The organism is Microbulbifer pacificus, assembly GCF_002959965.1.
Lineage (GTDB): Bacteria > Pseudomonadota > Gammaproteobacteria > Pseudomonadales > Cellvibrionaceae > Microbulbifer > Microbulbifer pacificus_A.
Window position 1 is genome coordinate 411,200 of the sequence record NZ_PREV01000026.1, and the last position, 57,671, is coordinate 468,870.

At 59.0% G+C, this 57,671-nt stretch carries 48 protein-coding genes and 1 other RNA gene (2 of these 49 running past the window's edge); 13 read left to right on the top strand and 36 right to left on the bottom strand.

Annotation, left to right across the window (positions count from 1 at the left end; genetic code table 11):
- The 10 genes from ndk to trmJ form a co-directional block, all read right to left on the bottom strand.
- Window positions 1–211, bottom strand: the beginning of a protein-coding gene (gene ndk, locus C3938_RS02265) for a nucleoside-diphosphate kinase (RefSeq protein ID WP_105103174.1). 215 nt of this gene lie to the left of the window's left edge; 211 of the gene's 426 nt are visible here — the first part of the coding sequence; its start codon is at window positions 209–211; the stop codon falls past the left edge of the window.
- 178 nt (window positions 212–389) lie between these two features.
- Window positions 390–584, bottom strand: coding sequence for a Fe-S cluster assembly protein IscX (iscX, locus tag C3938_RS02270; RefSeq protein ID WP_105101642.1), 195 nt, complete (start codon window positions 582–584; stop codon window positions 390–392).
- Between the two features lie 28 nt (window positions 585–612).
- Window positions 613–951: an ISC system 2Fe-2S type ferredoxin gene (fdx, locus tag C3938_RS02275; RefSeq protein WP_105101643.1), complete on the bottom strand. Its 339-nt coding sequence runs from the start codon at window positions 949–951 to the stop codon at window positions 613–615.
- Window positions 952–988: 37 nt separating this feature from the next.
- The gene (gene hscA, locus C3938_RS02280) at window positions 989–2,869 is read right to left on the bottom strand and encodes a Fe-S protein assembly chaperone HscA (protein ID WP_105101644.1); all 1,881 of its coding nucleotides are present in this window, start codon (window positions 2,867–2,869) and stop codon (window positions 989–991) included.
- 36 nt (window positions 2,870–2,905) lie between these two features.
- Window positions 2,906–3,430, bottom strand: coding sequence for a Fe-S protein assembly co-chaperone HscB (gene hscB, locus C3938_RS02285; RefSeq protein ID WP_158681527.1), 525 nt, complete (start codon window positions 3,428–3,430; stop codon window positions 2,906–2,908).
- Window positions 3,431–3,524: 94 nt separating this feature from the next.
- Window positions 3,525–3,848 carry an iron-sulfur cluster assembly protein IscA gene (gene iscA / locus C3938_RS02290; RefSeq protein WP_105101645.1) on the bottom strand — a complete coding sequence of 108 codons (324 nt, stop codon included), beginning with the start codon at window positions 3,846–3,848 and terminating at the stop codon, window positions 3,525–3,527.
- Between the two features lie 62 nt (window positions 3,849–3,910).
- A complete protein-coding gene (iscU, locus tag C3938_RS02295; RefSeq protein ID WP_105101646.1) occupies window positions 3,911–4,315 on the bottom strand; it encodes a Fe-S cluster assembly scaffold IscU in 405 nt (134 codons plus the stop codon).
- A gap of 41 nt (window positions 4,316–4,356) precedes the next feature.
- Window positions 4,357–5,571: an IscS subfamily cysteine desulfurase gene (locus C3938_RS02300; protein ID WP_105101647.1), complete on the bottom strand. Its 1,215-nt coding sequence runs from the start codon at window positions 5,569–5,571 to the stop codon at window positions 4,357–4,359.
- A gap of 121 nt (window positions 5,572–5,692) precedes the next feature.
- Window positions 5,693–6,184, bottom strand: coding sequence for a Fe-S cluster assembly transcriptional regulator IscR (iscR, locus tag C3938_RS02305; RefSeq protein WP_105101648.1), 492 nt, complete (start codon window positions 6,182–6,184; stop codon window positions 5,693–5,695).
- Between the two features lie 234 nt (window positions 6,185–6,418).
- The gene (gene trmJ, locus C3938_RS02310) at window positions 6,419–7,231 is read right to left on the bottom strand and encodes a tRNA (cytosine(32)/uridine(32)-2'-O)-methyltransferase TrmJ (RefSeq protein WP_233998608.1); all 813 of its coding nucleotides are present in this window, start codon (window positions 7,229–7,231) and stop codon (window positions 6,419–6,421) included.
- A 177-nt stretch (window positions 7,232–7,408) separates the two neighbouring features.
- Between trmJ and C3938_RS02315 the strand changes: the two genes are divergently transcribed.
- Window positions 7,409–8,215, top strand: coding sequence for an inositol monophosphatase family protein (locus C3938_RS02315; protein ID WP_105101649.1), 807 nt, complete (start codon window positions 7,409–7,411; stop codon window positions 8,213–8,215).
- A 37-nt stretch (window positions 8,216–8,252) separates the two neighbouring features.
- Here C3938_RS02315 and C3938_RS02320 read toward each other — a convergent pair whose 3' ends face one another.
- A complete protein-coding gene (locus tag C3938_RS02320) occupies window positions 8,253–11,735 on the bottom strand; it encodes an EAL domain-containing protein (RefSeq protein WP_105101650.1) in 3,483 nt (1,160 codons plus the stop codon).
- Window positions 11,736–11,848: 113 nt separating this feature from the next.
- Complete coding sequence (locus C3938_RS02325; protein ID WP_233998609.1) at window positions 11,849–13,873, bottom strand: ATP-binding protein; 2,025 nt, start codon at window positions 13,871–13,873, stop codon at window positions 11,849–11,851.
- A gap of 538 nt (window positions 13,874–14,411) precedes the next feature.
- Between C3938_RS02325 and C3938_RS02330 the strand changes: the two genes are divergently transcribed.
- The 5 genes from C3938_RS02330 to nagX all read left to right on the top strand — a co-directional run bounded on the left by C3938_RS02330 (window position 14,412) and on the right by nagX (window position 22,011).
- Window positions 14,412–15,554, top strand: a complete 1,143-nt coding sequence (locus C3938_RS02330; protein ID WP_105101651.1) for an acyl-CoA desaturase — start codon at window positions 14,412–14,414, stop codon at window positions 15,552–15,554.
- A gap of 258 nt (window positions 15,555–15,812) precedes the next feature.
- Complete coding sequence (locus C3938_RS02335) at window positions 15,813–16,271, top strand: hypothetical protein (protein ID WP_105101652.1); 459 nt, start codon at window positions 15,813–15,815, stop codon at window positions 16,269–16,271.
- A 279-nt stretch (window positions 16,272–16,550) separates the two neighbouring features.
- Window positions 16,551–19,652, top strand: coding sequence for a glycosyl hydrolase family 18 protein (locus tag C3938_RS02340; RefSeq protein ID WP_105101653.1), 3,102 nt, complete (start codon window positions 16,551–16,553; stop codon window positions 19,650–19,652).
- 206 nt (window positions 19,653–19,858) lie between these two features.
- Window positions 19,859–20,824, top strand: a complete 966-nt coding sequence (locus tag C3938_RS02345; RefSeq protein ID WP_105101654.1) for a glycoside hydrolase family 16 protein — start codon at window positions 19,859–19,861, stop codon at window positions 20,822–20,824.
- Between the two features lie 89 nt (window positions 20,825–20,913).
- Complete coding sequence (gene nagX / locus C3938_RS02350) at window positions 20,914–22,011, top strand: transmembrane glucosamine N-acetyltransferase NagX (RefSeq protein WP_105101655.1); 1,098 nt, start codon at window positions 20,914–20,916, stop codon at window positions 22,009–22,011.
- Window positions 22,012–22,418: 407 nt separating this feature from the next.
- On the opposite strand, the gene mutT is transcribed toward nagX, so the two are convergent.
- The 19 genes from mutT to mraZ form a co-directional block, all read right to left on the bottom strand.
- A complete protein-coding gene (gene mutT / locus C3938_RS02355; RefSeq protein ID WP_199775471.1) occupies window positions 22,419–22,835 on the bottom strand; it encodes an 8-oxo-dGTP diphosphatase MutT in 417 nt (138 codons plus the stop codon).
- Entirely contained in the window at window positions 22,835–24,034 is a 1,200-nt protein-coding gene (argJ, locus tag C3938_RS02360) for a bifunctional glutamate N-acetyltransferase/amino-acid acetyltransferase ArgJ (protein ID WP_105101656.1), read from the bottom strand. Before argJ ends, mutT begins: the two co-directional genes overlap by 1 nt.
- Before the next feature lie 124 nt (window positions 24,035–24,158).
- Window positions 24,159–26,897 carry a preprotein translocase subunit SecA gene (gene secA / locus C3938_RS02365; RefSeq protein WP_105101657.1) on the bottom strand — a complete coding sequence of 913 codons (2,739 nt, stop codon included), beginning with the start codon at window positions 26,895–26,897 and terminating at the stop codon, window positions 24,159–24,161.
- A gap of 170 nt (window positions 26,898–27,067) precedes the next feature.
- Complete coding sequence (locus tag C3938_RS02370) at window positions 27,068–28,006, bottom strand: M23 family metallopeptidase (RefSeq protein WP_105101658.1); 939 nt, start codon at window positions 28,004–28,006, stop codon at window positions 27,068–27,070.
- A 330-nt stretch (window positions 28,007–28,336) separates the two neighbouring features.
- On the bottom strand, window positions 28,337–29,251 hold the full coding sequence (gene lpxC / locus C3938_RS02375; protein ID WP_105101659.1) for a UDP-3-O-acyl-N-acetylglucosamine deacetylase: 915 nt from the start codon (window positions 29,249–29,251) through the stop codon (window positions 28,337–28,339).
- Window positions 29,252–29,720: 469 nt separating this feature from the next.
- Window positions 29,721–30,932: a cell division protein FtsZ gene (ftsZ, locus tag C3938_RS02380; RefSeq protein ID WP_105101660.1), complete on the bottom strand. Its 1,212-nt coding sequence runs from the start codon at window positions 30,930–30,932 to the stop codon at window positions 29,721–29,723.
- Between the two features lie 76 nt (window positions 30,933–31,008).
- Window positions 31,009–32,250 carry a cell division protein FtsA gene (gene ftsA, locus C3938_RS02385; RefSeq protein WP_105101661.1) on the bottom strand — a complete coding sequence of 414 codons (1,242 nt, stop codon included), beginning with the start codon at window positions 32,248–32,250 and terminating at the stop codon, window positions 31,009–31,011.
- A 73-nt stretch (window positions 32,251–32,323) separates the two neighbouring features.
- A complete protein-coding gene (locus C3938_RS02390; RefSeq protein WP_233998610.1) occupies window positions 32,324–33,172 on the bottom strand; it encodes a cell division protein FtsQ/DivIB in 849 nt (282 codons plus the stop codon).
- Between the two features lie 53 nt (window positions 33,173–33,225).
- The gene (gene murC, locus C3938_RS02395) at window positions 33,226–34,683 is read right to left on the bottom strand and encodes a UDP-N-acetylmuramate--L-alanine ligase (protein WP_105103179.1); all 1,458 of its coding nucleotides are present in this window, start codon (window positions 34,681–34,683) and stop codon (window positions 33,226–33,228) included.
- Between the two features lie 43 nt (window positions 34,684–34,726).
- Window positions 34,727–35,824 (bottom strand): undecaprenyldiphospho-muramoylpentapeptide beta-N-acetylglucosaminyltransferase, encoded by a 1,098-nt coding sequence (gene murG / locus C3938_RS02400; RefSeq protein ID WP_105101663.1) that lies wholly within the window; start codon window positions 35,822–35,824, stop codon window positions 34,727–34,729.
- Window positions 35,824–37,065 (bottom strand): putative lipid II flippase FtsW, encoded by a 1,242-nt coding sequence (gene ftsW / locus C3938_RS02405; protein WP_105101664.1) that lies wholly within the window; start codon window positions 37,063–37,065, stop codon window positions 35,824–35,826. Before ftsW ends, murG begins: the two co-directional genes overlap by 1 nt.
- A complete protein-coding gene (gene murD, locus C3938_RS02410) occupies window positions 37,058–38,452 on the bottom strand; it encodes a UDP-N-acetylmuramoyl-L-alanine--D-glutamate ligase (RefSeq protein ID WP_105101665.1) in 1,395 nt (464 codons plus the stop codon). The genes ftsW and murD overlap by 8 nt, the downstream gene beginning before the upstream one ends.
- Window positions 38,453–38,483: 31 nt before the next feature.
- Window positions 38,484–39,569: a phospho-N-acetylmuramoyl-pentapeptide-transferase gene (gene mraY / locus C3938_RS02415; RefSeq protein ID WP_105101666.1), complete on the bottom strand. Its 1,086-nt coding sequence runs from the start codon at window positions 39,567–39,569 to the stop codon at window positions 38,484–38,486.
- An 11-nt stretch (window positions 39,570–39,580) separates the two neighbouring features.
- Window positions 39,581–40,951, bottom strand: a complete 1,371-nt coding sequence (locus C3938_RS02420; RefSeq protein WP_105101667.1) for a UDP-N-acetylmuramoyl-tripeptide--D-alanyl-D-alanine ligase — start codon at window positions 40,949–40,951, stop codon at window positions 39,581–39,583.
- A complete protein-coding gene (locus C3938_RS02425) occupies window positions 40,948–42,480 on the bottom strand; it encodes a UDP-N-acetylmuramoyl-L-alanyl-D-glutamate--2,6-diaminopimelate ligase (RefSeq protein ID WP_233998611.1) in 1,533 nt (510 codons plus the stop codon). Before C3938_RS02425 ends, C3938_RS02420 begins: the two co-directional genes overlap by 4 nt.
- A complete protein-coding gene (locus C3938_RS02430) occupies window positions 42,477–44,237 on the bottom strand; it encodes a peptidoglycan D,D-transpeptidase FtsI family protein (protein WP_105101668.1) in 1,761 nt (586 codons plus the stop codon). Before C3938_RS02430 ends, C3938_RS02425 begins: the two co-directional genes overlap by 4 nt.
- 117 nt (window positions 44,238–44,354) lie before the next feature.
- On the bottom strand, window positions 44,355–44,630 hold the full coding sequence (gene ftsL, locus C3938_RS02435) for a cell division protein FtsL (protein ID WP_105101669.1): 276 nt from the start codon (window positions 44,628–44,630) through the stop codon (window positions 44,355–44,357).
- Window positions 44,631–44,635: 5 nt separating this feature from the next.
- A complete protein-coding gene (rsmH, locus tag C3938_RS02440; RefSeq protein WP_105101670.1) occupies window positions 44,636–45,562 on the bottom strand; it encodes a 16S rRNA (cytosine(1402)-N(4))-methyltransferase RsmH in 927 nt (308 codons plus the stop codon).
- Window positions 45,563–45,615: 53 nt separating this feature from the next.
- Complete coding sequence (gene mraZ / locus C3938_RS02445; RefSeq protein ID WP_105101671.1) at window positions 45,616–46,056, bottom strand: division/cell wall cluster transcriptional repressor MraZ; 441 nt, start codon at window positions 46,054–46,056, stop codon at window positions 45,616–45,618.
- 551 nt (window positions 46,057–46,607) lie between these two features.
- Between mraZ and C3938_RS02450 the strand changes: the two genes are divergently transcribed.
- Window positions 46,608–47,285, top strand: coding sequence for a phosphoadenosine phosphosulfate reductase family protein (locus C3938_RS02450; protein WP_199775472.1), 678 nt, complete (start codon window positions 46,608–46,610; stop codon window positions 47,283–47,285).
- A 105-nt stretch (window positions 47,286–47,390) separates the two neighbouring features.
- On the opposite strand, the gene rnpB is transcribed toward C3938_RS02450, so the two are convergent.
- An RNA gene (gene rnpB, locus C3938_RS02455) (RNase P RNA component class A) lies at window positions 47,391–47,781 on the bottom strand.
- A 55-nt stretch (window positions 47,782–47,836) separates the two neighbouring features.
- On the bottom strand, window positions 47,837–48,679 hold the full coding sequence (gene rsmI, locus C3938_RS02460) for a 16S rRNA (cytidine(1402)-2'-O)-methyltransferase (RefSeq protein ID WP_105101672.1): 843 nt from the start codon (window positions 48,677–48,679) through the stop codon (window positions 47,837–47,839).
- Between the two features lie 35 nt (window positions 48,680–48,714).
- Here rsmI and C3938_RS02465 point away from each other — a divergent pair, with 35 nt between their 5' ends.
- From C3938_RS02465 to C3938_RS02480, 4 genes are read left to right on the top strand one after another with little or no spacing between them, the layout of a single operon-like run.
- The gene (locus C3938_RS02465; RefSeq protein ID WP_105103182.1) at window positions 48,715–50,619 is read left to right on the top strand and encodes a penicillin-binding protein activator; all 1,905 of its coding nucleotides are present in this window, start codon (window positions 48,715–48,717) and stop codon (window positions 50,617–50,619) included.
- 60 nt (window positions 50,620–50,679) lie between these two features.
- Window positions 50,680–51,039, top strand: coding sequence for a YraN family protein (locus C3938_RS02470; RefSeq protein WP_105101673.1), 360 nt, complete (start codon window positions 50,680–50,682; stop codon window positions 51,037–51,039).
- Between the two features lie 27 nt (window positions 51,040–51,066).
- Entirely contained in the window at window positions 51,067–51,660 is a 594-nt protein-coding gene (locus tag C3938_RS02475; protein ID WP_105101674.1) for an SIS domain-containing protein, read from the top strand.
- Window positions 51,661–51,663: 3 nt separating this feature from the next.
- Window positions 51,664–52,263 carry a BON domain-containing protein gene (locus C3938_RS02480; protein WP_105101675.1) on the top strand — a complete coding sequence of 200 codons (600 nt, stop codon included), beginning with the start codon at window positions 51,664–51,666 and terminating at the stop codon, window positions 52,261–52,263.
- A gap of 71 nt (window positions 52,264–52,334) precedes the next feature.
- On the opposite strand, the gene C3938_RS02485 is transcribed toward C3938_RS02480, so the two are convergent.
- A complete protein-coding gene (locus C3938_RS02485) occupies window positions 52,335–53,525 on the bottom strand; it encodes an acetyl-CoA C-acyltransferase (RefSeq protein ID WP_105101676.1) in 1,191 nt (396 codons plus the stop codon).
- Window positions 53,526–53,801: 276 nt separating this feature from the next.
- On the opposite strand from C3938_RS02485, the gene C3938_RS02490 reads away from it, so the two are divergent.
- Both C3938_RS02490 and C3938_RS02495 read left to right on the top strand, forming a co-directional pair.
- The gene (locus C3938_RS02490) at window positions 53,802–54,398 is read left to right on the top strand and encodes a LemA family protein (RefSeq protein WP_105101677.1); all 597 of its coding nucleotides are present in this window, start codon (window positions 53,802–53,804) and stop codon (window positions 54,396–54,398) included.
- A 6-nt stretch (window positions 54,399–54,404) separates the two neighbouring features.
- A complete protein-coding gene (locus C3938_RS02495) occupies window positions 54,405–56,417 on the top strand; it encodes a M48 family metallopeptidase (RefSeq protein WP_105101678.1) in 2,013 nt (670 codons plus the stop codon).
- Window positions 56,418–56,535: 118 nt separating this feature from the next.
- On the opposite strand, the gene C3938_RS02500 is transcribed toward C3938_RS02495, so the two are convergent.
- The gene (locus C3938_RS02500) at window positions 56,536–57,150 is read right to left on the bottom strand and encodes a Yip1 family protein (RefSeq protein ID WP_105101679.1); all 615 of its coding nucleotides are present in this window, start codon (window positions 57,148–57,150) and stop codon (window positions 56,536–56,538) included.
- A gap of 210 nt (window positions 57,151–57,360) precedes the next feature.
- Window positions 57,361–57,671: the 3' portion of a ClpXP protease specificity-enhancing factor gene (locus tag C3938_RS02505; protein ID WP_105101680.1), read on the bottom strand. Its footprint extends 82 nt past the window's final position; only the last 311 of its 393 coding nucleotides appear in the window; its start codon lies off the right edge, out of view — the gene reads right to left on this strand; the stop codon is at window positions 57,361–57,363.

Consider the following 57,671-nt stretch of genomic DNA (forward strand, 5'->3'; position numbering starts at 1 on the left):
GGCCAGAAGTCATGAAATCTACCAGATCCTTGAAGAAAGGACGCTCTTTGTGCTCGGCGTAGAAACCTTCGGCTTTCTCGCGGGACAGCTGGACCATTTTCATGGCAACAATGCTCAGGCCGGCTTTCTCGAAGCGGCTCTCGATTTCGCCGATTACGTTTTTGGCTACTGCGTCCGGCTTGATGATGGACAGAGTGCGTTCCAGGGCCATGGTTTTCTCCAATTTCAGGTTTATAGACAATTGTGTTTTCAACAGATACGAAAAGAGCAACCGGAGTTGCTCTTCCCTGAATTCTCTCTCGCTGCGAACTGACGATTATTTGACCAATCCCGGTTCGCGGAGCGCGGATTATACGCGTAGTAGAGTGAAGTTTGTACTACAGATCAGACTATTCGTTTTCCTCGATCCAGGCCGCCTGAATGGCCTCCAGGATCTTTTCCCCACAACGATTGGGGTCATCGTCAAACTCCGGCAGCGCCATCACCCACTTGCGCAGATCGACAAAGTTGACCGCGAGCGGGTCTACGTCCGGATAGTTGTCGGCGAGTTCGATGGCGATATCGTGAATATCCGTCCATTTCATCGGCGTGTCCTCATGCTGACGCTTGGTATTAGTGACGCTCAGAGACCTGGTTGATGGTGTACTTGGGAATCTCGACCACCAGGTCTTCCTCTTCCACCACCGCCTGACAGGACAGACGAGACTCCGGCTCCAGGCCCCAGGCCTTGTCCAACAGATCCTCCTCCAGTTCGTCCGGCTCGCCAAGGGAATCGAAGCCTTCGCGCACGATCACATGACAGGTGGTGCAGGCACAGGATTTCTCACAGGCGTGCTCGATTTCCACACCGTTCTGCAGCGCGGCGTCACATACCGTGATGCCCGGCTCCACTTCTATGACCTTGCCTTCCGGGCACAGCTCCGGATGGGGCAGGAAAACGATTTTCGGCATAACTCAAACTCTCACTCAGTGACCAGTCGAACAGCCCTCAGGGCTTGTCAAATTCATCCAGGTTGTGCCCCTGCATCGCGCGTTTGATGGACTTGTCCATACGGCGGGCTGCGTAGGGTTCAGACAGCGTATTCAGCTCGTCGATGCGGCGGTGGATCTCTTCCGGTGTACCACCGTTGTGGGCCAGACGCAGCGCCTCCATGGCGCGCTCCAGCTCGCTGAGTTCGCGCTCATCCAGCAGTTCCGCGCCGTCTTCCTGCAGTGCCACCAGCATGGCCTCCAGGGTGCGCTCCGCCTCGACCTGGGCCTCACGCAGGGCACGCGCGGCAATGTCTTCCGCGGCATTGGCGTAGGAGTCCTGCAACATGCGGGTGATATCGGAATCGGCGAGGCCGTATGATGGCTTGACGGTAATTTCCGCGGCCACACCGCTGCTCTTCTCCACCGCACTGACCGCCAGCAGGCCATCCGCGTCCACCTGGAAGGTCACGCGGATATGCGCCGCCCCCGCCACCATGGGCGGGATGCCACGCAGTTCAAAGCGGGCCAGTGAACGGCAGTCTTTCACCAACTCACGCTCACCCTGCACCACATGAATCGCCATGGCGGTCTGGCCGTCTTTGAAGGTGGTGAATTCCTGGGCCTTGGCCACCGGGATGGTGGTGTTGCGGTGAATCAGCTTCTCGGTGAGCCCGCCCATGGTCTCGATACCAAGAGACAGCGGAATGACGTCCAGCAGCAGCAGGTCTTCGCGGGACTTATTGCCCACCAGTACATCCGCCTGGATCGCCGCGCCGATGGCAACCACCTGATCCGGGTCGATATCCGCATGGGGCTCGCGACCGAAAAATTCCTGTACCTTTTCCCGCACCCGCAGGGTTCTGGTAGAACCACCCACCAGCACCACTTCTTCCACATCCTGCGCTTCGACATCGGCATCGCGCAGGGCGCGTTTGCAGGCGCGCAGGGTTTTGGCGATCAGCGGGTCAACCAATTCGGCAAGCTTGTCGCGAGTCAGGACCCCGGACCACTTGCCAAAAGCCAGTGGTGCGGAATTCTCGGCTGCGAGCGCTTCTTTCGCGGCGCAGGCAATGTTCAACAGTTTGCGCTGGGTCGCAGCGTCGAGATCGGTCCCGAGACCCGCCTCAGCCGCGATCCATTCCGCCACCGCGCGATCGAAGTCATCGCCACCGAGGGCGCTGTCACCCCCGGTGGAGAGCACCTCAAACACCCCTTTGGACAGGCGCAGGATGGAAATATCGAAAGTGCCTCCGCCGAGGTCGTACACCGCGATGGTTTTGTCCGCCACATCACTACCCTGGTCGGACTTGTCGAGACCATAGGCAACGGCCGCGGCAGTGGGTTCGTTCAGCAGACGCAGCACCTTGAGACCCGCGAGCTTGGCGGCATCTTTGGTGGCCTGGCGCTGGGCCTCATCGAAATAGGCAGGCACGGTAATTACCGCACCGTCCAGCGGGCCACCGAGGGAGTCCGCTCCGCGCTTGGCCAGAACCTTGAGAATTTCCGCGGAAACCTGCACCGGATTGACCGCCCCGGCCACGGTTTCGATGGCGGGCATGCCGCCATTGTCAGCAGCGAACTTATAGGGCAGTTGATCGCCAAAATGTTTGATATCGGCGAGACCGCGCCCCATGAAACGCTTGATGGAAATCAACGTGTTATAGGGGTCATCACCGGCGGCCGCGCGCGCGGCGTAGCCGACTTCTACACCGTTTTCGCGGTAGCGCACGGCGGAGGGCAGAATTACACGACCGTCGGCAGCCGGCAGGGCTTCGGCTGTGCCACTGCGCACTGTGGCCACCAGGGAGTTGGTGGTACCGAGGTCGATCCCTACCGCGCGTTTGCGCTGATGGGGTTCAGGGGTCTGGCCAGGTTCGGAAATCTGCAGTAATGCCATAGTTCTATAAAAATGTTTTCGATAACTTCAGTGCGTTCAGTCGAGCAATTCTTCTTCGAGTGCATCGATCTGTCGGCGCAGCTTGGCGAGAAATTGCATCTTCAGCAGCGCGGACTTTGCCTCATCCAATGCCCGGTTTTTCAGGCCCTCGGAAAATGCCTGCTCCTGTGCCCGGAAGAGATCCGCAGCGTCACTTCCCAGTTCGTCCAGCGCCGCTTCCGGGTCGGCGGCATCGCGCACGTCTTCCAAACGCTCGCGCAGGATCATTTGCTGCATCAGGAATTCGCCGTCGGCGGTGGTCTGCTCGGGATTGATCTCGACACCCGCCAGCTTCAACAGGTACTGGGCGCGGGCCACCGGATCCTTGAGGGTGTTATTGGCCTCGTTGATCTGCGCCGCATACTGCATGGACAGCATCTGCTCGCGCTCGGATTTGGCCGCGAATCGATCCGGATGAAACTCCTGCTGCAGCTCGCGATAGCGCCTGGTCAGCGCCTGGCGGTCCACTTCATAGGCTTGCGGCAGGCCGAAGATTTCGAAATGGTTCTGTTGCAGTTTCATAGGGGCCGATTCATTTCAAATCACCGCGGGATCTATAGCAAAAAGGCCGGCATGCACCTTGGCACCCGGCCTTCTACTGCCAGAGGGGCGTCAATTAAACGTGGAAGCTTTCGCCACAGCCACACTCGTTCTTCACGTTCGGATTCTTGAACGCGAAACCTTCATTCAGCCCTTCCTTGACGAAATCCAACTCGGTACCGTCGAGGTAAGCAAGGCTTTTGGGGTCGACCACCAGCTTCACACCGCCGGCTTCAAAGACCTGATCTTCGGCCTCGGCGGAATCGACGAATTCCAGTACATACGCCATACCGGAACAGCCGGCGGTTTTCACACCGACGCGAATTCCGATGCCCTTGCCGCGACTGGCCAGCTGTTTGGCAACGTGTGCCTGGGCCGCTTCGGTCATGGTAATGGCCATATGCTCTGCTACTCCTTGAAGCTGATGACGCTCGTCTGTGTTAAAACCTGGTCAGCCCCGGATCAACCCGCGGCTTCTTCCACGCTCTCACCGCGTTTTTCGCGGATGTTGCGCACTGCCGCCTTGATGGCGTCTTCCGCCAGCACGGAGCAGTGGATTTTCACCGGCGGCAGCGCCAGCTCTTCGGCGATCTGGGTGTTCTTGATCTGCACGGCTTCGTCCAGGGTCTTACCCTTCACCCACTCAGTGAGCAGGGAGCTGGAAGCGATGGCAGAACCGCAGCCGTAGGTTTTGAACTTGGCATCTTCAATGATGCCGGCATCGTTCACCTGAATCTGCAGACGCATCACGTCACCACAGGCCGGTGCGCCGACCATACCGGTACCCACATTGTCCGCCTTGTCGTCCATGCGACCGACATTGCGGGGGTGTTCATAGTGGTCAATTACTTTATCGCTGTAGGCCATGACTGTACCCTCTCAAAAATTCTCGTATTCGCGTGGCGGTCTCAGTGCGCCGCCCATTCGATCGTGTTCAGATCGATGCCATCTTTGTACATATCCCACAAGGGCGACAGCTCACGCAGTTTTTCCACCGCCTTTCTTACTTCTTTGGCCGCGGTATCCACATCCTGTTCCGTGGTGAAACGACCAAAACTGAAGCGCAGGGAGCTGTGGGCCAGCTCGTCGTTCACCCCCAGCGCACGCAGCACGTAGCTGGGTTCGAGGCTGGCGGAAGTACAGGCGGAGCCGGAGGAGATCGCCAGATCCTTCAGGGACATAATCAGGCTCTCGCCTTCCACGAAGGCGAAGCTCACGTTCAGGTTGCCCGGTACACGCTGCTCCACAGAGCCGTTGATGTGCACCTCTTCCATATCGCTGATCTGGCTCCAGAAGCGCTCGCGCAGGGCCAGCAGACGCGCGCCTTCTTCCGCCATTTCTTCTTTGGCAATACGGAAGGCTTCACCCATACCCACAATCTGGTGGGTCGGCAGGGTGCCGGAGCGCATACCGCGCTCGTGACCGCCACCGTGCATCTGGGCTTCAATGCGAATGCGCGGCTTGCGACGCACATACAGAGCGCCGATCCCCTTGGGACCGTAGACCTTGTGGGCAGAGAAGGACATCAGGTCAACCTTGGTATTCTCCAGGTCGATATCAATCTTGCCGGCACTCTGGGCTGCGTCCACGTGGAAAATAACCTTGTTCGCGCGACACAGCTCACCGATCGCCGCGATGTCGTTGACTACGCCAATTTCGTTGTTGACGTGCATCAGACTGACCAGGATGGTGTCTTCGCGCAGCGCTTCCGCCACCTGCTCCGGGTAGACGATGCCGTCTTCCTTCGGATTCAGATAGGTGACCTCAAAGCCTTCACGTTCCAGCTGGCGACAGGTGTCCAACACCGCTTTGTGCTCGATCTTGGAGGTGATGATGTGCTTGCCCTTACCCTGATAGAAGTGAGCGGCACCCTTGATGGCGAGGTTATCGGACTCGGTGGCACCACTGGTCCACACGATTTCACGCGGGTCGGCATTGACCAGTTCCGCAACCTGGCGGCGGGCATCCTCCACCGCTTCCTCGGCTTTCCAGCCGAACAGGTGGGAGCGGGAGGCCGGGTTACCGAAGTTGCCGTCCATGGTCAGCTGCTCCGCCATTTTACTGGCGACACGCGGGTCTACCGGGCAGGTTGCCGAATAATCCAGGTAAATGGGAAGCTTCATAATCTCTCGTCTCCACTCGCCGAATACTTCCGGCGCCATAACTGCTGTCTGCTGTCACTTGCTGCTTTCTGAAGGATCAGACACCCGTCGGCACCAATGGCCTGACCGGGCGGCCGGCACCTTACTGCAAGCCACCAATAATCGCTACTTTCTGTTCAATCATGTCGCCCGCGCCGTTGCGGCAGTCCTGGCGACGGGCCACTTCCTGCACCTCCGAGCGCTCAACCAGATCGGCGAGGCTGATGCCATCAAGGAAGCTGTGAATCTGGCGACTGAGGTCCGTCCACAAATAGTGGGTGAGGCACTGCTCGCCGCCGGAGCAGTCGCTGTTGCCGCCGCAACTGGTGGCGTCGACGGACTCGTTGACCGCATCGATGATTTCCGCCACACAGATGTTCGCACCGGGGCGCGCCAGGCGATAACCGCCGCCGGGGCCGCGCACGCTGGATACCAGGCCGGACTGGCGCAGGCGGGAGAACAACTGCTCGAGATAAGACAGGGAAATATCCTGGCGCTTGGAAATGTCCGCCAGGCTGATGGGGCCGCGCTCCGCGTGCAACGCCAGGTCGAGCATGGCCGTGACCGCATACCGCCCCTTGGTTGTCAAACGCATCTTTCTTGCCCTCCTGCCGCCTGGCTTACGGATTACTGTCCGCGCCGGCCCACTGAATCGGGGCGCGAGTATGGAATAACCCACTACTGTGGTCAAGTATATAGCCGAGCAAACTGGTCGGGTATTTGGCGGATTGTTATACCAATTGGCTATTCTGGCAGTGCGCGGGGAAATATCCCGCTACCCACCCCAAAACTTGCCCCCGAATACCTGTCCCCAGAAACATGGCACCGGTCAGTCCGGGCGCCCCCTGCCCCCGGAGCGGTGAATATGGTTCTGGATCGCGGTCAGCATGCCGCGCAGTATGCCCAATTCCATATCGTCCGGACGTACACGACTGAACAGTCGGCGCAGGCGGGTCATGGTCTGGCGGGGATTATCCGGGTCGATAAAGCCCAGCTCGCCCAGGGCCAGTTGCAGATGCTCATAGTAGAGCTCCATATCCGAGGCCTTGGCCGGCGGGCGGTCCCAATCGCTGAAACGAAGCGCCTCACCACGCTCATCCTCAAGCGCCGCCATACGCGCCTCGTACACCAGCACCTGCACCGCGGTAGCCAGATTCAACGAGCTGTACTCCGGGTTGGCCGGGATGTGCACATGGAAGTTGCACGCCTGTAGCTCTTCATTCGTGAGGCCGCGATCTTCGCGCCCGAATACCAGAGCCACCGGATGGGACTTGGCCTCCGCCACCGCGCGCACGCCGCACTCCCGTGGGGTCAGCAGCGGCCAGGGGATGCGGCGCTCGCGGGCACTGGTAGCTACCACCAGGCCGCAGTCCGCCACGGCTTCCTCCAGCGTTTCCACCACCACCGCGCTGTCCAGCAACTCGGCGGCACCAGCGGCGCGCCACACCGCATTGGCGGCGGGAAACTCCCGCGGCTGCACCAGGTACAGCTGGCTGAGCCCCATATTCTTGAGCGCGCGGGCCGCGCCACCAATATTGCCCGGATGCGCGCTGTTCACCAGCACCACACGGATATTATCCAGAGCCTCCAGCGCGGAGCGGGAAGCGGTGGAGGTTGCGGTTTCAGAAGGAGAGGTCGCCATGGGAGTTTCCGGGTACCGGCAGGATCGGGTAGCAATACTGCGACTACCGAGCCTACACTTGCGTGTTACAAAACGGGCGCGGAGTGTAGCAAAATTGCACAGAAATCCCTACAATCGCGCCCGCCCGGCAAGCCCGGTGCTGCTTTTTAGAATCCACTAACTGATCGCGGAATTCCTATGGAACCCATGCTGAATATTGCCCTGCGCGCGGCGCGCAAGGCCGGTGAACTGATTGAACGTGCCTGGGAGCGCGGCGACCTGATGAAGTTTGAAGAAAAGGGTCGCAACGATTACGTGACAGAAGTGGATCGTGCCAGCGAACAGGAGATCATCTACCACCTGCGCAAGGCCTTCCCCAAACACAGTATTCGCGGTGAAGAGAGCGGCCTGCAGGAAGGCGCGGAGCCGGAGTACGAGTGGATCATTGACCCGCTGGACGGCACCACCAACTTTATCCACAACTGCCCGCACTTCGCCATTTCCATCGCCTGCCGCTACCGCGGCCAGATCGAACACGCCGTGGTACTCGACCCGATCAAGCGCGAGGAATTTACCGCAAGTCGCGGTCGCGGTGCCGCGCTCAACGGCCGCCGCATCCGCGTATCCAACCGCCAGGGGCTCAACGGCGCACTGATCGGCACCGGTATTCCCTTTAATGGCGACTCCCTGGAAAACATCGATTCATACCTGGCGGCCCTGAAAGAAATCGCCGGCCAGACCGCCGGTATCCGTCGCCCGGGCGCCGCCGCCCTGGACCTGGCCTACGTGGCCGCGGGCCGCTTCGACGGTTTCTGGGAAATGTACCTGAACACCTGGGACATCGCCGCGGGCTCACTGCTGGTGAAGGAAGCCGGCGGCCTGATCAGTGACTTCCGCGGTGGCAACGACTATCTGGACAGCGGCAATCTGGTGTGTGCCACGCCAAAGACCTTCAAGCCACTGCTGCAGATCGTGGGCAAACATCTGGGCAAGATTCGCCAGTAACGCCTGTCGTACCCATTGAATCGGCCTGCGGGCCGGTTCAACTGTCCAGTGCCGCCCCGGCAACCTCATCTTTTTTCTGCTCAAGGCGCACATTTTTTTTGGCCCGGCTCTTTTTGGGCAACCGCTGCTCCGTACGACATTGCGCCAGCAACTCCTCCAGTGGCATGGGCCGGCCGATGTAATACCCCTGTACAAGATCCACTCCGATTCTGTTCAGCCTTTCCGCGGTAGCCGCATCCTCTACATATTCCGCAATGGTCCGTGCTTTCAGGCGGTGCGCGACCTGGTTAATGGATTCGACAATCATCAGGTCGACAAAATTTGACTCCACCTGCCGTACAAAGCTGCCATCGATCTTGATGTAGTCGATCGCAAACGCCTTCAGATAATTGAACGAACTGAGGCCATTGCCGAAATCGTCCAGTGCCACCTTGCAACCCATGGCTCGCAGTGCCGCCACGAATTGGCTGGCGCTATCCATCTGGTTGACCATGGCAGTTTCGGTAATTTCAATACCCAGGCGATCTGCGGGCAACGTCGACGCCTCCAGCAGGGTGAACAGGCGCTGCTGGAAGCTACTGTCGCCAATCGCCTCCGCGGACAGGTTCATGGCGAAATTCAATCCGCTCTTTACCACCGCCCGAATCTGTTCACACAAAAATGTGTTCAACACCCAACTGTCGACCTGCAGCATCAGACCGTAGCGTTCGGCGGCGGGAAGAAAGGCACCGGGCTGGATCAGGGTGCCGTCGGTATCCACCATACGCACCAGCAGCTCGTAGTGGCTGATACTGGAAGTATCCATGGCACTGGCAATGGGTTGCGCAAACAGACGCAGACGGTTTTCATCCAGCGCTTCGCGAATTCGCGACGCCATATGGATTTCCCGATGCTGCTCGGCGGCGGCGCTGCTGTCGGTCTCGTACAGCATTACCACACCGCGACCGGCGTGCTTCGCGGAATAACAGGCCACGTCCGCCTGACTCATCAGGTCCGCAACCTGATTGTTGTCGCGACGGATTTCCGTCACCCCTACGCTGGCGCCCACATCAAAGATACGCCCCGCCCAGGGAAAACGCAGTGCGGCGATCTTCCGCACCAGTTGCTCACAACGACGCCGTCCCCGTTCCTTGTCGCAATCCCTCAACAGAATGCCGAACTCGTCACCGCCGAGACGGGCAACACTGTCGCTGTCGCGCAGCTCTCCCTGCAAGAAGCGCGACACATTACGCAGCAGCGCATCGCCCGCCTGGTGACCGGCGCTGTCGTTAATGACCTTGAAACGGTCAAGATCGATATAAGCCAGTACATGTACGGTCTCGTTATTGCGCACGCTGGCAACAGCGTCCAGCAAATCGCGTTTGAACGACTCCCGGTTTGGCAGATGCGTGAGATCGTCGTGGCTCGCCTTGTAGCGCAGCTGCCGGATCAGCTCACGGGTTTCGGTCACATCCTGGAATACCAGTACCGCACCGAGCAACTGTCCGCCGCCGGTGCGCAGCGGTGACGCGGAACATTTCACGTCGTAGCTGTTGCCACGCCGGTTATGCAATACCGTGCCCTCGGCGGAAAACACAGGCTTCACGCTACTGAGACACTCGCTAACCGGGCAGGAAACGGGCCCACCCTCGCGTCCATTGGCAATCTGCAGAACCGCGCCGACCGCCTTGCCCTTCACCTCCCCCAGTGACCAACCGGTGAGTTGTTCCGCTACCGGGTTCATGAAGGTAATTCGCTGCAGCGGATCGGTGGCGATCACCGCGTCGGCGATGGCATTCAGCGTCACCTGCAGGTGCTCTTTCTCCTCCTCCAGCGAGCGCTCCATATTTTTGTTTTCGGTAATGTCCCGCAGCACACCGATCAGGCGCAACGGCTCGCCACCGTCACCGGACTCCATGACATGGGCAACTTCATGAATCCAGCGCATCGCCCCGCAATCCGTGCGCACCCGGTATTGGCAGTCGAGATCTCGCGCCAGTCCGGCAAAATGTTTGCGCTGCGCCAGCAGCAGACGCTCGCGGTCTTCGACCAGAACACGATCAAGCCAGTCCTGACGGCTACCCAGGTGCGCGGCGTCGATGCCTACACCGCTACTGAGCCACTCGGAAAAAAACGTTTTGCCGGTAATCAGATCCCAGTCGTATACCACCTGACCGGTCACGGTGAGGGAAAACTTCCAGCGCTCCTCCGCTTTCGCCAGCTGGGCCTCACTGCGTTTTCGCCAGTCAATGTTTTCCACCTGGGCCACTGCATACAGCGGTTCGTTGCGGGCGCCGCGAGCGAGACTGCAAGACCAGTGCCCCCAAACCTGTTCGCCACTCTTGCGCAGGAAACGCCACTCCGCGTCCTGAACAAACCCCAATTCAAAATCAATCAGCGGCATTCGCGGGCGCGAAGCCCCCGTGCCTCCCTCGGCATCGGCAAACCAGACCACTTCACGAATACTGAGTCCGCGCAACTCCACTTCTGAATAACCGATAAAGCGGCAGAAACTCGGATTCGCCTGAAGAATGCGGTTATCAAGCGATACCAACAGCATACCGATACGGGATGAACCCATAGCGGTACGGAAGCTGCTCTCCACTTCAATAATTTTCTGACTGCGCTTGCGCTCAATACCGGAGGTAACGGCCATGACATAGGCCGGCACCATGCCCACATACAGCGGTAAAAAATCCAGGATATTGCGAGCACCGCGCAGGTTCTCGGGAAGCCATTCACCGCCCCCAACCAGTATCATCAAAAGCAGCATCGCCGTGGAGAAGATCACCAGTAGTGCCTGGGGCAGTTCCAGGCGGGAAGCCGCCCAGATTAATGGCAAGGTGATGAATACAAACGGATCGGGAAACACCAGTAACAACAACAGGCTGCTGGCGAGTACCGCGGCGCCGACGGCCAGCAGGTGAAGATATGAGCGGGCGAACATTATCCTGATCGCAGGTTCACTGGAGAGCATGTGAATCAGAGGGAGAAACATGCAAATGCCGATGGCATCCGCCAGGTACCAGAACAGGAATACTTCGCCAAAGGGAATACCGCGAAAATACGTCGCGATGCCCGCGCCAACGCTCGCACCTACCAAGGTCGAGAGAAACGCGCCGAAGAAAATAAACCGGATCCAACGCCACATACTGCCAAAGAAGTCACCGTCCGCGCAGAACAGTCGCAGCATGCTCGCCGCAATGACGACCTCAATTACCCCGGCCAGCGAATAGAGCGGAGCTATAAACAACTCCAGGCCACTTGCCAGTGCCGCGGCCAGGTTGCCGGAAAAGGACCCAGCCAGCAACAGCGGCCATGCGCGGAGCCGGTGACGGTAAAGCACGGCGATGGCGAGGGCATCCGCCAGCCAGATGAGGGCGACCCCATCACTGAAGGAGAGGAAATTTTTACAGAAATACGCCAGACAGAAACTGCCCACCAGCAGAACCTGAGCGTCGATCAGAAGGCTATCCCCCTGATTCGTCGTTACGACCTCCAGACGGGAGTTTGGACTGTCGCCAGTATCTTGAACGGGCATGGAACACAACTTCCTGTTGCGGGCATGTTTTATTGTCTGGCAGGACACCGCCAAATACTGTCCGATTTTGTCGTTTGTGTCCCGCGTGTTGGTTCACACTTCGAGCAGAGGGCTCAGATTTTGCCCTCAATATGCTCGCCAGTGCCCCTGGAATCCCTGAATGCCAGGCTGTAGCGCAAGCCCTCCGCCAACGATGCCAGATCGCAGGACGTGGGTACACAGACGTCCACATGACGGCTGCGCTGATCGGTGATCCCAAGAAGGGGGATATGTTCTGTCGCGCTGTCTCCGCGGATGATCGCAGCAAAGTCCTGGAGAGACACGCCCGGCAATTCACCGTCCAGCAGAATCACATCCGGTCTGCTGGTACGGGCGGCGAAAATGCCTCTCATAGCGTCCGTAGCAATCTGAATTTCCACTTGCTGCACGTCAGCCAACATCGATTTCATACGGCTGGCGGAGGAGGTCCTGCCGGTGACATACAGCAGCCGGCACGCGGGCAGCATGCGCACATAGTCCGGGCGCGCGACCATCTGCAGCACTTCATCGGGCGCGTCATTCATTAAAAATTCGATCCAGAATACCGAGCCCTGCCCCTCTTCACTATCGAACCCAATGCGACCACCCATGGCTTCCGTCAGCTGCCTGGCGATAGCAAGCCCTACGCCGGTACCTTCGATTTTGCCGCGCTCGGCTCCCAGGCGGTTAAAGGGTTCAAATACATGGACCTGTTTACTGGTTGCGATACCACACCCGGTATCCAGAACACTGAGTCGCAACCACCCCTCCGCCTGAGGGGCAAAGGTGATCACCACCCGACCTCCTTCGCGGTTGTACTTGATTGCATTGCCCACCAGATTCAACACCACCTGTTTGAACCGCACCCGATCGGCCAGAATATAGGCGCGCTCCCATCCCAGTGGCTCAAACGTGAGACTCACATTGCGGGTTTCCGCCAGCGGCTCCAACAACTGCCGGCAGTCCGCCACCAGGGCAGCGGGCTGTACCGGTTCAATGGACGGCGCCAGGCGGTTGCTGTCGATACGCGCGAGATCCAGCACGTCGCCAACCAGGTGCAGCAGATGCTGACCCGCCTTGCGGATTTCCCCCAAACGCAGGCGCTGGTCCGGATTCAGACTCTGATCCAGCTCAACCATCTGGCTGTAACCGAGAATGGCGTTCAGCGGGGTACGCAACTCGTGGCTGAGGCTGGAAATAAGCGCGTTGCGGTCGCTACTTTCCTGCTTCAACCGGCGAAGCTCTTCCTCCAGGCGAAGCTGCTTTTTCTTGCCGGCGGTAATGTCCTGCAGTGTGCCCAGAACCCGGATCGGCTGCCCTGTACTGCTGCACTGGACATTGCCGCGGCAGCGCACCCAGATGATGCCGCCCTCCCGGTGACGAAGGCGGAACTCCACGTCCAATGGCAATTGCTCGCGCACATTGTCTTCCATCGCCTGCTTCACATCCGGGTAATCGTCGGGCTGCATGTGCGCCTTCCAAAGCGCCAGTGCCGCGCGCGCGTCCAGGTCTCCGGGACCGCGAGCGTAGCCCAGCATGCGCCAGCAGGTCACATCGAGTACTACTTCATCCACCTGCAAATCCCACTCCCACAGGCCGTCGCCCACGGCGTCGAGCGCATAGGAAAAGCGTTCACCAGAAAAGCAGGAGAGTGGTCTGGGGGAAATGGACTCGCTGTAGTCGGTGCAGCCACCGAGGAAAAAGCGCTCACCGTCGGGATCGCTAAAGGCGCGCGCCCACAGCCTCAACCATACGGGCTGCCCGTCTCGGGAATAGGCACGGATGGTGGTATCGACAAAAGTACCCTGCTGGCACAGGCGATTTCGCAGCGACAGCAGGTTGTCGCGATCGTCCGAATGCACCAGTGCCAGATCTCCAGTCCAGACACTGGCAAGTGCCACCTCCGGATCACCATGCAGCTGTTGCCACAGCGTTCCCGTGGCTCGCTGCATGCCACTGCACGGGTGCCACTCCCAGACACCGCGATTGGCACTCAACAGCAGTCCGTGCAGATATTGCACCTGTGTAAGCACCTGCGCTGGCGGCAGCCCTTCCAGCTCGCCGGGAGTGGCGAGATGCAGGCCGACCGCTGTGGGTTGAGGAGTAACTGGGTTCGACACCGTGTTGCCGTCGGGCTCATCAAAAGAAAACAGGGATCCGCGGGAGCCGCGGGACCGTCCTGGGCAAGTGAATCACTTATCGGGAGATAAAAAAAGGCCCTGCAAAGCAGGGCCCAAAATAGCGATGATGAGAGAAAACGGGAAGTCACGCATTATTTCGTTTGCCATAACCCGTGATGGATTCCCGGAGCGCAGGCCGAGTGGCCTACACGTAAGATATAGCAATCGTCATGCCAACTTTTTGAAAAGCAGTGAAAACGTCCTCAATCGAACATTTGTGGACAGTTTTTATCCAGCCACCGCCCACTCATGCCGGCAACATTTTGCTACAGGACGGCCTGTTACGGAAAAATGACAGCGCTTGACCCAATTCGGAACGCAAAAATCCTCTCTCGCACCAAAAGTGCACACAGACCATTCATTTTGCGATTAACTGACTAACCGTTCTCAAAATTCCGTGACTGGTCCTCCCTGGAAGATGTTCCCCGGAGGTATCTGAGTTAGCATTTGTCCCGTTGGCTCTAACAAGGTTGTAACTATGAAAGCTGTTCCCGAAGCTCCCCGTATCTGGCTGACCACCATCCTGTTTACCAGTACGGCACTGGCGGCACTGGTACTGGTTCCGCTGTACGGTATCCTGGTGGGCTACCACTGGTATCAGTGGCTGGCCTTTGCCGTGCTGGGCGCATTTTGCGGATTTTCCATTACCGCGGGCTACCATCGCCTCTGGTCCCATCGTACTTATGAAGCGCACTGGTCACTGCGCCTGTTCTTCGCCCTGTTCGGCGCCGCGGCGTTACAGAACAGCGCGTTGATCTGGTGTTCCGGCCACCGTCGCCACCATCGTCACTGCGACGATAATGATCACGATCCCTACTCCGCCAAACGCGGTTTCTGGTTTTCCCACATTGGCTGGATGCTGCGCGAATATCCCAGCGGCGAAGTGGATTTCGATAACGCCAAGGACCTGCAGCGGGACAAGATCGTGATGTGGCAGCACAACCACTATCTTCCGATCACCGTGGCGATGAACGTCGGCGTACCGCTGGTTCTCGGCCTGCTTACCGGCGACGTACTGGGTATGCTGCTGCTGGCGGGTATCCTGCGTATCGTGGTCAATCACCACACCACCTTCTTCATCAATTCTCTGGCCCATATCTGGGGCCGCCGGCCGTATACCGATGAAAACACCGCCCGCGACAACGACCTGCTGGCGTTTTTCACCTTCGGTGAGGGGTATCACAACTACCACCATATTTTTCAGACCGATTACCGCAATGGTATCCGCTGGTACCAGTGGGATCCCACCAAGTGGCTGATCAAAACCGCCAGCTGGCTGGGGCTGGCACGCAATCTGAAGACCGTGCCGGCAATGCGTATCCAGCGCGCCATGCTGTCCATGCAATTCAAGCGTGCCGAACAGAAACTGGAGAATTCCAAGCACAAAGAGAGCTGGAAAGAACTGCTGGAACGCGAGGCACAGGATTTCTCCGCGGCACTTGCCGAGTGGAAGGAACTGCAGCAACAGCGTTATGAAAGTGCCCGCGAGCGTCTGGTGAGCAAGTGGGAAAACGCCACTATCCGCACCCGGGTAAAGGAACTGGAATACAGCCTCAAGATGCAGCGCAAGCGCCTGCAGATCATGATGGCGCAGTTCCATCTGGCGCCGGCGACTGCGTAAGCGCTCACCGCTCGCAAACGGTCAGCCCCCAATCCCAAGCGGCCCCAGTGGCCGCTTTTTTTGTCCCGGCAAATATCTCCCCCGGGAACACCGCACCCCAGCATCCGCGAATTGATGACTCACCGGTACTCTGATTTCCGTGAAGAGTTGAACGCCGCCGGATATGCACTATAACCATAGGAGAGACATTGCATTTCCGACCATCGACACCTCTCACGGGAAAACCATAAAGAAATCAACCACTAAGAAGGCGCATAGATGAAGACGTTCAAACAGGCCCACGAGATTCTCAAGAACGCCCAGAAGTTTCATCTGGATATGGCTGGCGTTTACCAGCAGCTGCTGGAAGGTGCTCAGGACAACCGCACCCAATTGCTGCTGAAACATCTGCATGAGCACGAGTTGCGCATGGCCAACAACCTAAAGAACTACGGTGCGGTGGCGGAGCAGAAGGTAATGCAGACATGGCTGCAATATACCCACGAGGAGAGTGCCGGCGACCTGGTAAAAAACCTCTATCTGAGCGACAAGCCCAGTATTGAAGAGATCAATCAGCTGGGGCGCGAAGTGGATCGCTACTTCTCCGACTTGTACCACTCCGTATACGGCTCCATCGAGTCTGCGGAAGTGAAGGAGGTGTTTGAAAACCTCAAGCACATCCAGGACAAGGAACGGATCACGCTGTCCATGGCCACCAATTCGCTGTGGGATATGTAGCTACCGGCCATTTCCGGCTGCTCCTCCCCATGGGCGCACACCGCAGACCTGCTCCGGTTTACCCGCCTCCGCACAGCATATCAATGTGACAAAAAACCCGGTCCTGATGCGGAAATAGCTGAAACTGGCGCGCAATATCTCAAATTTTACCGCTTTGTGATAATCCGGTATTGCCTTTTCCAGGTGGTCATTGCTATTTTGACAGCGATGTCATTTCGTGGTGCGTTTGTAGTAGCGCCTTACTCCAATAAAAATAATTCTCCGCAAGGTGTACATTAAATGATCAACAACAAGCTCCGACTCGGTCTGCTGACCGCAGCCATGCTCTCTGCCGGGCACGGCTATGCCGCGGTGGACTGTACTTCACTACCCGTCTGGGAAGCGGGTCCCGCCTATTCCGGCGGCGCCCAGGTCCAGTACAACAACAATGCCTACAAGGCAAACTGGTGGACTCAGAATCAGAATCCGGAACAGTATTCCGGTCAGTATCAGGAGTGGACACTGCTCGGGCCCTGCGAGGGCGACGTAGACCCGCTACCTCCCACAGGCTCGATTACCGCCCCGCAGAACGGTTCCACCGTGACCCAGAATGACAACGTTGTCATATCTGTCTCTGCCAGTGACCCGGATGGGCAGGTGACTGCCGTCGAATTCTTCGTCAACGGCAGCCTGCTGGAAACCGACACCGCGGCCCCATGGGCGGCTTCGTGGACGGCAGCAACAGCGGGCACGGCTACCCTGACCGCCCGTATCGTCGATAATGACAACCTGTCCGTCACCACCGCGCCAGTGTCCGTTACCGTGGAAGAGGACGTGGTCGTAGGCCCAGTCGCACCATCCATCAGTCTTACTTCGCCGGCACATGGCTCCAGCCATATCACCGGCACCGATCTCACTCTCAGCGCGAGCGCCTCGGACAGTGACGGCAGCGTGAGCAAGGTAGAGTTCTTTGTCGACGGCAGCCTGATCGCTACCGATACCAGCGCGCCCTACAGCACCCAGTGGACGGCCACCCTCGGCAACCACACCATTACCGCCGTGGCCACCGATAATGACGAACTCACCGCAAGTGCAGAGGCGGACATTGAGGTTGCTGACGAACAAGTGGTTGTGGGCGATCACCCCTGTCGCCCGGACGGGCTGTACACCACCCCGGGTACCGCGCCCAACTACTGCGACATCTACGACGCAGAGGGCCGCGAGGACATGGGGGCCGACCACCCGCGCCGTATCATCGGGTACTTCACCAGCTGGCGTAACGGCGCCAACGGCCAGCCCAGCTACCTGGTGAAAGATATTCCCTGGGACAAGATTACCCACATCAACTACGCCTTCGCCCATGTGGGCAGCGATTACTCTGTTTCAGTGGGCAACACCAGCGATCCTGGCAACCCCGCCACCGGTATGGAATGGCCGGGTGTCGCCGGCGCGGAAACCGATACGGATTACCCCTACAAGGGTCATTTCAACCAGCTGTCCAAGTTCAAGGAGCAGCACCCGGACGTGAAAACCCTGGTGTCTGTGGGCGGCTGGGCGGAGACCGGTGGCCATTTCAACGACAACGGCGACCGTGTGGCTGATGGTGGTTTTTACACCATGACCACCAATGCCGATGGCAGCATCAACCACCAGGGTATCGAAGCATTCGCCAATTCCGCGGTCAGCTTTATCCGCCAGTATGGCTTCGATGGTGTGGATATCGACTACGAATATCCCACCTCCATGAATGACGCGGGCAACCCGCTGGACTTCGGTATTTCCAACCCGATGCGCGGCAGCCTGATGAGCTCCTATGTGGAACTGATGCGTGTACTGCGCGAAAAACTGGACCAGGCAGGCCAGGCGGATGACACCCACTACCTGCTGACCATCGCCTCCCCGTCGTCCGGTTATCTGCTGCGCGGTATGGAGACCATGCAGATCACCCAATACCTGGATTACGTCAACATCATGACCTATGACCTCCATGGGGCATGGAACGAATATGTTGGCCACAACTCCGCGTTGTTCGACAACGGCAACGACCCGGAACTGGCGGCAGCCAGCGTGTACACCACTTCCCAGTACGGTGGCATCGGCTACCTGAACATCGACTGGGCGGTTAAGTACTTCCGCGGCTCCATGCCGGCGGGTCGCATCAACGTAGGTATTCCGTACTACACCCGCGGCTGGCAGGGCGTAACCGGAGGCAACAACGGTCTCGGCGGATCCGCGGCGCTTCCGGCGCAGTCCCAGTGCCCAGAAGGTACCGGCGGTTCCGCCAAGTGCGGTAACGGCGCCATCGGTATCGACAACATGTGGCACGACAAGAACAGTATCGGGGACGAAATGGGTGCCGGCTCCAACCCCATGTGGCACGCCATGAACCTGGAGAGTGGCATTCTCGGCAGCTACCTCGCTGACTACGGTCTGGACCCGGTCAACGATCCGGATGATGCACTGGTAGGCACCTACGTGCGCAACTACGACAGCGTCTCCGAAGCCCCCTGGCTGTGGAATGCCCAGAAAAAGGTATTCATCTCCACCGAAGATGAAGAGTCCATGGACGCGAAGGTGCAGTACGTGATCGACCAGGGAGTGGGCGGCATCATGTTCTGGGAGCTGGCCGGCGACTACGACTGGGACGCGGCGAAGGGCGAGTACTTCATGGGCGACACCCTTACGACCCTGGCCTACGACAAGTTCACCAGCGCCGCAAAATACCGTCACCTGCGCACCGACCGCGTAATTCCCGCGGAAGCACTGGATATCGGCATTGAAATCACCGGGTTCAAACTGGGCGATCAGAATTACCCGCTGAATCCGAAGCTGTATATCACCAACAACACCGGTGGCACCCTGCCCGGCGGTACCGTGTTCGAATTCGACATGCCCACGTCCACCTCCAACATCATCACCGACCAAAGCGGTGCGGGACTGGAAGTGGTCGAAGACGGCGCCAACTCCGGTGGCGGCAACGTGGGCGGACTGGAGAACGAATTCCACCGCGTGCGTTTCAGTCTCCCGGCCTGGCAAAACCTGGCGGACGGCGATAGCTGGGACCTGACACTCAACTACTACCTCCCCGTGTCCGGACCCCAGGCTTACACCGCCACCGTCAATGGCAGCACCTATGCCCTGGCATTCGAGCATCCCGAACTGCCGCTGGCCGAGCTTGGAGGTGGTGATGGCGGTAGCTCCAGTGGCGGTGGTGGCCAGACGTGCTCCAGCGCCGGGGTCAACACCAGTGGTCTGGTGACTTATCCCGAGTGGCCGCGTGGCGACCACGCTGCCGGTGGCGACCAGATCATCCACAACGACAGCGTGTTCAAGGCTAACTGGTGGACTCAGTCGGTACCGGGTACCGCCGATGGCAGCTGGTCATTTATCTGCTCAATCTGACGGACCGAGCAAGAAATTCACTGGCCGGCGACGCAGCGCCGGCCCCCTCTCACAGGATGGGTAGCAGTAACTTTGAAATTCTCTCTGCGTTGTGACCAATAGGAAAGTCCTGTACAGGAAATGCTCCTATCTTCGCCCCGGCTTCGGCCGGGGCTTTTTTCGTTTAGCGCGGTAACAAAAACGTTAAAAACCATAAGGAAATCTCCATGAAATATTTTTCTTCCCTGCGCCTCTCCGCGGCGATCGGCGCACTTATCATCGGCGGTTGTGGAGCTGATGACGATGGGCAGACCACTTCGACGCTCTCTACGGAAGTCGTATCTCAGACAAAGGACAGCAAGATATTTTTTGACGATTTCTCTTACCAGACGCTGGAGGAAATGGGCAAAAACCAATGGAAAGCCCGCAGTGAAACCGGTCACCCGGGGGTAAGCGGGGCGCGCTGGTCCGGCGATGGCATCAGTTTTATGGCAGATGCAGAGAACCCCGAGAACACGTTGCTGCGCATGACTTCCTCCACCGATGGCCGCGGGGAAAATACCCAGCACACCCAGTTCTGCCATCAGCGCAAATACCTCGCCGGTACCTACGCCGCGCGCGTTTTCTTCCGCGATGAGCCTACTTCCGGTCCGGATGGCGATCAGATTATCGAAACTTTCTACACCATCAGCCCACTCAAAGCCGATATGGACCCGGACTACAGCGAGATGGACTTTGAATACCTGGCCAATGGCGGCTGGGGTGAACCCGATAACGCACTGTTCGCCACCAGTTGGGAAACGTTCAAACTGAATCCGTTTGAAAAAGATAACGAATACTCCACAAAGCCCGGCAGCTTCGCCGGTTGGCACACGCTGGTACTACATGCGGCGGACAACCGGATCCGCTATTTTGTTGACGGGGAACAGTTCGCCGAGCACAGTGAACACGTGTACCCCGAGGAGCCCATGTCGATCAATTTCAACCTGTGGTTTACCCAGGAAGGGCTCATTGATTCCAGCGAACTCCGCACCTACCAGCAGGAAGTCGATTGGGTTTATCACATCGCCGATGAGGTGCTCAGCACGGAGCAGGTAGAGCAGGAAGTTCGTCGCCTGCGCAACGAACAGATCGCATTTACCGACACGGTACCGGACTGGACCCCGAAGCTGGAATCTCCCTGCGGGCTCTGATCCATTGACATCACTCGTTTAGACACAGAGCGGTCACCGACCGCTCTGTATGGTATTTCTCCAAGTAAATTGACTGAAAAGTGGTAATCATGGTCAGTAAAAAACAACGACTTGCCTCGGTAGACGCCTTGCGCGGCTTCGATATGTTCTGGATCATCGGCGGCGAGGCCCTTTTCCTTCCCCTGTTCGCCCTTACCGGTTGGTCCATTTTTCATTTCGGTGATGGCCAGATGCACCACAGCGTTTGGCACGGCTTCACATTTTACGACCTGATTTTCCCGCTGTTCATTTTCCTCTCCGGCGTTACCCTCGGGCTTGCCAACAAATCCCTGCGCGGACTACCTCTGGCACAGCGAGCGCCGGTTTACCGCAAGGCGATAAAGCGGCTGTGCCTGTTGATTCTTTTGGGCATTGTTTACAACCATGGCTGGGGCACTGGGATTCCCGCCGACCTCGGTGAGATACGCTATGCCAGTGTGCTGGCGCGCATCGGCTTCGCCTGGTTCTTTGCGGCAATGATCGTCTGGCATTTTGGTATACGCACCCAGTACGGTATTGCTGCCGGCATTCTCGCGGGGTACTGGCTGCTTCAGGCCACTGCCGGTGATTTCACGGCCGAGGGTTCGGTGAATGCGTGGGTGGACCAGCACTTCTTACCGGGTATCACCTACCAGCACCGCGCCTACGATCCAGAAGGTCTGCTCTCCACCATTCCGGCCATCGTTAACGCACTGTTCGGGGTGTTTGCCGGTCGCTGGCTGGCTAAGTATTCGGGGGATCATGCGGCGATCCTCAAGGGCCTGTTTATCGGTACGGTGATCTGTCTTGTCGCGGGCTTTTTGTGGCACTGGGTGTACCCGGTCAACAAGGAGCTGTGGACCAGCTCTTTTGTGTTGATCACCTGCGGCTGCTGTCTTTTACTGCTCGGAATTTTCTACCTTGTCGTAGATATGTGGCACTGGAAATCCTTCACCTACTTTTTCTCGGTGATCGGCTGCAATGCCATTCTGGTCTATCTCGGTACCAGTCTGGTGAACTGGCAATACAGCAGTAAGAGTCTGTTTGGGGGGATTGCGGTTGCCCTGTCTGAGCCGGCCGGTGTTCTGGTAATTGCTGTCGGGGTAATTCTGTTGCAGTGGCTGGTGCTGAGGTTTCTTTACAAGCGCGGGATTTTTATCAGCCCCTGAGACATTGCCACTAAACACCTGCGCAATTTGTGGCGGAATGCCCGAATGGCTTCGAAGCAGGTCCATTGGCGGCAAAGCACTGGGTACGGGTTTTCAGGACCGCTGTGAACCCATCCCTGGGCGCTGCGGCGCAAACTTCCTGTTTGCGACGCTCCTGAAAACCCGTACCCAGCACTTTGCCTTCAATTCGAAATCTTCACTCTGTTGAACGCTTTCTTTGCTCGAACAAAGTGAAAAATGTTTAAGCGAAGGGAAAGTGCCGGGAATCCGTTTTCGAAAGCCTCGGCGACATGGACGTCGCCGAGGCAGCGTACAGGGATGTATTCACAGCGGTTTCGAAAACGGATACCCGGTGCTTTGCCGCCACCGGGATAACTAAGCGGAACCACAGACTCTTAGGAGAGTACTCAGTAAGGAAATTTCCGTTGAACTGCCTCGACTATGGGCTGATTCGCATCCGGAAATTCGTAGTTGGTGAGATCAGAAGCGGTAACCCAGGCCAAGGCCTGCCCCTCAACTCCGCGCGCTTCACCGGAAAATTCCGTCACGCACCAGGTATCGAGAAACACCTGCTTGTCACCGTAGTCATGGCGCACCTCGATGAGTTTCTCCATCGCCAGCACGCCAATATCCAACTCCTCGCGCAACTCCCGCGCCATCGCCTGCTGGATCGACTCGCCGTCTTCCACCTTGCCACCGGGAAACTCCCAGCGCCCGCCCATATGTAAATGATCCGGACGCTTCGCCAGCAGAATGCGCCCGTCGCCACCAACGATCACACCCACAGCAACGTGTACACACTTCTTCAGGCCAGACTCCACCATCAGGTGCGGTACTCCGCATTGATGGTCACATACTCATGAGAGAAATCGCAGGTCCAGATGTGTTCGGAAACATCGCCCCGTTGCAGGTCCACGGTAATGGTGAAGTCGGACTGCTGGAACACCTTCTGTCCCTGCTCTTCGGTATAGCCATCCGCACGGCCACCAGCGTCCACGATCTGCACATCGTCGAGGAACACATTCACCTTACCAGTATCCAGGCCGTCTACGCCCGCATTGCCAATCGCCATGATCAGACGACCCCAGTTGGGATCGGAGGCGTACATGGCGGTCTTAACCAGTGGCGATTCACCAATCTCGAACGCCACTCGCAGCGCCTCTTGCGAACTCGCCGCATTCTTCACCTGCACGGTGACAAACTTCGTCGCGCCCTCGCCGTCCCGCACGATGGCCTGAGCCAGCTCGATGTGCACCTCGACGATGGCCGCCTTCAAACGCGCGTAGACCTCACTGCGGGTATCAGCAATCACTTCGCCGGTGGCGCCGCTGGCGATCAGCACGCAGGCATCGTTGGTAGAGGTATCGCCGTCGATACTGATACAGTTAAAGGACTGCCCCACCGCGTCTTTCACCAGCACATCCAGCATAGGCTGTGGAATCGCTGCATCGGTGGCCACGTAGGCCAGCATCGTGGCCATATTCGGCTGGATCATACCGGCCCCCTTGGCGATACCCACAATGGAGATGGTCTCACCGGCGATGTCCAGGGTACGGCTCGCGGTCTTGGGGCGAGTGTCGGTAGTCATGATCGCGCGCGATGCCATCTCCCAGCCATCGGCCTTCAGGCCGCTCGCCGCCACGGGCAGTACGTCGAGAATTTTCTGTACAGGAAGGTGCTCGCCAATCACGCCTGTACTGAAGGGCAATACCTGAGCGGCCTCGATACCGAGCACCGCGGCTACCCCTTCACAACACTGCTGAGCGCTTTGCAGGCCGCGTTCACCTGTCGCGGCATTGGCATTGCCAGCATTGATCAACAGCGCGCGGATATTGCCTTGGCGTATATGTTCCTTTGCCACCAGCACTGGCGCCGCGCAGAAGGCATTCTTGGTAAACGTCGCAGAGACGCTGGCACCCTCGGCGATTTCAATCAACAGGACGTCGTCACGCTGCCAGTTTTTGATTTTGGCGGGAACGGCGGAAAGACGGACACCGGGAATCTGGGGAAGTGGCTGCGCCATGATCGTTGGCCTTGTAAGTTGAACAAACGGGGCGGAATTATATAAACGGGACATGCCCAACAAAAAGGCCCGCGGAATCCTCCGCGGGCCTTTAGGGGCTGATTACCTCCGACCGCTATCGGTATCAGGTGGCGGAGGATGTCAGCTTGCCGTGGCACTGCTTGTATTTCTTGCCTGACCCGCAGGGACATGGGTCATTGCGCCCCACACGCGGTCCGCGGCGCGCGGGCTCCGCGGCCTCGGCGGATTCCTCTACTTGGGGCATGGCGGATGCCTGTGCATGTTGCAGCTCCAGCTGCTGACGACGCTGAGCCTCCAGACGGCGCTGTTCCATCTCCTCCATCTGCTCGCGGGTCATCGGTTCGACATGCGCCAGCACTCGGACCACTTCATGCTTGAGGTTGTCCAGCAGCCCTTGGAACAGATGGAAGGATTCTCGTTTGAATTCCTGCTTGGGATTTTTGTTGGCGTAGGCGCGCAGACCGATACCGGCGCGCAAGTGATCCATGCTGGAGAGGTGGTCTTTCCACAGCTGGTCCAGCACCTGCAGCATCACCTGGCGTTCGATGGTAGGCATCAGGTTGGCGTCACCAGTGCTTTCCGCGATACGCGCCAGCTTCTGCTGGTATGCCTGTTCGGCCTCGGCGACGATTTTCTCACGCAGGCTCTCTTCGTGCAGGGTGCGGTCTTCGTCCAGCCACTGCTTCAGCGGCAGCTGCAGGCCCAGATCCGAGGCCAGCTGCTGTTCCAGTGCGGGAATATCCCACTGCTCCTCCACGCTCTGCGGCGGCATGTACGTGGAGATCAGATCGTTTACCACATCCTCGCGGATGGCGGTGATGGTGTCGCTGATGGTTTCCGCCTCCAGCAGCTCGTTGCGCTGGGAGTAAATGACCTGACGTTGGTCGTTGGCCACATCGTCGTATTCCAGCAGCTGTTTGCGGATATCGAAGTTGCGGCCTTCCACGCGGCGCTGCGCTTTTTCAATGGCGTTGGACACCATACGGTGCTCGATGGCCTCCCCGCGCTCCATACCCAGCATCTGCATGAAGTTCTTCACCCGATCGGAGGCGAAGATACGCATCAGGTTATCTTCCAGCGACAGGTAGAAGCGGGTCATACCCGGGTCACCCTGACGGCCGGCACGGCCGCGCAGCTGGTTGTCAATACGACGGGATTCGTGGCGCTCGGTACCAATGATGTGCAGGCCACCGGCCTCGATAACGAGATCGTGGCGCTTCTGCCACTCCGCTTTGATTGCGGCAATCTCTTCAGCGGTGGCCTCACGGCCCTCACGCTGTTGCAGATCCTCCACCTCCGCTTCCCAGTTGCCGCCGAGCACGATGTCGGTACCACGGCCGGCCATATTGGTGGCGATGGTAACGGTTCCCGGGCGGCCGGCCTGGGCGATGATGTGCGCCTCACGCTCATGATACTTGGCGTTCAGTACCTGGTGCTCGATCTTGGCCTTCTGCAGCAAGCGCGACATTTCCTCAGAGGTCTCAATAGACGCGGTACCCACCAGAATCGGGGCGTTTTTCTCCCGGCAGTACTTGATGTCCTCGATGATCGCTTCGAGCTTCTCTTCCTTGGTGAGGTACACCAGGTCGTTGAGATCCTGGCGCTGCTTCTCGCGGTTGGTGGGAATGACCACCACGTCGAGGCCGTAGATCTGACGGAATTCGAAGGCTTCGGTATCCGCAGTACCGGTCATGCCGGCGAGCTTGGGATAGAAGCGGAACAGGTTCTGGAAGGTGGTGGAGGCCAGGGTCTGGCTCTCGCTCTGGATCTGCACGCTTTCCTTCGCTTCCAGTGCCTGGTGCAGGCCCTCGGACAGGCGACGGCCGGGCATGGTGCGGCCGGTATGTTCGTCGATCAGCACCACCTGGCCGTTCTGCACGATGTAATCCACATCCTTATTGAACAGCACATGGGCGCGCAGGGCGGCATTGACGTGGTGCATCAGGCCCAGATTCCCAGGCGCGTACAGGGACTCACCCTCACGCAGCAGACCATTGCGCACCAGCAAATCCTCTACCAGCTGGTGGCCATCCTCGGTCATCTCCACCTGGCGGGTCTTCTCATCCACGGTATAGTGGCCCTCACCACCCTCCTCCGCGCGCTGCAGCTGGGGTACCAGCTTATTCATGGCCATATAGAGGTGGGAGGAGTCTTCCGCCTGACCGGAAATGATCAGGGGCGTGCGCGCCTCGTCGATCAGGATCGAGTCCACTTCGTCGACAATGGCGAAGTTCTGCGGACGCTGGGTACGGTCTTCCTTGCGCAGCACCATATTGTCGCGCAGGTAGTCAAAACCGAATTCATTGTTGGTGCCGTAGGTGATGTCCGCCTGATAGGCGGCGCGTTTCTCCAACGGGTGCTGCTGGGACACCACAATGCCCACGGAGAGCCCGAGGAACTCGTACACCGGACGCATCCAGTTGGCGTCACGGCTGGCGAGGTAATCGTTCACGGTCACGATGTGAACACCCTTGCCTTCCAGGGCGTTCAGGTACGCCGGCAAGGTCGCCACCAGGGTCTTACCTTCGCCAGTGCGCATCTCGGCGATGCGGCCTTCATGCAGGGTCATACCGCCGATCATCTGCACGTCGAAGTGACGCAACCCCAGCGTCCGGGCACTGGCTTCACGCACGGCGGCAAAGGCCTCCGGCAGAATCTGGTCCAGGGTTTCCCCCTGCTCCAGGCGCTGCCTGAATTCATCGGTCTTGGCTTTCAGCGCGGCGTCGTCGAGCGCCTTGTATTCCTCTTCCAGCGCATTGATTTTTACCACTGCCTTACGCATGCGCTTGAGTTCGCGGTCATTTTTTGAGCCGAAGACCGTCTTTATCAGTTTGCCAATCATTATTCAGAAACCACATTAAAGCTGAGTGTGCCCGCGCTCCCGGCGCATTGGGGCTCGCGTGAAAGGATGCAAGTAAACAGGAAGGCGCCTGACGCCGCAACCGTATAGGGAATTGCGGGCGCCAAGGCAGGATTGCAAGTGTCCTGCCGCGCAATGATAGAGGATAGTTGTTATCTGCCGGTGCGGCGGATATAGGTGGCGGGGTCTACCGGGCGGTTGTTTTTGTAAACCTCAAAGTGCACATGCGGACCGGTGGAGCGGCCACTGGATCCCATCAGGGCAATAACCTGCCCCTTTTTGACCACATCGCCCAGCTTGACCTTGAGCTCGCTGTTGTGACCATAGCGGGTTTTGTAGCCATTGCCGTGATTGATTTCCACCAGCTGGCCGTAACCGTTGCGATCCTCCGCCCAGGTCACGACACCGGCAGCCACGGAGACCACGTCGGAACCCTTTTTGCCGGCAAAATCCACGCCCTTGTGCCAGGAGCGGCGACCGCTGAAAGGATCGGTGCGATAACCATAACGGGACGACATCCAGCCACGGGAAATGGGGCGCCCGGCGATGAACTGCTCGTCCTGCAGCTGACGGCTTGCCAGCAGGGTATCCAGAGTGGAGAGCTGCATCTGGCGGTCTTCGATCTGGTCCGACAGTTCGCCGATCGCCTCAAGGAATTCCGGGGGCTGGTATGGCAGGTCGCTGGTGCCAGCAATACCCGGATCTTCCGGGCCACCCACCGCGGGAGTACTGCCAAACTGGAACTCGCCTTCGTCCAGCTTGGCCAGCGTGGTAAGGCGTTCACCGAGCGCGTCAAGACGGGTGAGGCGGGCCTGCATTTCCGCCAGTTTGACGGTCAGCGCGGTAAGTTGCTCGCGGGCCTGACGGTCCGCCTCAGTGATATCTTCCTGCTGTTTGCGCAGTGCCTTGTTCCAGGCTTTCACGGCGCGGGAATCGAACACATCGGATTCCGCCGCCGGCAGGTTGGCACCCACCCACAACGCACCGACAGGCAGACCAAGCAGGCAGAGACTGAGCAAGGCTTTGCTCAGTCCACCAAAATTGAAGCTGCGGGATATGCCTCCCCGCTCACTGACCAGAATTACTTTCATATCAGGCGTGCTAGATCTGCGACATTTTGTTGTTGTATTGCTTGCTCACCGCAGGCAAAGCGCTGATTGACGCTCGCTCCTGCACGGTGCCGGGACTTGTCGCATCCTGCTGCGCCCCTGACCATCCATATGGCCGGATGCCGCCAATGTAACAGCAATTGGCAACACAAAAAGTTTACAAACGCACAAATCCACACAAGGCCATTGTGCGGATAGCACGTAAAGCAACTACTTGCAGTAACTACTTAAAGTAAAAAGTAACGCCTTGAAACCGCTACACAATTCAATGGCGTAAAAAAGCCGGCATCTGGGAGCCGGCTTTACTGACTTTTAGACCGCCAGAATCGGTTTGACGTATGAGATCGGAGCCTCTTCCTGCTCACCTTCAAACGTCACCATTTCCCAGGCATCCTCCTGCGCCATCAGGGTACGCAGGGACTTATTGTTCAGTGCATGGCCGGATTTGAAGGCCTTGAATTCGCCGATGACGCTGGTACCAAGCAGGTACAGATCGCCGATGGCATCGAGAATCTTGTGTTTGACGAACTCATCTTCGTAGCGCAGGCCGCCCTCATTGAGAATGCGGTACTGATCGATCACGATCGCATTGTCTACGCTACCACCCTGCACCAGGCCCTTGGAGCGCAGGTATTCGATTTCGTGCATGAAACCGAAGGTGCGCGCACGGCTAACCTCTTTCACGAAAGAGGTGCTGGAGAAATCAACAGAGGACGTTAAATTGCGCCCCTGGAACACCGGGTGATCGAAATCAATGGTGAAAGACACTTTGAAACCGTTGAATGGCAGGAAGCTGGCAACCTTGTCGCCCTCCTCCACGGTGACCGGCTTCTTGATCCGCAGGAATTTCTTCGGAGCCGACTGCTCTTGGATACCCGCAGATTGAATAAGGAATACGAATGGGCCCGCACTGCCGTCCATAATCGGCACTTCCTGGGCGGAAAGCTCGACAATCGCATTGTCGATACCCAGACCCGCCATCGCCGACAGCAAGTGCTCAACGGTGGCGATACGCACATCTCCCTTCACCAGGGTGGTGGAGAGCAGGGTGTCACCCACGTTTTCGGCACGCGCTTCAATCTCAACCACCGGATCCAGATCGACCCGGCGGAACACGATGCCGCTATTGACCGGCGCAGGCTTCAGGGTCAGAACGACCTTCTTGCCGGTGTGCAGACCAACACCAGTGGCTCGAATGGCATTTTTGAGAGTGCGCTGTTTGATCATCTATATCCAGGTTCCCAGGTCGGTAGGCTGCGCACGGATCGCAGCGAGCCGGCGATATTAACAGAAAACATACGCCAAAACCACAGATACCGCTTCGGTCATATCCGTTGTTCAGGCCAGGCCGATCATTAGGCTAGATGGGCCTCTGACTTAGTAAGCATAGTCCAGTGCGAGGACTGCAACGCCAAACCAGCTCACCGAATCGCCACATATTGTACGCCCTTGACGGCACAGTAGCGGTTAACAAGTGTTAATACCCGCCGTAAAACCTTTCAGTCACCGAATATTTTCTACAACGTCCCTGAATTACCCCTGAATAACTGGCGTCCCTGCCACCACAACTTCTTCCTGACCCAGCGGTACCAATCTCCGGGGCGATGGGTACCGCACCCGAAAAGGGGGGCGGAGGCCCGGCCTCTCGGCCGGGCGAAGACATGAGCAGATGTTCCGCCCCAACTCCTCGGGGGGATCAGTCCGCCTGACGGCGCAGGAACGCGGGAATATCGAGATATTCCATATCCTGATCCGGGTTGAGCGGCGGCATGGAGCGCGGCTTGCGCTCACTGTCCATACGATTGGCGCGCAGTTCCTGCTGAGAATCGCGAACCGGTTCTGCACTGGTCACCGGACGTACGCTCTCGCGGGGCTCGGGGCGGCGCACGCTGGTGTTATCCACTACTTTGGTGGGACGTGCCACCTGCGCGGTCAGCTCGCCGAGACCGGCGGCCACCACGGTGACGCGCATTTCGTCACCCAGCTTATCGTCCACCGCGGTACCGATCACTACGGTCGCATCGTCGGAGGCAATCTCCTGCACAATCTGACCGACTTCAGAATATTCGCCCAGGGTCAGCTCCTGGCAGCCGCCCTCTTCGCTACCGGTGATAATGTTAACCAGGATACCGCGAGCGCCCTGCAGATTGACGTTATCCAGCAGCGGACTGCGCACGGCTTTCTCCGCCGCTTCGCGCGCACGGTTTTCACCCACCGCAGCACCGGAGCCCATCATCGCCATCCCCATTTCGGACATCACGGTACGCACGTCGGCAAAGTCCACGTTCATGATACCCGGGCGGATCATCAGATCGGCAATCCCCTGCACCGCACCCAGCAGCACGTTGTCCGCTTCCTTGTACGCAGCTTTCATCGTGATCTTGTTGCCGAGTACTTCCAGCAGGCGATCATTGGGGATGGTGATCAGGGAGTCCACCTTGTCACGCAGCTCGAGGATGCCCTCTTCCGCCACGGTCGCGCGCTTGCGGCCTTCGATCATGAACGGACGGGTAACCACCGCAACGGTGAGGATGCCCAGGTCCTTGGCGATCTCCGCCACGATCGGCGCACCACCGGTTCCGGTACCACCGCCCATGCCGGCGGTAATGAAGACCATATCCGCACCGGTCAGCACTTCGGCAATACGCTCGCGATCTTCCAGTGCGGACTGCCGACCCACATCCGGGTTGGCACCGGCGCCCAGACCACGGGTGATGGTGTTGCCCAACTGCAGAATGGTGTGTGCCTGCACATCTTTCAGCGCCTGCGCATCGGTGTTGGCGCAGATGAAATCTACACCGTCGACATCGCACGCAATCATGTGCTTGACGGCATTACCACCACCGCCACCGACACCAATCACCTTGATGACAGGCTTGTCCTGTACGCTATCTACGAGTTCGAACATCGCTGTTCCCCTTTTTTGCTCATGTCCAAATTTAATTATCGATCCCGGTAATTATTTTCTGTCCGCCGGCACTGCCTTAAAGATTGCCCCGGAACCAGTGCTTCACCTTGTCCCACCACTGGTTTTCGGTATTGCGCTGCACACTGCGCGGACGGCTGCGCTTGCTCTCTTCCGACTTCAGCGCGTACATCAGTAAGCCGACGCCGGTGGAGTAAATCGGATTGCTGACGATATCCGTCAGGCCGGCGATACCCTGAGGTACCGCGAGACGCACCGGCATATGGAAAATCTCCTCTGCCAGCTCCACCGCGCCTTCCATTTTCGAAGACCCACCAGTGAGCACGATGCCCGCCGCGCACAAGTCTTCAAAGCCACTGCGGCGCAGTTCCGCCTGCACCAGCGTAAACAGTTCGTCGTAGCGCGGCTCCACAACTTCCGCCAGAGCCTGACGAGAGAGATCGCGCGGTGCGCGGTCACCGACGCTCGGCACCTTGATGGTTTCCCCTTCCCGCGCGAGCTTTGCCAGCGCGCAGGCGTACTTGATTTTCAACTCTTCCGCGTGCGGCGTCGGTGTGCGCAGAGCCATGGCGATGTCGTTGGTGACCTGATCCCCGGCAATGGGAATAACCCCGGTGTGACGGATGGAACCGCCGGTAAACACCGCGATATCCGTGGTACCACCACCGATATCCACCATGCACACACCCAGTTCCTTCTCGTCATCGGTCAGTACCGCGTAACTGGAAGCCAGCTGCTCGAGGATGATGTCTTCCACCTCCAGGCCGCAGCGGCGAATGCATTTCTCGATATTCTGGGCCGCGTTCACCGCACCGCTCACCAGGTGCACCTTAGCCTCCAGGCGAACCCCTGACATACCCAGTGGCTCTTTCACGCCTTCCTGGCTGTCGATCAGGTATTCCTGTGGCAGGGTGTGCAGGATTTTCTGATCCGCGGGAATGGCTACCGCACGCGCGGCATCAATCACACGATCCAGATCCTGCTGAGTCACCTCGCGATCCTTGATCGCCACAATGCCGTGGCTGTTCAAACTGCGGATATGGCTGCCGGCAATGCCCGCGTAGACCGAGTGAATTTCACAGCCCGCCATCAGCTCCGCTTCTTCGACCGCGCGCTGGATGGATTGCACCGTGGACTCGATATTCACCACCACGCCCCGTTTCATACCGGTAGAGCGGTGAGAGCCAATGCCGACGATATTCAGTTCGCCGTTACCGGTAACCTCACCGACAATCGCCACGACCTTGGATGTACCGATATCCAGACCGACGACCATGCGTGGTTCCGTTGAGTGTGTCATTGAATTTTCAACCTCGCTGGGCAGTCACTCCGATCCACATGTGGCATGTCGGATCAGGGGAAAGCCCACCTTTTTATCTGCCTGTTTTGTTGTCAGTTTTCTGTGTTGTCTTTTCTTTCCATTGCACCGCAACTGCGTTGTTATAGCGGGTATCGACCCCGGCAACTTTCTGCAGATGCGGTGCCAGTACACCGCGGGTCAGACGCAGGAAGCGGCCCACCCGCTCCAGTAACTCGTCGTGCCCCAGTTGTAAACGGATACCGCTTACCAGTTCCAGCTGCCAGCCCGATAGATCGTCGAACGACAGACGGCGCACTTCCATATCCTTGGTGGTCAAAAGCCCGGCCAGTGCCTGGTACTGGGCCATGATGCGATCCACCAGTTCCGCGTCACCGGCGAGTTCCGGCAATCGCAGGTCCTTCAGGTTTTCCGGTCGCGGCAGTAGCTCACCACTCGCGATCAACAGCCGGTCACCACCCCAAATGGCGAGAGGCTCGGCTTCCTCCACGATAACCTCGACACCATTCGGCCAGCGGCGACTGACCGCCGCCTTCACGATCCACGGATTGTGCAATAGCGCAGCCCGCATACCGTCGATATCCAGGGAGAAGAATCCGTGCCGCAGATACGGCAGCAGAATGTCTTCCACTTCCTGCTCGGTCACCGCACGAAACGGCGCCTTTACCCGCACATTCTCCAGCGCATCCACTCGGCTCAGTTCCGCGGTGGGAACCTTTTGCCAGAGCCAGCGTGCGCTATAGCCAATTCCCGCGGCAACCGCCAGCAAAAACACACCCAGCAATACCACCCGCAGTGGCTTTAACGGAGGCTCTGCATTCGGGTCCGGCAGTGCGCGGGCGCCGCGCAGTGCGGGTTTTCCCTTGGGCTGTTTCTGCCGTTGCGACGGCGCTTCTCTGTCCACAATTCTGTTTCGAGTATTTTTTTCTTCGCTTGTTGCGCTATTGTTCGATGGCGTTACTGCGCGGGGCCGGTCCTGTCACCCAGCTTCCATTCCGCCAGCTGTTGTGCGAGTCCACCCACATTACCGGCACCCTGGGTCAGCACGATGTCACCTGGCTCCAACAGATCCGCGAGCAGCGGCGGGACATCCTCCACTTTCTCCACAAAAATCGGGTCGATCTGGCCGCGGTTTCGAATACTGCGCGCCAGTGTGCGGCCGTCCGCGCCGGGGATTACCGCTTCGCCCGCGCTATATACATCCAGCAACACCAGTTTGTCGACCTGAGAAAGAACTTGTACAAAATCCTCGAACAGGTCGCGGGTACGGGTGTACCGGTGCGGCTGATACACCATCACCAGTCGGCGTTCAGGCCAGCCGTCGCGCACGGTTTTGATCGTGGCCGCCACTTCCCGCGGGTGGTGGCCGTAGTCGTCCACCAGCATGACTTTCTCCGCGGCTGCATCGTCGCTGACCGGGTACTCCCCGTAAATCTGGAAGCGGCGACCAACGCCCTGAAATCCTTTCAGCCCTTCGCATATGGCCGCGTCGCTGATGCCCTCTTCACTCGCTACGGCAATAGCCGCAGTGGCATTCAGCACATTGTGAATACCGGGCACATTAACGCAGACGTCCAGTGTGCCGCCGTCTGGACGGTGCACCGTGAAGAAACTGCGCAATGGCTGTTGTCGCACACCACTGATGCGAAAATCATTGCTCTCATCGAAACCATAGGTCGTCACCGGGCGCGCCAGCTTCGGAATCACCGATTGCACATTGGCGTCATCTCCGCACACCACCGCGAGGCCGTAAAACGGCAGGTTGTGGATAAAGTCGATAAAAATCTGCTTTACCTTTGCGAAATCGCCACCATAAGTTTCCATGTGATCCGCGTCGATATTGGTCACGACCGTGACCATCGGCTGCAGATGCAGGAACGATGCATCGCTCTCGTCCGCCTCCGCAATCAGATAGCGGCCCTCACCGAGCGCGGCATTGGCGCCGGCACTGTTTACCAGCCCGCCGATGACAAACGTCGGGTCCTTGCCATCGGCGGCAAAAATAGACGCAATCAGACTGGTGGTCGTGGTCTTGCCGTGGGTACCCGCCACCGCAATGCCATAGCGGTAGCGCATCAGCTCACCCAGCATTTCCGCACGACGCACTATTGGTACACGCTTCTCCCGTGCCGCGGTCAGTTCCGGGTTATCCCCATAGATTGCGGAGGAGTTCACCACCACATCCACATCGCGAATATTTTCCGAGGTATGGCCGATCTGTACTTTGACACCGAGGCTACGCAGGCGCTCGGTAACCTTGCTCTCACGCAGATCCGAACCGGAAACTTCATACCCCTGATTCTGCAGCACCTCGGCAATACCGCTCATGCCCGCGCCGCCCACACCGATAAAGTGAATCCGGCGGATACGGCGCATGGCCGGTACCTGGTAATTGCTTTCGCCGCTGTCACTCATCATTTTTCCAACACTGGTTTGATTCTTAATTTCGCGAGACATTTCAACACCCCATCTGTTCGCGACACACCGCCAACACGCGGTCGGTGGCATCCGGTTTGGCGACGCCGCGCGCGGCCTCCGCCATGGCCAATAATGTATCTGGTGCAGCAAACAATTCTTCCAGTATCACCGCCAGTTCACCCGCGTCCAACGCGTCCTGCTGGATCACTTTTGCTGCGCCCGCCCTTTCCAGCCACTCGCCATTTTTGGTCTGGTGGTCGTCGATGGCGAACGGGAACGGGACCATGATGGCTCCTACGCCCGCCGCGGCAATCTCCGAGACCGTCAGCGCACCGGAACGACAGATCACCAGGTCCGCGTGACCATAAGCGGCAGCCATATCCGCTATAAACGGCACTACCTCCGCCTCCACACCCGCGCGCGCGTAGGCCTCTTTCGCCACATCGAGATGGCGCTGCCCGGCCTGATGGACCACCTGCGGCCGCTTGGAAGCATCCATTTTTGCGAGCGCCTGCGGCACCAGCTCATTGATGGCCACCGCCCCCAGGCTGCCACCCAACACCAGCAAACGCGGTGGCTGCTGCTTGCCAACACGCTCCGCCGGCGCGGGCAGCGCGGCGATTTCCGCACGCACCGGGTTGCCCACCTGTTGCGCCGACGGTAATCCACTCGGAAATGCCTCAAGTACACGGTTGGCAATTTTCGCCAGCAGGCGATTGGTAGTACCCGCTACCGCATTCTGCTCGTGGATAATCAACGGTACACCGCTGAGTCGCGCTGCCACGCCTCCGGGCCCCGTGGCAAAACCGCCAAATCCCAGCACCGCATCCGGTTTTATCTTCTTCACCACGCCTCGGGCCTGCCAGATAGCGCGCGTGATCTGCAACGGCGCCTTCAGCAGGGTCGCCGTTCCCTTGCCGCGCACACCTTCCACAGTAATGAAATGCAGTGGAAGGTCCGCCGCCGGAATCAGTTGGGATTCGATGCCGCGCATGGTACCGAGCCACTCGACCTCGCCACCCTGCGCCTGCAGCGCCTTCGCCACCGCCAGTGCGGGGAATACGTGACCTCCGGTACCACCGGCCATCACCAGAAACTTCTTGCCCGCGAAGGGCTGAGCGTCTGCGGACTGCTCCATCACGCGGCCTCCCCGGTCTGTCTTTCGTCCTTCCTGTCGCCCAGTTGCAACGGATTGAAAATCGGCAACTGGCGAATTTTGCCCAGGCGGTCTTCGCCCCCCTCGGCGTCACTATTCAATTCCCTCTGCGCACGCCAGGCGAGTGCAAACAGCGCAAAGCACACCACCAGGCTGGAGCCACCGGAACTGACAAACGGCAGGGTCAATCCCTTGGTGGGCAGCAGGCCCGAAGCCACACCCATATTCACAAACGCCTGCCCGGCCAGCAGCACCGCGATGCCAAACAACAGCAGCGCGGAAAAAAATGCCTGCTTCGCCAGCGCCTTGCGCACAAGCCGCAGCAGGGACCATGTAAGCGCCGCAAAAAGGCCGATCACCACCAAGCCTCCGAACATGCCCCACTCTTCCGCCAGAATCGCAAATACGAAATCCGTATGCGCCTCGGGCAGGTAAAACAGTTTCTGTACACTGTTGCCGAGTCCGACCCCGAACCACTCGCCGCGCCCGAACGCGATCAGCGACTGGGTCAGCTGGTAACCACCGGAGAACTGCTCACCCCAGGGGTCGAGAAATGTCGTGAGACGCTGTAATCGGTAGGGACTGATCAGCGCCATCATCACCAGTCCGCAGGCGGCGAGCCCCACCAGTAAAAACGTGTGCGGCAGGCGCGCGCCGGCGAGAAACACCATTGCCAGTGCGGTGCCTGAAATCACCACTACGGAACCAAAATCCGGCTCCAGCAACAGCAACAGCGCCACAATGCCCAATACCGAGATGGGAATCATGAAGCTGCTCCAGTGCCGCAACTTTTCGTTGCGGCGAGTCAGAAAACTGGCAAAAAACACCAGGCAGCAGAATTTCGCGATCTCCGCCGGCTGCACCGTAATCGGCCCCAGTGCAATCCAGCGCATACTGCCATTGACCGAACGTCCCACACCGGGAATCAGCACCGCCAACAGCATCCCCAGGGCAAAAAACAACAGGGTCCACGACAGGTTCGACCAGGTCGCCAGTGAAATACGACTCACCAGCAGTGCTCCGAACGCACCCGCAGCCAGAAACACCAGATGACGCTTCAGGAAATACCAGGGGTCGTTATATACATCTGCGGCAAATGCAATGGACGCGGACGCCACCATCACTACACCGATACTTGCCAGCGCCAGCACACAAAACGGCAACACCCAGGCATATTCATCTATCGGTTCATTCGCTGCCGACTTCAGCTGCGCTTTACTCATGCACACCTCCACGGCCGGAGGATTGCACCAAGGCGTCGACAGCACTGCGGAAAACTTCGCCGCGATTTTCAAAGTTGCGGAACATGTCAAAACTGGCACATGCGGGCGACAGCAACACGTAATCGCCGTCGCGGGCCAATGCTTTGGCCTTGGCAGTCGCGTCGTCCATGTCATCCGCCGCCTGCTGCGCCACCAGCCCCTCAAACACCGCCGCGATTTTCGGACCGTCGACACCGATGGTAACCAGTCCGCGCAGCGCACCGGCGGCTTCCGCCAGCGGTGAAAAATCCGCGCCTTTGCCGTCGCCACCGGCGATCAGCACGATCTTGCGCTTATCGTCGGCAAGGCCATCCAGTGCAGCTCGGGTGGCCCCCACGTTGGTGCCCTTGGAATCATTCACAAAGGTAACGCCGTCCAAGTCCGCCACTCGTTCGCAGCGGTGCGCAAGACCGGCAAAACTGCGCAGCACCTGCAACATCGGCGCCATGGGCAGGCCAACCGCGCTGCCAAGTGCCAGCGCTGCCAGTGCATTAGCCACATTGTGACTGCCCACCATCGCCATCTCACTGGCCGGCATCAGCGTTTTCTGGCCCTTGGCCAGCCACGGTTGGCCGCCTTCGCTGATCACACCAAACTGTTTCAGGTCGGGGCGATCCAGGCCGAAACTCCACTCAATACTGTCGCGATTCAGCGGACCACGAGTAAGCGGATCCGCCCGGTTGATCACCAGCTGGCGCGTGTGGCGATACACCCGCTGCTTGGCACGGTGATAAGCCGCGAGGTCCGGGTAGCGATCCATATGGTCTGCGCTGACATTCAGAATCGTCGCTACTTCGGCTGCCAACGAATAGGTGGTTTCCAACTGGAAGCTGGAAAGCTCGAGCACAAACAGTTCCGGCAATGCGGCACCTGACGTAAGGAAGTCCAGCACCGGCACGCCGATATTACCGCCCACCTTGACGCTGACACCGGCGGCTTCCGCCATCAGTCCCATCAACGTGGTCACGGTGCTCTTGCCATTGGAGCCGGTAATCGCAATCACTTTCGGCGTGGGCTCGACCTTCGCCAACTCACGCGCAAACAGTTCTATATCACCCACCACAGGAATACCGGCGGCTACTGCCGCGGCAATCGCAGGTTCGTCCACACCTATGCCGGGACTGACGACAATCTCACTTGCAGCCAGCAAGGTTTCCGGATTCAGAGGACCACACACCACCGGCACATCCGGGAATTCCCCGCGGAAGGCTTCCAGTGCCGGCGGCGCATCGCGGCTGTCCACCACAACCGGCGAGAAACCCCGGGCAAGCAGAAAGCGCACCACCGATTGCCCGGTAGCCCCCAGTCCGATCACCACTTTTTTCTCTGAGGTTGCGATGAGATTCATTCAGTCTTTTCTGTTCTACGGTCTATTTTTTTCAGCGAAGTTTCAGGGTCGCGAGCCCCGCCAGTACCAGTACCACAGTAATGATCCAAAAACGCACGATCACCCTCGGTTCGGGCCAGCCTTTCAATTCAAAATGGTGGTGCAGCGGCGCCATACGGAAAATGCGCTTGCCGGTCAGTTTGAATGACGCCACCTGCAGGATCACGGAGACGGTTTCCATCACAAACACACCGCCCATAATGAAAAGTACAATTTCGTGGCGGGTGATCACGGCGATGATGCCGAGTGCCGCACCCAGTGCCAGAGCACCCACATCCCCCATAAATACCTGCGCGGGATAAGTGTTGAACCAAAGGAACCCGAGCCCCGCACCACCCAGCGCTGCGCAGAACACCGCCAACTCGCCCGCCCCGGAAATGGACGGAATGTGCAGGTAGGTGGCAAATTCAACGTGACCCACGAGATAGGCGATTACGCCGAGAGCGCCGCCAACCATTACTGACGGCATGATCGCAAGACCATCCAGGCCATCGGTGAGGTTGACTGCGTTACTGGAGCCCACCACCACGAAGTAAGTCAGCAGGATGAATGCCACCGGTCCCAGATTGATCGCCACGTCCTTGAAAAACGGCACGAACAACTGGGTTTCCGCGGGAGACGTCGCACTCATGTAGAGATAAATCGCAGCGCCCAGACCGGCCACCGACTGCCAGAAATATTTCCAGCGCGCGATCAGCCCGCGAGAGTTTTTCTCCACGACCTTTTTGTAGTCGTCCACAAAGCCCACTGCGCCGAACACGAATGTCACCAGCAGAGTCACCCACACCAAACGGTTGCTCAGATCGGACCACAGTAGCGACGAAGAAAAAATCGCCGCGAGAATCAGTGTGCCACCCATGGTGGGTGTACCGGATTTGCTCAGGTGCGATTGCGGACCGTCGTCGCGTACGGCCTGCCCCACCTGCAGGCGGTTCAGCCAGGTGATCATGCGCGGGCCCACCAGCAGGGAAATACCCAGCGCCGTCAACGCACTCAGAATGGCGCGTACGGTGAGGTACTCAAAGACCGCAAAGCCTTTTACATATTGTTGGAGAAGTTCAGCCAGCCAGAGCAGCATTGTTTTACCTTTTATTGATTCCCGTTGGTGAGTGCCTGCACTACCAGTTCCATGCGCGCACTGCGGGAACCTTTCACCAGCACAGTGGTGTTGCCATCCAGCTCCGGCACCAACGCCTGAATCAGGGCGTCGCGCTCGGAAAAATTCCTTTGCACATGTTGCCGCCCGGCGGCAAATTCGATGCTCGCCGCGGCGCTCAGGGTGCCGAGAGTAAACAGCTGGTCAATACCGCGCTCACGCGCGAGCACGCCCATATCGCGGTGCGCCCTGTCCGCTTCCGGCCCCAGTTCTGCCATATCGCCCAGAACCAGAACTTTCTTGCCATCGCGCTGCGCCAGCAGTTCGATCGCGGCACTGACGGATCCCGGATTGGCGTTATAACTGTCGTCGATCACCGCCGCGCCGCTTTTGCCAGTAAGCGCCTGCATGCGACCACCGACACCGGCGAGGGCACTGAGCCCCGATGCAATTTCCACAACCGGCAGGCCGGCCGCATAGGCGCAACCGGCGGCGACCAACGCGTTGTGTACGTTGTGCTCACCCAGTAGCTGCAGACGCACCGGATGGGTCACGCCTTCAACCACCAGATCGAAGGACGCACACCCCAGTGCATCCAGATTAATGTTGTCCGCATGTACCGCACACTGGTGCCCCAACCCCACTTCCAGGGTGCGCACACCTTCCGGCATTTCACCGCGCCAGTAATCCGCGTAGTTGTCGTCCGTGTTCAATACTGCCGTGGCACCAGGTGCGAGACTGGTATAAATCTGGCCCTTGGCGGTGGCGATGCCATCCACGGAACCGAATCCTTCCACATGCGCCGGCATTACATTGTTGACCGCAGTGATTTCCGGCTTTGCGATACCGCACAGATATCCGATTTCATTCGGTCCACTCGCCCCCATTTCCACGATCAGCACCTGATGCTCAGGCGCCAGGGAAAACAGGGTCATGGGCACACCGAAGTGATTGTTCAGGTTGCCTCGGGTCACGCACACCTGATAGTGCTGACCGAAGATCGACGCCAGCATTTCCTTCACGGTGGTCTTGCCACAGGAACCGGTAATACCGATCACCGGACCGTCGAACTGTTCGCGGCACAGGAGCCCGATCTGCCCGAGCGCCATGGTGGTATCGGATACCAGCCACTGCGGCAGAGATGAACCCTCAATGGGCTTTTCCGTTACCAATCCCAGAACCTTGCCGTCGATATCCGCAAGGAAATCGTGCGCGTCGAACGTCTCGCCCCGCAGTGCCACAAACAGCGCACCCGCATCCAGCTTGCGGGTATCGGTACACACCGCATCAAACGATACAGAGCCGTTGATCAGCTCGCCGCCGAAACGCTGTTGCAACTGTTGCAGAGAGATCGGGGCAATCATTGGCGACTGGCCTCCAACTCTCCTGTGGCACGCTGGGCCAGTGCGGCAGCGGCCTGCTCGCGGTCACAGAAATGCAGTTTCTCGCCTGCGATCAGCTGGTAGTCCTCGTGGCCCTTGCCGGCAATCAGCACCGTGTCACCGGCGGCGGCCTGATTGATCGCGTGACGAATGGCCGCCGCGCGATCTACATTGGCCACGCAGTGCGTACCGCCGTCGATGCCCTCGAGGATGCCATCGATGATCGACTGCGGGTCTTCGCTGCGCGGGTTATCACTGGTGACGACAACGTAATCCGCCAGCTCCGCGGCAATACGCCCCATCGGCGCACGCTTGCCGGTATCGCGATCTCCGCCACAGCCGAATACGCACCACAGTTTGCCTCGGCAATAGGGACGGGCAGCCTCAAGTGCCGCACGCAGAGCGTCTGGCGTGTGCGCATAATCCACCAGTACATTGATGTCATCGGCGGTACTTTCACCGGAGACTCGCTCCATGCGACCGGGCACCGGCAGGATGTCCGGGAAGGCCGCAAGAATATCCGCCAACGGCATGCCCGCCGCCGCCGCCGCGGAAACCACGGCCAGTGCGTTGTGGATGTTGAAATCACCGATCAATGGTGCGCGCAGTTCACCCTCGCCCCACGGCGTGATCAGCTGTACGGAAAAGCCGCTGTCGAGACGCTTCAGATTGCGCACCTGCACATCGCCCGCCTGCAGGCCGTAGGTAATCACTTTCAGGCCGCGCAACTTGCAGCGCTCCACCATCTGCGCACCGAAGGGATCGTCAATATTGATCACGCCGCGCTTCAGCTTCGGCAACCCGAACAGTTTTTCCTTGGCGGCGCCATAGGCGGCCATGTTGCCGTGATAGTCCAGGTGGTCGCGGGTGAGATTGGTGAACACCGCGGTGTCAAACACCAGTCCGTGCACCCGCCCTTGAGACAGGGAGTGAGAGGAAACCTCCATGGCGGCGGCGCGCGCGCCGTCGGCGTAGAATGCAGCGTAATCCGCCTGTAAACGCACCGGGTCCGGGGTGGTCAACCCGGTCTCTTCCAGACTGATCGCACCCTCTTTCCACACACCATTACCAATGGTGCCCATCACTGCGGCGCGGCCGAAATGACGTGCCAACAATTGGGAAGTGAGGAAGGCACAGGTGGACTTGCCGTTGGTACCGGTCACCCCCACCAGATACATATTTTCGGTTGGGTGGCCATAAAAACGCGCGGCGATCTCCCCCACCCGTGCAGCGAGTCCGGGCACGGTAACGACTTGAATACCGTTGCGCTCTTCGGCCCCGAGGGTTTCGCCGTCGGCCAGTACCGCGGCGGCCCCTTTTTCTATGGCGGCATCGATATACTGGCGACCGTCCACTACGGTGCCGCGCAGCGCCATAAAGACATCGCCGGCTTTCACCTGACGGCTATCCAGGGCCACGCCGGTAACAGGAATATCGGGAATACCCGCATAACCCGGTACCAGTGCGGACAGGGTAGCGCTGCGGTCTTGCATTGGGTTGTGCTGGGTCACGACGTTGTACCTCTCTCGTCGAGCTGGGTTGCCAGCTGTTGCTCAGCGGGCGCAATTTCTTCCGGTGGCACCTGCAACAGGCGCATGGCGCCGGTCATGACTTTTCCAAATACCGGGGCGGCGACTTCCCCCCCGGAATACTTGACCGTACTGGGCTCCTCGATCACGACCACCGCGGCGAGGCGTGGATTGTCGGCCGGTGCAAAGCCTGCAAACACCGAACGGTAGCGGCTGTCGGCATAACCCTCACTGCCCACCTTGTGCACGGTGCCGGTTTTGCCCGCTACACGATACCCCTCCACCGCGGCGCGCTTGCCGGTACCGACGGAGCTGATCACGGTCTCCAGCATGGTCGTCACCTCCCGCGCCAGCTTCGGCTCGACCACACGCTCCGCTTCCACGGCCTTTTTACCCGGTTCCATAATGAGGGAAACCGGGCGCTTGAGCCCGGCGTTGGCAACCACACTGTAGGCCTGGGCCAACTGCACGGCATTCACTGTTAAACCGTAGCCGAAGGCGAAGTTGGCCAGCTCAATGGGGTGCCAGCGTGTCCGGCTGGGAAGTATTCCCGGGGTCTCCCCGGGGAATCCGGTGCCAACCGCCTCTCCGAGCCCCATGCGATAGAAAAGTTCACGCAGGGTTTCCGGCTCGAGATCCATTGCCACCTTGGTGATTCCAACCTGGCTGGACTTGGTGATCACCCGGGTCAGATCGATTTCGCCATAGTTCACTGGGTCCAGCAGGGTTTTTCCCGGCAAGCGGATGTAACCGGGGCTGGTGTTGATCATGGTGTGCGGCTGGTAGCGTCCGCTTTCCAGCGCCGCCAGCGCAGTCAGAGGCTTGACGGTGGAACCCGGCTCAAACTGGTCGATCAGCGCGCGATTGCGCATGGCCGCAGCTTTGACGCCCTGGCGGTTATTGGGGTTAAACGATGGCTGATTCGCCATCGCCAGAACATCGCCACTGTGGGTATCCAGGATCACGATGTAACCGGCGGCGGCTCCATTCTCCGCCACCGCCTTCTTGAGTTCGCGATAGGCGAGGTACTGCAGGCGCATATCGATGGTGAGCTGCAGATCGCGACCCGGACGCGCCTCCTGTTTCACCGCCAGATCCTGTACGGTGCGCCCCTTCAGATCCTTGACCACCTGGCGCTTGCCGGGCTCCCCGGCCAAAGACTGCTCATAGGCGAGCTCAAGCCCTTCCTGGCCGCGATCGTCAATATTAGTAAAGCCCAGCAACTGGGCTGTGACCTCACCGGCGGGGTAAAAGCGACGGTATTCCTTCTTGGCGTACACGCCGGCCAGATCCAGTGCCAGCACCTTGTGTGCCTGCTCCGGCGTCATATGGCGCTGCAGGTACATGAACCCCTTGTTACGGTATTTATCCAGCCGTCTGGCGAAGTCTGCCGCGGGCGTTCCCAGCGCAGCGGCCAGGGCGCGCAATTCCTGCTCGGAGGCTTCTTTCAATAATTGTGGATTGGCCCAGATGGTCTGAACCGGGGTGCTGACCGCCAGCAATTCACCATTGCGATCGACAATGGAACCGCGATAAGCCGCGATTTCTTCGGTGCGGATGGTGCGGGCGCGTCCCTGATCCTGCAGGAAGCGGTAGCCCTTGTCCTGCTCAGGCAATACCTGCAGACCTGCGAGGTGTACCACCAGTGCCACGGCGAGCAGACACAGCATGCCGGCCACCAGCGCAAAGCGCCAGCGGGCAATTCCCGGCTGTGGTTGCTGTTTTCTCACCGCGCTCATGGCAGATCCCTGTCCCTACCCTGTTTCTATTAATACTGTTATGAACTTCCCCTTCGCGGGGGCTGTACCGGATTACTACTCGCCCGTAGCCACAATGCGTTCCAGGCGCACTCTCAATCAGCGGCCAGAGCGCACCAGAACCCGCTCGGCCGGCGTTGGCGCGCGCATGTTTAGCTCCTCTCGCGCCACCTGCTCGATGCGACTGTAGGCAGACCAAGCCCCGCGCTCCAACAACAGCCGCTCCTGCTCGTAACGCAGCTCGTCGCGGTAGCGCTGGGCCTGCTCCAGCTGCGCCGTCAGCGCTCGACTCTGCTGGGTGGTATGCACAACCCCAAGGGCTGACACCATTACCAACCCCCACAGGCACACCAGCAACAATCGGTTTCCTCTCACAGGGCCTACCCCAACCGTTCGGCGATGCGCATTACCGCGCTGCGAGAGCGCACGTTTTCACCAACCTCCTGTGCCTCTGCCTTTACCGCCTTGCCCACAGAGCGCAGGGTGCGGTGAATCTGGCTATCCATCACTGGCAGACCACGGGGCAACTGGGGCCCCTTTTCCTGTTCGCGGATGAACCGCTTCACGATACGGTCCTCCAGCGAGTGAAAGCTGATCACCACCAGACGACCACCGGGTTTCAGCAGCGTCAGCGATTTCTCCAGCGCCCGCTGCAGATCTTCCAACTCGCCGTTTACGTGAATCCGAATCGCCTGGAACACGCGGGTGGCCGGATGCTTGCCCTTTTCCCAGGCCGGGTTGGCCGCCTTGACCACCTCCGCCAGATCCAGGGTGCGTGCAAACGGTTTCTCGGTGCGGCGCCGCACAATGGCCGCGGCCATGCGGCGGGCAAAACGCTCCTCGCCATATTCCTTGAACACCCGCGCCAGCTCAGTCTCGGACTCGCTGTTTACCCAGTCCGCCGCACTGATACCGCGACTGGTATCCATGCGCATATCCAATGGCCCATCCTGCATGAAGCTGAAACCGCGCTCGGGCTGATCCAGCTGCGGTGACGACACCCCCAGATCCAACAGGATTCCCGTAACCTGGCCCGTCTTATCTGCGGCGGCCCGATCCATATCCGCAAACGACCCGTGCCAGATTTCAAAGCGCGACTCGCCCGCAAACCGCTGATGAGCAAATTCGATCGCCTGCGGGTCCTTGTCCACCGCCAGCAGGTGACCGGCGTCACCCAGCTGCTCCAGCACCAGCGCGCTGTGGCCTCCGCGACCAAAAGTCCCGTCGATATAAAAGCCGTCCGGATCCACCACCAGGGCGTCCACAGCCTCGCGCAACAACACACTGCGATGCAGTTCCTGGGACACCCGCGCCCTCCTGTGATTGACGAAAATTCGTTTACGTGCCTGCCAACTGCCACTTACAGGGACAGGGAGGCCATTTCCTCCGGCATCTCGCCGTCGTCCTCATCGTCGATCCAGGACATCCAGCGGTCTTCGCTCCAGAGTTCCAGTTTCTTCCCCTGCCCAACCAGCATCAGCTTCTTCTCAAGCCCTGCGTATTCGCGCAGGGTCGGCGGAAGCAGCACCCGACCGTTGGCGTCCACCTGCAACTCACAGGCATAACCGATCAACAACCGTTGGGCGCGGCGCGCCACCTTGTTGAAACTGGGTAACGCCTCAATCTTTGGCAGAATTTCGCGCCACTGAGGTTCAGGATAGACGAGTAGACAGCGTTCTTCCGTATGCGCTGTCACAACCAGGCGACCACCGCAATCTTCCAGCAGCGAGTCCCTGACCCGCGCCGGAATGGCCAGACGCCCTTTGGCGTCCATGTTGATTGCGTGACTTCCCAGATACATGGATCGGGTTCTTCGTTTGCCCTGGTTGCGTTTTCATTGCGCAAAGTGAAATTCCTGCGCTTTGCCCCAGTGAAACGTGATTAACCACTCACAACCACTTCTGCTCCACTGGGACCCACAATTTTCCACTTTTCTCCACTTCGGACACTATAAATCTGGACAGCATAAAGTCAAGGAAATACACAGCACAGAACGGGAAAAGGCCCAGTAATTTCGCGGGCTGCAGGCGAAGTGTTTACATTTCACGCAGGGTGACAGACGAGCAATTGCGCACGAGAGCAAGCACTTACTCTGGCAAGCTGACAAGTTACTTTAACTTTGCACGGGAGCGCACTGACAGGTAACGGAATGAAAATAATGTGAGCAGACACTTACACTGTTGGCGCAATTCGGCAGATTTTCAGGCGGCACCGCGCCAGGATCGAGAGCGCCTGCCACTCCATGCCCCCTCCATAGAACAGCAGGGCATATAAAAATCAGCTTTTATTATTTTTAACGGCGTTCAACTCACTGTAGCTTTGCACTATCCGACAATCAGCAGGAATCCGGCCATGGGCTTTTCAGCAGGACTGAGCACAAAGACTACCCCCATCCGCACCTTCCACCACGGTGCGGACCTGGACGCGCTCAACCAGCGCTTCAAATCCAGCAAGCCCAGCGAAATCATGGCCTTCACCATCGCCGAGGCAGAGAATCCGGTGGTATTCACCAACTTTCGCCCCCTGGCCGTGGCCTTTTTGCACCTGGTAACCCGTGCCAAGCCGGATATTCCCGTCATTTGGGTGGACCACGGCTACAACACGCCGGAGACCTACCGCCATATTGAGAAGGTCATCAAACTACTGGACCTCAACCTGCATACCTACTCGCCAAAAATGTCAGCGGCCCACTACAACGCGGTCTACGGCGGCATTCCACCCCTGGACACCCCGGAGCACGATTTCTTCTCGCGAACGGTAAAGCTGGAACCCTTCAACCGCGCCATGCAGGAACTGAAGCCGGATGTCTGGCTGAACGGCATTCGCCACGATCAGAATGCCCACCGCAAGGGGCTCGACGTATTTACCAAGGGCAACCACGGCACCATCCGCGTGGCGCCAATGTTCCACCTCAAGGAAATCGATGTGGAAGAGTATGTCTACGAGAACGACCTGCCGGACAATGATGTGTACTTCGATCCCACCAAGGGCGAAGAACACCGCGAATGCGGCCTGCTACTGCAGAAATAGCGGAGTCGGCGCAACAGGGTTCAGGAAACCAGGAAGATACAGGGACTGTACTGCCAGGGAGGGCTTCCTGCCGCGGCGCACACACCGCAGCAGGACACTCAGAACTTGGTGAGTCAACCGATAAGCCGGGTTCTGTCGAGGACAATCATTCATCTGGGATGTGTGTCACCACACACCTCAAGCGACCTACCCGCCCCCAGTGCGGGTCACACCTACTAGCCATAAGCTATCGGGGGCCTATTTGGTCTTGCTCCGAACGGGGTTTACCGTGCCACGAACTGTTGCCAGTCGCGCGGTGCGCTCTTACCGCACCCTTTCACCCTTACCTGTGCCTGCCCGGGCGAAACCCGAACGGCCATCGGCGGTCTGCTCTCTGTTGCACTTTCCGTAGGCTCGCGCCCCCCAGGCGTTACCTGGCGCCCCACCCTATGGAGCCCGGACTTTCCTCCACCACACCACCCGAAAGCGGCGCGACAGCGATTGTCTGGCTGACTCGGCGCGAAGGTTAATGACCACTGACGCCAGATGCAAGCGCTAACCGGTGCGAGCACCTACTTCTGTGTCAGCGACCAGTTGTACAGCAGTTTCTTGCTCACCCCGGTGATCTCCGCTGCCACCGCCGCCGCACGCTTGGGTGGCAGCTCCGCCAACAGCAGTTTCATCACCCGCTCCGACGCCGCATCCAGCTCGGAGATCCTGGCCTCGTCAGCCCCCCGCACCAGCAGCACGATCTCACCACGCTGCTGATTACTGTCGGCGCGCACCCACTCCACCAGTTCCGCCAGCGGCAGCAGGCGAATAGTCTCAAATGCCTTGGTGAGCTCACGGGCAATCACCGCCTCACGGGCATCACCAAAGCGCTGGCGCATGGCTTCCAGGGTATCCAGCACCCGGTGCGGGGCTTCGTAAAACACCATGGTGCGGGTCTCACCCGCCAGCGCCTGCAGCGACTTTTCGCGCGCCAGCGGTTTCGCCGGCAGGAAACCCTCGAAGGTAAAGCGGTCGCTGGGCAGGCCGGCGGCAGACAGAGCCGCGACAAAGGCGCAGGGGCCGGGGATGGGCACCACCGGAAAACCGCGCTCGCGGGCCTCCCTCACCAACCGGTAGCCGGGGTCCGAAATCAGCGGAGTACCGGCGTCCGAGATGAGTGCGACCACCTGCCCCTGCGCCAAACGCTCGAGAATCATGGACGTGCGCTGGTCGTCCGAGTGGTCATGGTAAGCCACCAGTGCAGTTTCGATGGAAAAGTGCGAGAAAAGTCTCTGACTGTGACGGGTGTCCTCCGCGGCCACCAGATCCGCGGATTGTAGAACTTCAACGGCTCGCGGTACCATATCCGCCAAATTGCCAATGGGCGTCGCGACGATATAAAGCACCGCTTTATCCAGCCCCATAGTTCACTCCAGAATAAGTTTTGTGGGAGAAGAATATGTCCGCCCTGCACCGGCGCATCCCCTTCATCATTCATAGTCTTGCCGCAGGCGCTCTGGCGCTGTCCGTAGCCGGATGTCAGACACCGAGTAGTCAGCCCAACACGCAGATCCCTGCCGATAGCGGCAATATCGCTACCGCTGACCGCCAGAACGCCATACGCCTGCTCAACAGCGCCCGCGAGCTGCCCTCGCCCGCAAAGGACCAAGCGCAGCTGCAGGCGGCCGCCATTCTATACACTCTGGGCGATAACGCGACGGCCAGGCAAGCGGCCAGCGCCATCGACGCCGAGCAACTGACGGACGCCGAGTACGCCCGCTATGCCCAGGTCTACGGCGGTGCGCTGGCGGCAGATGACGACTTCTTCGCCGCCCTGGATCTGGTCAGTGCCCCGCGGCTGGAGCAGTCCTGGTTCCAGATCCCCGCGGAAACCGCGCTGCCGCTGCGTGTTCTGCGCGCGGACCTGTGGAATCTGATGGGCGATATCGACAGCGGTATCGCTGAACGTCAACGTATAGCCACTCTGGCCCGGGAAGACGATGCGATCAATCGCAACAATGACGGCCTGTGGCAGCTGCTGACCCAGTTGCCCTCCAGCGAGCTGCGCAATCGCGCGGAAGAGGCTCTCGACCCGAAAATGCGTGCCTGGTATCAACTGGCGCTTCTGGGCCGCGATACTCAGGCGGACATCAGCACCCAACTCACTGCATTGAGCCGCTGGCGCCAGCAGTGGCCGGGCCACACCGCGGTCAGCCACCCACCTCAGGCGCTGCAGCTGCTGGAGCACCTCGCGTCCCAGCGGGCACAGAATGTGGCCCTGTTGCTGCCACTCTCCGGCCCTCTCGGTTCCGCCGGTCGCGCCATCCGCGACGGCTTCATGGCGGCGTACTACAGCGCACTGGATGCCGGTGCGCCGACACCCCAGGTACAGGTGTACGACACCGGCACCGCGCAGCCATTTGACGAGATCTACCAGACCGCCATCAACAACGGCGCCCAGGCGATTGTCGGACCGCTGGACAAAGACAAGGTGGCCAATCTGCTGGCCACGGAAAAACTGCCGGTACCCACGCTGGCACTGAACTACGGCGATGAAGGCCGCCTCACCGATGACCTGGTGCAATTCGGCCTGGCGATTGAAGACGAAGCCCGCCAGGTTGCCCAGCAGGCGTACCGTCAGGGCCACCGCCAGGCCCTGATCCTCGCACCCGAATCCAGTTGGGGGCAGCGTGGCCTCGAGGCCTTCACCGAAGAGTGGAACAGTCTCGGCGGCACCATCAGCCTCAGCCGCAATTACACCGACACCAGCAATTTTTCCCAGCTGGTGAGTGAAGCCCTGCTGATCCCGGAAAGCAAAAACCGCGAAGCGGAGCTGCGCCGCAAACTCGCCTCCCCGCTCAAGTTCACGCCGCGTCGTCGCGGCGACGTAGACATGCTGTTCGTGCTGGCACAGCCACAGCAGGCGCGTCAGATCAAACCCATGCTGTCATTTTTCTACGCCGGCGACCTGCCGGTGTTCTCTACGTCACAGGTATTTGCCGGCAACGTGGATCCACAGCGCGACCGCGACATCAACGGGGTACGCTTCACTGCCCTGCCATGGCTGTTTGAAGATGACAACCAGACCAAGCGCAATATCGTGAAGCAGGCGGACCCGGCACCGGCGTTCGCACGCCTCTATGCCCTCGGGGCCGATGCTTTCCGCCTCTATCCGCGCCTGCCCATGCTGCGACAGTTTCCCAACCAGCAGGTGTACGGGCTTACCGGGGCCCTCACCCTGACCGCGGATGGCCGCATTGTGCGCGAGCAGATCTGGGCGAAGATCGAGCAGGGCAAGCCGGTGCCGATCACCACCGCCGCAAACGAATCATCGCTCACCGATGACAGTGCCCGCGTGGATTGATCGAGACCGGCAGATCATAGATTGAGTGGCGGTTAACATAATCCATAGAAAAGGAATTCCATGGACACCACAAGTATTGGCAATCAGATGGAAGCACTGGCGGAACGGCATCTCACTGGTGCCGGCCTGTGCATCGTCGAGCGGAATTTCCGCGGACGCTTTGGTGAAATTGATCTGATTGCCCACGATGGCAGCACACTGGTTTTTGTCGAAGTGCGCTTCCGTCGCAACCGCAATTTTGGTGGCGCCGGTGTATCCGTTGACTACCGCAAACAAAAAAAATTGCTCGCCACCGCCAACGGCTACCTGCAATATCGCCGGCTCGACTGCCCCTGTCGGTTTGATGTGATCAGCATCGAGCAGGAAAAAATTACCGGCACTCTGAACATCGACTGGATTAAAAATGCCTTCGGGCAATAGGCTCACCCAAAGGAAACCACACAACAGATGGAACAGCGCGTTGTAACCCTGTTTCACCGCAGCATTGAAGCAACCATGAATGCCGGTGAACTTTTGGCACCTTTGATTGCCGAAGCCAGCGAAATGATCGTGCACACCCTGCTCGCGGAAAACAAACTGCTCATCTGCGGCAATGGCCTCAGTGGTGCGCTGGCACAGAGCTTCTCCGCACAGCTGATGGGCGGATTCGAGCGCGAGCGCCCCGGGTTGCCGGCGTTGGCACTGAACGGTGACGCTATCACTACCGGTACCGTTGCCCGCAATCACGGTCGCGCGGAGTCCTACGCGCGCCAGGTTCGCGCTCTCGGCCACCCCGGAGACCTGCTGGTGATCATCAGCACCGATGGCCGTGACTCCAACCTGGTGCAGGCAATCCGTGCCGCCCACGACCGCGACATGGGTGTGCTCGCCCTGACTGGCGGCGAGGGCGAAGGCGACTGTACCGCCCTGCTGGATGTACACGATATCGAACTGCATGTACCTTCCGAGGTCCCCTCCGAGGTACACCAGGTACATATGCTCACCCTGTTCTGCTTGTGCGACCTGATCGACAGCAGCCTGTTTGGTGGATACGAGGACTGAACCATGCGCTCAAATACAGGAATCAGAATTTCCAACCCGCTCAAACTCATCGTCACCGCTGGCGTCTTATCTGTATTCGCCGGTTGCTCCACCGTATTGGATGCTACCCACGATGGTCCGATTCAACCGGACCCGGGTGAGCGTACTTTCGGTACCTTTATCGACGACCAGCAACTGGAAACCATCACCAATGTGAACATTGGCAAAGCACATCCGGACCTGAAGGCAGCCAATATCGATGTGGTTGCATTTAATGGTGTGGTACTGCTCACCGGCCAGGTTCCCAGCAATGAACTGCGCGATCTCGCCGGGCGCACAGCCCAGCAGGTTCACACCGTGCGGCAGGTATACAATGAAATCCAGGTGCGCGGCACCACTTCCATGCTCGCTCGCACCAGCGATACCTGGCTGACCACCAAGGTCAAAAGCGTGTTACTGGCAGATAAGGAAATCGACAGCGGCCGCATCAAGGTAGTAACGGAAAACGGCGTAGTCTATCTGATGGGACTACTCACCCGGCAGGAAGCGGAGAATGCTGCGGAAGTAGCACGCACCGTTGGCGGCGTACAGAAGGTAGTGAAAGCCGTAGAGTACATCGACTAGATTTGCGAAAGTTTGTGCCATAAAAAACGGAGGCCGCAGCCTCCGTTTTTTATGGCACAACATTCCGTCGATTACGGACGCTCAATCGCAATCGCCGTCGCCTCGCCACCACCGATACACAGACTCGCCACACCTTTTTTCAGGCCGCGACTTTCCAGCGCCGCCAGCAGGGTGACGATCACCCGGGCACCACTAGCGCCCAGCGGGTGGCCCAGCGCGCAGGCACCGCCGTTCACGTTTACCTTGTCGCGAGGCAGCGCCAACTCTTTCATTGCCGCCATGGTCACCACGGCAAAGGCTTCATTGATTTCGAACAGGTCTACATCCGCAGCCTGCCAGCCCACTCTTTTCAGCAGGTTGGTCATGGCGGTAACCGGCGCGGTGGTGAACCACTCCGGTGCATGAGCAAACTGGCTCTGGCCGCGCAATATCGCCAGCACGTTCAATCCACGCGCCTTCGCCTCACTTTCGCGCATCAATACCAGCGCCGCGGCACCATCGGAGATTGAGCTGGCATTGGCAGCGGTTACCGTACCATCCTTGCGGAACGCCGGGCGCAACTGCGGGATTTTTTCCGCGCGAGCGTTGCCGGGGCCCTCGTCCACGGAAACTTCGATCTCTCCACGGCGACTGCAAACGGTCACGGGAGCGATCTCTCTCTTGAAAGCTCCTGTCTCGATAGCCGCGTTGGCCCGCGCCAGGGATTCCAGCGCAAAGTTGTCCTGCTCTTCGCGGGTAAAACTGTACTTGTCCGCGGTGCACTCGGCAAAGTTGCCCATCAACTGGCCATCGTACGCATTTTCCAGACCGTCGGTGAACATGTGATCCAGTACTTCGCCGTGGCCGAGGCGCATACCGCCGCGGGCCTTCGGCAGCAGGTAAGGCGCGTTGCTCATGCTTTCCATACCTCCGGCCACAATCACCTTGGCGTCGCCAGCGAGCAAAGCATCCCGGGCCATCATCACGGTTTTCATACCTGAGCCACACACCTTGTTGACGGTAGTGGTGGGCGTGCCTTCCGGAACACCAGCACCCAGCGCAGCCTGGCGCGCCGGCGCCTGGCCGAGGCCCGCGGGCAGCACGCAGCCCATCAGCACCTCGTCCACATCCGCCGCCGCCACGCCGGCGTCGGCCAACGCGCCGCGAATGGCGACCGCTCCCAGCTCGGGAGCGCTGAGACCGGACAGGGCACCCTGCATCGCCCCCATGGGAGTACGGGAAATGCCGACAATGACTACAGGGTCTGCAAGTTGCTCGCTCATGCTGAATTTTCTCCAGTTATAACGGGGATCGCCGCTTCAGGCTGACCAGAATTGCGATGAATGGTTATTTTGCGGCGGATTATACCCCACACTCCGGCCGTCATTGCCATCCGCCCTTCGTTGGATTCGCCAAGACCCACCGCCAAAGCCGCCATGGTACTATCTGGCGCAGCTTTCGGATAAAACCATCCGCCTCAACCACTGTGACCGATAACAACAGCTTCCCTGTCCCAAAAACAACCCCGGGGGAAGCCCAACCACAGGAATGTGCCTTTTATGGATATTTCAACCATCGTCTGGCTGGTCGTGCTCGCTGCGCTGGTGTTTTACATCATTGGAATCTACAACCGCCTGGTCTCCCTCAAGAACCGCTACGAGAACGCTTTTGCGCAGATCGAAGTGCAACTGAAACGACGCTACGATCTGATTCCCAACCTGGTGGAATCCGCCAAGAGCTATCTCCGGCATGAGCGCGAGACCCTTGAAGCGGTTATCAGCGCACGCAATTCGGCACTCGCCGGCCTGAAAGCGGCCGCCAGCAACCCCGGCTCCGCCGCCGCCATTGCCGATCTGGGAAACGCGGAAAGTCTGCTCACCAGCGCTCTCGGTCGCCTTAGTGTTGTAATGGAAGCCTATCCGGATCTGAAAGCCAACCAGACCATCCAGCAGGTGATGGAAGAACTCACCAGTACCGAGAACAAAGTCTCCTTTGCCCGACAGGCATTCAACGATGGTGTCACCGCCTACAACATTTACCGTCAGAGCTTCCCTCCGGTGTTTTTTGCCGGCTTTTTCGGCCACCGCGAAAATGGCAAGTTGCTCGAGTTCGCGGATTCCGAGGCTTTCCAGGCCGCGCCCCGGGTACAGTTCTGATATCCCATGAATTTCTTTGAATATCAGGACAAGGCACGTCGCAATACCACCCTTCTGGTACTGCTGTTTGCTGCGGCAGTACTCGGGCTTATCGCCATCACTACCGTGTTTTTCGCCTTTATCAGCAACGTCTCCCACGAACAGGGAGGCGAGAGCACGATTGTCGGAATGCTCTCCGCCCTGGGCTGGGATACCGTTGCCGGAATCGCCGTCACCATCACCGCGGTTATAGCACTCGCCAGTTTTTACCGGTTGCAACAACTGGCGGCCGGGGGCCGCGCGGTAGCGGAGTCCCTCGGTGGGCGGAAAATCAACATCGCCCCTCGAGACCTGGCGGAGCAGCGCGCGCTGAATGTGGTGGAGGAGATGGCGCTCGCCTCAGGAACACCAGTACCGGATATCTACATACTGGACGACGATGCCATCAATGCTTTTGCCGCCGGCTATCAACCGGCGGACGCGGTGATCGGTCTTACCCGAGGCTGTATCGAACAGCTGAACAGAGACGAACTGCAAGGTGTTGTGGCGCACGAGTTCAGCCACATTTTTAACGGCGACATGCGCCTCAACATCCGTATCGTCGGCCTGTTACACGGCATCCTGATCATTGGCCTGCTGGGCAGTTGGTTATTGCGCGGGAGCTACTGGGGCACCGGCCGTGACAGTCGTGGCCGCGCCGCCCTGTTCGGTATCGGCGCGGGACTTGTCGCCATCGGTTACACCGGCACCTTTTTCGGCAATCTGATCAAATCCGCTGTGAGCCGCCAGCGGGAATACCTGGCGGACGCCTCGGCTGTACAGTTTACCCGCAGTAATCAGGGTATCGCCGGTGCGCTTAAAAAGATTGGTGGTCACCAGCAGGGCTCCAACCTGAGCGCCGCCAATGCCAGCGAATTCAGCCATATGTATTTCGCCAGCAGCCTGAAACATTCACTCATGGGTTTGTTTGCCACACACCCTCCGCTCGCCAGCCGCATCGGTCGTCTGGACCCGCAGTGGAAAGGCTGGGACGGTGTTGCCACAAGAGCGACAGGAGTGTCACACAGAGAGCAGATTTCCGGAATACACGCCACAGATATTCCACCCTCCTCCAAGGCACCCGGAGAGCCCTCCACCCAATCCACACCCGCAACTCAGTACCGTTCCCGCCTCGATCAGGTACTGGAGGCCGTGGATAACCAAATTGCGCAGCCATCGGCCGCACAGATTGCGCTGGGCGGCGCGCTGCTCGCGAGGATTCCCGCAAACCTGAAATCCGCAGCGCACGACCCCTTCGCCGCCCGCGCCGTCGCCTACGGGCTGCTGATGGCCCCAGGACAATATGCGCAGCAGCGTGCGGTACTGGAGAAGTCCGCACATCCCGCAGTGCTGCGCGAGTTCGGTCGGCTGCAGCCTTCGCTCGCGCAGCTGCCCGCCACCTGTCGGCTGCCATTACTGGATCTGTGCGTGCCCGCGCTGAAGGCGTTGGCGCCGCAGCAATACCAGATATTCAAACGCAACCTGATCAAACTTGTGCGCGCCGATGGCAAGGTGGAAGTCTGGGAGTGGGCACTTTATCGAGTGCTGATACATGCTCTTGAAGCCAATCCGGATCTTCAGCGCAAGATGCCGCCCGGAACAGGCTCGGGCGCGGCTCAGACAGACGCGCAGCGTTTCCTCCTCGCCGCCATGGCCCACGCGGGAAGTGACGAGTACCTCGGTGCCAAACGCGCCTATGAGGCGGGGCTAGCGACACTGAAGCAAACGCCAGTACCACTGCCCGCGGCGCGGGACATCAATCTGCAGCGACTGGACAAGGCTCTCGCCATTTGCCGGGACATTGCGCCACTGAGAAAGCCAATGCTGCTTAAAGCACTCGCTACCACTCTGGCGCACGATGGAGTAATCCGCGCGAAGGAAGTCGAACTGCTACGAGCCATCGCCGACTGCCTCGACTGCCCGATGCCTCCGTTACAAAGCAGTCCCGATTCCGCGCTGGAACACGACGAGGTCAGCATCGCCGTCGACGCACAACCCTGACCTCAAGATGTATTCACACCGGGTCAAACCGGTGAAGCAGACACACCAGGGCCGGCGAATTCGCCGGCCCTGGTGTTACGAGTATCACGGAAAGGACGAAAAAACGGCAAAGTCCAACCTAGTGCTGATACACCGGTCCCACACCCATACTCCAGATAATCACCGAACAGATCATCATGGTCACCAGCCCCACCAAACCGATGGTGAGCACGGCACTCGCATAAAGAAATGCACGCTCCTTGCTCATATTCATAAGAATAGGGATGCCCTCGTACAGAAGGTAAACGGAATAGAGCCCTGCCAGTCCCATTACCGTCACAACCAACCAGAGATGCGGGTATAACAGCACGATACCCGCCAGTAGAACCGGCGTGGTGATAAATACCGCAAGAGCCGTACCTTCGTAGTGACGGGTGGGCTCATCACCTTCCACACCGTAAGCTTTGGCCATCCAATTGATGAACTCACCGACCAGATAAATCCCCACCAAAAGCGCCAGATAAGTCGTCACCGCCAGCGTTGCCGCGCTTGCCGGTGTCAATTTGGCGGTGTGCCCACCCAACTCGAATCCCACCTGGGTGACACCGATATAACCGGCAATGGCGGGAATTAACGCCAGAATCGGTACATGACTCAGAAACACCTGGAGAAATGAGTGTTTATCGGCGCGAATGGCCTGCCACTCCCGATCCGGGTTGGTGAAAATACCGATGGTATGGCTGAGTAATTTCATTGAGGGCCTCCTGCACACAGCTTGCATGCAGTATCGGAAGGCCGCGACAAATTCACCAACCGAGAACAGGAATACGGCGTCATTTTTTACGCCATGCACGAGAGGGGCAGGTGAATCCAGTTGAAAACGCGAACCCGGTGCACGCGGGTACAAAAAAGGTCCGTAACAACGGACCTTTATCGATTCCCAACAGGATTGCGCAGCTACGGATTACTTGACCACCCGCAGCGAGGGTTTCTTCGCAGGCTTTTTGAAGGTCGCCGGTGGTGTCGGCTCCGGGGGTTCTGGTGTTTCCTCGGATTCAAACACCATTCCCTGGCCGTTTTCCCGGGCGTAGATCCCCACAACCGCCCCAACCGGCACCTGGATATCCGTCGGCACACCGCCAAAACGGGCGTTGAAACGGATGGCATAATTGTCCATCGTCAGACCCATCACCGCAGTTTCCGACACATTCAGGACAATCTGCCCATCCTCATTGACATGCTGCTGGGGCACCAGCACGCCCTTCAGATGGGTAT

Bases quoted from the DNA above. Each gene is read 5' to 3' on its own strand.
- C3938_RS02495 (WP_105101678.1), top strand. From the start codon at position 54,405: ATGAATTTCTTTGAATATCAGGACAAGGCACGTCGCAATACCACCCTT.
- iscR (WP_105101648.1), bottom strand. From the start codon at position 6,184: ATGCGTTTGACAACCAAGGGGCGGTATGCGGTCACGGCCATGCTCGAC.
- iscX (WP_105101642.1), bottom strand. From the start codon at position 584: ATGAAATGGACGGATATTCACGATATCGCCATCGAACTCGCCGACAAC.
- C3938_RS02370 (WP_105101658.1), bottom strand. From the start codon at position 28,006: ATGAAAGTAATTCTGGTCAGTGAGCGGGGAGGCATATCCCGCAGCTTC.
- C3938_RS02345 (WP_105101654.1), top strand. From the start codon at position 19,859: ATGAAATATTTTTCTTCCCTGCGCCTCTCCGCGGCGATCGGCGCACTT.
- ftsA (WP_105101661.1), bottom strand. From the start codon at position 32,250: ATGACACACTCAACGGAACCACGCATGGTCGTCGGTCTGGATATCGGT.
- C3938_RS02480 (WP_105101675.1), top strand. From the start codon at position 51,664: ATGCGCTCAAATACAGGAATCAGAATTTCCAACCCGCTCAAACTCATC.
- hscA (WP_105101644.1), bottom strand. From the start codon at position 2,869: ATGGCATTACTGCAGATTTCCGAACCTGGCCAGACCCCTGAACCCCAT.
- ftsW (WP_105101664.1), bottom strand. From the start codon at position 37,065: ATGAGTAAAGCGCAGCTGAAGTCGGCAGCGAATGAACCGATAGATGAA.
- mraZ (WP_105101671.1), bottom strand. From the start codon at position 46,056: ATGTATCTGGGAAGTCACGCAATCAACATGGACGCCAAAGGGCGTCTG.
- hscB (WP_158681527.1), bottom strand. From the start codon at position 3,430: ATGAAACTGCAACAGAACCATTTCGAAATCTTCGGCCTGCCGCAAGCC.
- C3938_RS02465 (WP_105103182.1), top strand. From the start codon at position 48,715: ATGTCCGCCCTGCACCGGCGCATCCCCTTCATCATTCATAGTCTTGCC.
- C3938_RS02500 (WP_105101679.1), bottom strand. From the start codon at position 57,150: ATGAAATTACTCAGCCATACCATCGGTATTTTCACCAACCCGGATCGG.
- lpxC (WP_105101659.1), bottom strand. From the start codon at position 29,251: ATGATCAAACAGCGCACTCTCAAAAATGCCATTCGAGCCACTGGTGTT.
- argJ (WP_105101656.1), bottom strand. From the start codon at position 24,034: ATGGCGCAGCCACTTCCCCAGATTCCCGGTGTCCGTCTTTCCGCCGTT.
- C3938_RS02330 (WP_105101651.1), top strand. From the start codon at position 14,412: ATGAAAGCTGTTCCCGAAGCTCCCCGTATCTGGCTGACCACCATCCTG.
- iscA (WP_105101645.1), bottom strand. From the start codon at position 3,848: ATGGCCATTACCATGACCGAAGCGGCCCAGGCACACGTTGCCAAACAG.
- C3938_RS02475 (WP_105101674.1), top strand. From the start codon at position 51,067: ATGGAACAGCGCGTTGTAACCCTGTTTCACCGCAGCATTGAAGCAACC.
- iscU (WP_105101646.1), bottom strand. From the start codon at position 4,315: ATGGCCTACAGCGATAAAGTAATTGACCACTATGAACACCCCCGCAAT.
- C3938_RS02420 (WP_105101667.1), bottom strand. From the start codon at position 40,951: ATGATTGCCCCGATCTCTCTGCAACAGTTGCAACAGCGTTTCGGCGGC.
- C3938_RS02335 (WP_105101652.1), top strand. From the start codon at position 15,813: ATGAAGACGTTCAAACAGGCCCACGAGATTCTCAAGAACGCCCAGAAG.
- murC (WP_105103179.1), bottom strand. From the start codon at position 34,683: ATGAGTGACAGCGGCGAAAGCAATTACCAGGTACCGGCCATGCGCCGT.
- fdx (WP_105101643.1), bottom strand. From the start codon at position 951: ATGCCGAAAATCGTTTTCCTGCCCCATCCGGAGCTGTGCCCGGAAGGC.
- murD (WP_105101665.1), bottom strand. From the start codon at position 38,452: ATGAATCTCATCGCAACCTCAGAGAAAAAAGTGGTGATCGGACTGGGG.
- ftsZ (WP_105101660.1), bottom strand. From the start codon at position 30,932: ATGTTCGAACTCGTAGATAGCGTACAGGACAAGCCTGTCATCAAGGTG.
- trmJ (WP_233998608.1), bottom strand. From the start codon at position 7,231: ATGGCGACCTCTCCTTCTGAAACCGCAACCTCCACCGCTTCCCGCTCC.
- C3938_RS02450 (WP_199775472.1), top strand. From the start codon at position 46,608: ATGGGCTTTTCAGCAGGACTGAGCACAAAGACTACCCCCATCCGCACC.
- C3938_RS02490 (WP_105101677.1), top strand. From the start codon at position 53,802: ATGGATATTTCAACCATCGTCTGGCTGGTCGTGCTCGCTGCGCTGGTG.
- C3938_RS02320 (WP_105101650.1), bottom strand. From the start codon at position 11,735: ATGCCCGTTCAAGATACTGGCGACAGTCCAAACTCCCGTCTGGAGGTC.
- C3938_RS02430 (WP_105101668.1), bottom strand. From the start codon at position 44,237: ATGAGCGCGGTGAGAAAACAGCAACCACAGCCGGGAATTGCCCGCTGG.
- C3938_RS02485 (WP_105101676.1), bottom strand. From the start codon at position 53,525: ATGAGCGAGCAACTTGCAGACCCTGTAGTCATTGTCGGCATTTCCCGT.
- rsmI (WP_105101672.1), bottom strand. From the start codon at position 48,679: ATGGGGCTGGATAAAGCGGTGCTTTATATCGTCGCGACGCCCATTGGC.
- mutT (WP_199775471.1), bottom strand. From the start codon at position 22,835: ATGGTGGAGTCTGGCCTGAAGAAGTGTGTACACGTTGCTGTGGGTGTG.
- secA (WP_105101657.1), bottom strand. From the start codon at position 26,897: ATGATTGGCAAACTGATAAAGACGGTCTTCGGCTCAAAAAATGACCGC.
- nagX (WP_105101655.1), top strand. From the start codon at position 20,914: ATGGTCAGTAAAAAACAACGACTTGCCTCGGTAGACGCCTTGCGCGGC.
- mraY (WP_105101666.1), bottom strand. From the start codon at position 39,569: ATGCTGCTCTGGCTGGCTGAACTTCTCCAACAATATGTAAAAGGCTTT.
- murG (WP_105101663.1), bottom strand. From the start codon at position 35,824: ATGGAGCAGTCCGCAGACGCTCAGCCCTTCGCGGGCAAGAAGTTTCTG.
- C3938_RS02300 (WP_105101647.1), bottom strand. From the start codon at position 5,571: ATGAAGCTTCCCATTTACCTGGATTATTCGGCAACCTGCCCGGTAGAC.
- C3938_RS02470 (WP_105101673.1), top strand. From the start codon at position 50,680: ATGGACACCACAAGTATTGGCAATCAGATGGAAGCACTGGCGGAACGG.
- C3938_RS02315 (WP_105101649.1), top strand. From the start codon at position 7,409: ATGGAACCCATGCTGAATATTGCCCTGCGCGCGGCGCGCAAGGCCGGT.
- C3938_RS02340 (WP_105101653.1), top strand. From the start codon at position 16,551: ATGATCAACAACAAGCTCCGACTCGGTCTGCTGACCGCAGCCATGCTC.